51 protein-coding genes and 1 tRNA gene (1 of these 52 running past the window's edge) are annotated in these 57,671 nt (G+C 43.3%); 31 read left to right on the top strand and 21 right to left on the bottom strand.

The features are described from left to right. The 5 genes from GX654_12250 to GX654_12230 all read left to right on the top strand — a co-directional run. A protein-coding gene (locus GX654_12250) for a response regulator (GenBank protein NLD37629.1) crosses the window boundary here: on the top strand, window positions 1-1,983 show its 3' portion. It extends 3 nt beyond the left edge of the window; 1,983 of the gene's 1,986 nt are visible here — the last part of the coding sequence; its start codon lies off the left edge, out of view; its stop codon occupies window positions 1,981-1,983. Continuing rightward, entirely contained in the window at window positions 1,973-2,704 is a 732-nt protein-coding gene (locus GX654_12245; GenBank protein NLD37628.1) for a HAMP domain-containing histidine kinase, read from the top strand. Before GX654_12250 ends, GX654_12245 begins: the two co-directional genes overlap by 11 nt. 31 nt (window positions 2,705-2,735) lie before the next feature. Then, complete coding sequence (locus GX654_12240) at window positions 2,736-3,143, top strand: HTH domain-containing protein (protein ID NLD37627.1); 408 nt, start codon at window positions 2,736-2,738, stop codon at window positions 3,141-3,143. Window positions 3,144-3,257: 114 nt separating this feature from the next. Next, window positions 3,258-3,605, top strand: coding sequence for a DUF3795 domain-containing protein (locus tag GX654_12235; protein ID NLD37626.1), 348 nt, complete (start codon window positions 3,258-3,260; stop codon window positions 3,603-3,605). Between the two features lie 223 nt (window positions 3,606-3,828). Then, a complete protein-coding gene (locus tag GX654_12230) occupies window positions 3,829-4,845 on the top strand; it encodes a hypothetical protein (GenBank protein NLD37625.1) in 1,017 nt (338 codons plus the stop codon). A gap of 151 nt (window positions 4,846-4,996) precedes the next feature. Here the strand turns inward: GX654_12230 and GX654_12225 are convergent, their stop codons facing one another. From GX654_12225 to GX654_12210, 4 genes are all read right to left on the bottom strand, one after another. Beyond that, window positions 4,997-6,271: a hypothetical protein gene (locus tag GX654_12225; GenBank protein NLD37624.1), complete on the bottom strand. Its 1,275-nt coding sequence runs from the start codon at window positions 6,269-6,271 to the stop codon at window positions 4,997-4,999. Window positions 6,272-6,337: 66 nt separating this feature from the next. Further along, window positions 6,338-6,715 (bottom strand): hypothetical protein, encoded by a 378-nt coding sequence (locus GX654_12220; protein NLD37623.1) that lies wholly within the window; start codon window positions 6,713-6,715, stop codon window positions 6,338-6,340. A gap of 333 nt (window positions 6,716-7,048) precedes the next feature. Then, window positions 7,049-7,867 carry an SDR family oxidoreductase gene (locus GX654_12215; protein ID NLD37622.1) on the bottom strand — a complete coding sequence of 273 codons (819 nt, stop codon included), beginning with the start codon at window positions 7,865-7,867 and terminating at the stop codon, window positions 7,049-7,051. 326 nt (window positions 7,868-8,193) lie between these two features. Further along, window positions 8,194-9,096: a fused MFS/spermidine synthase gene (locus tag GX654_12210; protein NLD37621.1), complete on the bottom strand. Its 903-nt coding sequence runs from the start codon at window positions 9,094-9,096 to the stop codon at window positions 8,194-8,196. Window positions 9,097-9,183: 87 nt separating this feature from the next. Between GX654_12210 and GX654_12205 the strand changes: the two genes are divergently transcribed. The 11 genes from GX654_12205 (at window position 9,184) to GX654_12155 (ending at window position 19,870) form a co-directional block, all read left to right on the top strand. After that, window positions 9,184-10,629 carry a menaquinone biosynthesis decarboxylase gene (locus tag GX654_12205; protein NLD37620.1) on the top strand — a complete coding sequence of 482 codons (1,446 nt, stop codon included), beginning with the start codon at window positions 9,184-9,186 and terminating at the stop codon, window positions 10,627-10,629. Continuing rightward, entirely contained in the window at window positions 10,619-11,458 is an 840-nt protein-coding gene (locus GX654_12200; protein ID NLD37619.1) for a UbiA family prenyltransferase, read from the top strand. The genes GX654_12205 and GX654_12200 overlap by 11 nt, the downstream gene beginning before the upstream one ends. Before the next feature lie 16 nt (window positions 11,459-11,474). Continuing rightward, window positions 11,475-12,068 (top strand): UbiX family flavin prenyltransferase, encoded by a 594-nt coding sequence (locus tag GX654_12195; protein ID NLD37618.1) that lies wholly within the window; start codon window positions 11,475-11,477, stop codon window positions 12,066-12,068. A 232-nt stretch (window positions 12,069-12,300) separates the two neighbouring features. Further along, a complete protein-coding gene (locus GX654_12190; protein ID NLD37617.1) occupies window positions 12,301-13,416 on the top strand; it encodes a CofH family radical SAM protein in 1,116 nt (371 codons plus the stop codon). Further along, the gene (locus tag GX654_12185; GenBank protein ID NLD37616.1) at window positions 13,416-14,225 is read left to right on the top strand and encodes a menaquinone biosynthesis protein; all 810 of its coding nucleotides are present in this window, start codon (window positions 13,416-13,418) and stop codon (window positions 14,223-14,225) included. The genes GX654_12190 and GX654_12185 overlap by 1 nt, the downstream gene beginning before the upstream one ends. 95 nt (window positions 14,226-14,320) lie before the next feature. Next, complete coding sequence (locus GX654_12180) at window positions 14,321-15,391, top strand: CofH family radical SAM protein (protein NLD37615.1); 1,071 nt, start codon at window positions 14,321-14,323, stop codon at window positions 15,389-15,391. Between the two features lie 90 nt (window positions 15,392-15,481). Continuing rightward, a complete protein-coding gene (locus GX654_12175) occupies window positions 15,482-16,294 on the top strand; it encodes a 1,4-dihydroxy-6-naphthoate synthase (protein NLD37614.1) in 813 nt (270 codons plus the stop codon). Continuing rightward, window positions 16,276-16,914, top strand: coding sequence for a 5'-methylthioadenosine/S-adenosylhomocysteine nucleosidase (locus GX654_12170; GenBank protein NLD37613.1), 639 nt, complete (start codon window positions 16,276-16,278; stop codon window positions 16,912-16,914). Before GX654_12175 ends, GX654_12170 begins: the two co-directional genes overlap by 19 nt. 186 nt (window positions 16,915-17,100) lie before the next feature. Beyond that, window positions 17,101-17,514: a hypothetical protein gene (locus tag GX654_12165; protein ID NLD37612.1), complete on the top strand. Its 414-nt coding sequence runs from the start codon at window positions 17,101-17,103 to the stop codon at window positions 17,512-17,514. A 66-nt stretch (window positions 17,515-17,580) separates the two neighbouring features. After that, window positions 17,581-17,994 carry a BlaI/MecI/CopY family transcriptional regulator gene (locus GX654_12160; GenBank protein ID NLD37611.1) on the top strand — a complete coding sequence of 138 codons (414 nt, stop codon included), beginning with the start codon at window positions 17,581-17,583 and terminating at the stop codon, window positions 17,992-17,994. Beyond that, window positions 17,972-19,870 (top strand): M56 family metallopeptidase, encoded by a 1,899-nt coding sequence (locus GX654_12155; GenBank protein NLD37610.1) that lies wholly within the window; start codon window positions 17,972-17,974, stop codon window positions 19,868-19,870. Before GX654_12160 ends, GX654_12155 begins: the two co-directional genes overlap by 23 nt. 126 nt (window positions 19,871-19,996) lie before the next feature. Here the strand turns inward: GX654_12155 and GX654_12150 are convergent, their stop codons facing one another. Beyond that, a complete protein-coding gene (locus tag GX654_12150) occupies window positions 19,997-20,386 on the bottom strand; it encodes a type II toxin-antitoxin system VapC family toxin (GenBank protein NLD37609.1) in 390 nt (129 codons plus the stop codon). Next, window positions 20,371-20,613 (bottom strand): hypothetical protein, encoded by a 243-nt coding sequence (locus tag GX654_12145; protein NLD37608.1) that lies wholly within the window; start codon window positions 20,611-20,613, stop codon window positions 20,371-20,373. Before GX654_12145 ends, GX654_12150 begins: the two co-directional genes overlap by 16 nt. A 487-nt stretch (window positions 20,614-21,100) precedes the next feature. On the opposite strand from GX654_12145, the gene GX654_12140 reads away from it, so the two are divergent. Further along, window positions 21,101-21,496, top strand: coding sequence for a DUF2914 domain-containing protein (locus tag GX654_12140; GenBank protein ID NLD37607.1), 396 nt, complete (start codon window positions 21,101-21,103; stop codon window positions 21,494-21,496). Window positions 21,497-21,584: 88 nt separating this feature from the next. On the opposite strand, the gene GX654_12135 is transcribed toward GX654_12140, so the two are convergent. Beyond that, window positions 21,585-22,232: a hypothetical protein gene (locus GX654_12135; protein ID NLD37606.1), complete on the bottom strand. Its 648-nt coding sequence runs from the start codon at window positions 22,230-22,232 to the stop codon at window positions 21,585-21,587. A 115-nt stretch (window positions 22,233-22,347) separates the two neighbouring features. Between GX654_12135 and GX654_12130 the strand changes: the two genes are divergently transcribed. Continuing rightward, the gene (locus GX654_12130; protein ID NLD37605.1) at window positions 22,348-23,256 is read left to right on the top strand and encodes a LysR family transcriptional regulator; all 909 of its coding nucleotides are present in this window, start codon (window positions 22,348-22,350) and stop codon (window positions 23,254-23,256) included. Between the two features lie 91 nt (window positions 23,257-23,347). Here the strand turns inward: GX654_12130 and fabD are convergent, their stop codons facing one another. From fabD to GX654_12080, 10 genes are all read right to left on the bottom strand, one after another. Beyond that, window positions 23,348-24,289 (bottom strand): ACP S-malonyltransferase, encoded by a 942-nt coding sequence (gene fabD, locus GX654_12125; GenBank protein NLD37604.1) that lies wholly within the window; start codon window positions 24,287-24,289, stop codon window positions 23,348-23,350. 72 nt (window positions 24,290-24,361) lie between these two features. Continuing rightward, the gene (locus tag GX654_12120; GenBank protein NLD37603.1) at window positions 24,362-24,922 is read right to left on the bottom strand and encodes a DUF507 family protein; all 561 of its coding nucleotides are present in this window, start codon (window positions 24,920-24,922) and stop codon (window positions 24,362-24,364) included. Between the two features lie 48 nt (window positions 24,923-24,970). Then, window positions 24,971-25,303: a zinc ribbon domain-containing protein gene (locus GX654_12115; protein ID NLD37602.1), complete on the bottom strand. Its 333-nt coding sequence runs from the start codon at window positions 25,301-25,303 to the stop codon at window positions 24,971-24,973. Between the two features lie 26 nt (window positions 25,304-25,329). After that, window positions 25,330-25,860: a hypothetical protein gene (locus GX654_12110; protein ID NLD37601.1), complete on the bottom strand. Its 531-nt coding sequence runs from the start codon at window positions 25,858-25,860 to the stop codon at window positions 25,330-25,332. An 81-nt stretch (window positions 25,861-25,941) separates the two neighbouring features. Next, window positions 25,942-26,015: transfer RNA gene (locus tag GX654_12105), tRNA-Met, on the bottom strand. Between the two features lie 88 nt (window positions 26,016-26,103). Further along, a complete protein-coding gene (locus GX654_12100) occupies window positions 26,104-27,087 on the bottom strand; it encodes an electron transfer flavoprotein subunit alpha/FixB family protein (protein ID NLD37600.1) in 984 nt (327 codons plus the stop codon). A 54-nt stretch (window positions 27,088-27,141) separates the two neighbouring features. After that, window positions 27,142-27,936 carry an electron transfer flavoprotein subunit beta/FixA family protein gene (locus GX654_12095; GenBank protein ID NLD37599.1) on the bottom strand — a complete coding sequence of 265 codons (795 nt, stop codon included), beginning with the start codon at window positions 27,934-27,936 and terminating at the stop codon, window positions 27,142-27,144. A 272-nt stretch (window positions 27,937-28,208) separates the two neighbouring features. After that, the gene (locus GX654_12090) at window positions 28,209-30,944 is read right to left on the bottom strand and encodes a pyruvate, phosphate dikinase (protein ID NLD37598.1); all 2,736 of its coding nucleotides are present in this window, start codon (window positions 30,942-30,944) and stop codon (window positions 28,209-28,211) included. Between the two features lie 226 nt (window positions 30,945-31,170). Continuing rightward, complete coding sequence (locus tag GX654_12085; protein NLD37597.1) at window positions 31,171-32,496, bottom strand: replication-associated recombination protein A; 1,326 nt, start codon at window positions 32,494-32,496, stop codon at window positions 31,171-31,173. Further along, window positions 32,493-34,040 (bottom strand): PAS domain S-box protein, encoded by a 1,548-nt coding sequence (locus GX654_12080; GenBank protein NLD37596.1) that lies wholly within the window; start codon window positions 34,038-34,040, stop codon window positions 32,493-32,495. The genes GX654_12085 and GX654_12080 overlap by 4 nt, the downstream gene beginning before the upstream one ends. A gap of 151 nt (window positions 34,041-34,191) precedes the next feature. Between GX654_12080 and GX654_12075 the strand changes: the two genes are divergently transcribed. From GX654_12075 to GX654_12060, 4 genes are all read left to right on the top strand, one after another. Then, window positions 34,192-37,659, top strand: coding sequence for a DNA polymerase III subunit alpha (locus GX654_12075; GenBank protein ID NLD37595.1), 3,468 nt, complete (start codon window positions 34,192-34,194; stop codon window positions 37,657-37,659). A 135-nt stretch (window positions 37,660-37,794) separates the two neighbouring features. Next, window positions 37,795-40,380 carry a hypothetical protein gene (locus GX654_12070; GenBank protein ID NLD37594.1) on the top strand — a complete coding sequence of 862 codons (2,586 nt, stop codon included), beginning with the start codon at window positions 37,795-37,797 and terminating at the stop codon, window positions 40,378-40,380. Window positions 40,381-40,456: 76 nt separating this feature from the next. Next, window positions 40,457-40,672 carry a hypothetical protein gene (locus GX654_12065; protein ID NLD37593.1) on the top strand — a complete coding sequence of 72 codons (216 nt, stop codon included), beginning with the start codon at window positions 40,457-40,459 and terminating at the stop codon, window positions 40,670-40,672. A gap of 29 nt (window positions 40,673-40,701) precedes the next feature. Beyond that, a complete protein-coding gene (locus GX654_12060) occupies window positions 40,702-41,070 on the top strand; it encodes a YdbL family protein (protein ID NLD37592.1) in 369 nt (122 codons plus the stop codon). A gap of 411 nt (window positions 41,071-41,481) precedes the next feature. Here GX654_12060 and GX654_12055 read toward each other — a convergent pair whose 3' ends face one another. After that, the gene (locus tag GX654_12055; protein NLD37591.1) at window positions 41,482-42,954 is read right to left on the bottom strand and encodes a response regulator; all 1,473 of its coding nucleotides are present in this window, start codon (window positions 42,952-42,954) and stop codon (window positions 41,482-41,484) included. After that, window positions 42,947-43,225, bottom strand: a complete 279-nt coding sequence (locus GX654_12050) for a hypothetical protein (protein NLD37590.1) — start codon at window positions 43,223-43,225, stop codon at window positions 42,947-42,949. The genes GX654_12055 and GX654_12050 overlap by 8 nt, the downstream gene beginning before the upstream one ends. 249 nt (window positions 43,226-43,474) lie before the next feature. Between GX654_12050 and GX654_12045 the strand changes: the two genes are divergently transcribed. Then, the gene (locus tag GX654_12045; protein NLD37589.1) at window positions 43,475-43,981 is read left to right on the top strand and encodes a rubrerythrin family protein; all 507 of its coding nucleotides are present in this window, start codon (window positions 43,475-43,477) and stop codon (window positions 43,979-43,981) included. 103 nt (window positions 43,982-44,084) lie between these two features. Here the strand turns inward: GX654_12045 and GX654_12040 are convergent, their stop codons facing one another. Further along, window positions 44,085-44,978 carry a hypothetical protein gene (locus GX654_12040; protein NLD37588.1) on the bottom strand — a complete coding sequence of 298 codons (894 nt, stop codon included), beginning with the start codon at window positions 44,976-44,978 and terminating at the stop codon, window positions 44,085-44,087. Window positions 44,979-45,327: 349 nt separating this feature from the next. Here GX654_12040 and pgaA point away from each other — a divergent pair, with 349 nt between their 5' ends. The 4 genes from pgaA to pgaD are packed head-to-tail and all read left to right on the top strand — an operon-like array spanning window position 45,328 to window position 51,512. Next, the gene (gene pgaA / locus GX654_12035) at window positions 45,328-47,799 is read left to right on the top strand and encodes a poly-beta-1,6 N-acetyl-D-glucosamine export porin PgaA (protein ID NLD37587.1); all 2,472 of its coding nucleotides are present in this window, start codon (window positions 45,328-45,330) and stop codon (window positions 47,797-47,799) included. A gap of 1 nt (window position 47,800) precedes the next feature. Beyond that, window positions 47,801-49,771: a poly-beta-1,6-N-acetyl-D-glucosamine N-deacetylase PgaB gene (gene pgaB, locus GX654_12030; GenBank protein ID NLD37586.1), complete on the top strand. Its 1,971-nt coding sequence runs from the start codon at window positions 47,801-47,803 to the stop codon at window positions 49,769-49,771. Window positions 49,772-49,773: 2 nt separating this feature from the next. Further along, entirely contained in the window at window positions 49,774-51,054 is a 1,281-nt protein-coding gene (gene pgaC / locus GX654_12025) for a poly-beta-1,6 N-acetyl-D-glucosamine synthase (protein ID NLD37585.1), read from the top strand. Then, a complete protein-coding gene (gene pgaD, locus GX654_12020; protein ID NLD37584.1) occupies window positions 51,051-51,512 on the top strand; it encodes a poly-beta-1,6-N-acetyl-D-glucosamine biosynthesis protein PgaD in 462 nt (153 codons plus the stop codon). Before pgaC ends, pgaD begins: the two co-directional genes overlap by 4 nt. Here pgaD and GX654_12015 read toward each other — a convergent pair. Then, window positions 51,493-53,094: a B12-binding domain-containing radical SAM protein gene (locus tag GX654_12015; protein NLD37583.1), complete on the bottom strand. Its 1,602-nt coding sequence runs from the start codon at window positions 53,092-53,094 to the stop codon at window positions 51,493-51,495. The genes pgaD and GX654_12015 overlap by 20 nt on opposite strands. Window positions 53,095-53,269: 175 nt before the next feature. On the opposite strand from GX654_12015, the gene GX654_12010 reads away from it, so the two are divergent. From GX654_12010 to GX654_11995, 4 genes are all read left to right on the top strand, one after another. Beyond that, on the top strand, window positions 53,270-53,920 hold the full coding sequence (locus GX654_12010) for a transcriptional regulator (GenBank protein NLD37582.1): 651 nt from the start codon (window positions 53,270-53,272) through the stop codon (window positions 53,918-53,920). Window positions 53,921-54,043: 123 nt separating this feature from the next. Continuing rightward, window positions 54,044-54,397, top strand: a complete 354-nt coding sequence (locus GX654_12005; protein NLD37581.1) for a hypothetical protein — start codon at window positions 54,044-54,046, stop codon at window positions 54,395-54,397. Further along, window positions 54,346-57,225 (top strand): N-6 DNA methylase, encoded by a 2,880-nt coding sequence (locus tag GX654_12000; GenBank protein ID NLD37580.1) that lies wholly within the window; start codon window positions 54,346-54,348, stop codon window positions 57,223-57,225. Before GX654_12005 ends, GX654_12000 begins: the two co-directional genes overlap by 52 nt. A 3-nt stretch (window positions 57,226-57,228) precedes the next feature. Next, complete coding sequence (locus GX654_11995; protein ID NLD37579.1) at window positions 57,229-57,579, top strand: hypothetical protein; 351 nt, start codon at window positions 57,229-57,231, stop codon at window positions 57,577-57,579. Window positions 57,580-57,671: the final 92 nt, after the last annotated feature.

Raw genomic sequence — 57,671 nt, 5'->3', positions numbered from 1 at the left:
AATGATGATATCAGGAAAATACTGATCGTCGATGACGAGCGGGACTTTGTAATAAGCCTGACAGATATTCTTGAAACATATGGGTATAATGTTGGAACGGCCCATAATCAGCAGGAGGCCGTTGATACTATAAAATCATTTAATGCAGATGTGGTGCTCCTGGATGTCAGGCTCGGTCATGAAAACGGGCTTAACCTTATTAACACCTTTAAAGATGCCCGCCCCAATATTGTTACAGTGATCATGACTGCATTTGTAGAGGCGGATTCTGCCATAGAGGCGATCCAGGAGGGGGCCTACGATTACTTAAGAAAACCCCTGAACCCCCGTCAGCTTTTAAAGACCCTTGACAGGTGCTTTGAAAAACTACAGCTTGAAAGGGAAAAGATAGCGGTTCAGGAGGCCCTGAGCAGAAGAAACCTTGAGCTTGAACGGATGAATGCGCGCCTTAGGGAGAGCGAAGAGCGTTATCGTCTGCTGGTTGAGACCATGAATGATGGCCTGATCATGCAAGACCTTAACGGTGTCATAACCTATGTAAACCGGAAATTTACCAGGATGACTGGCTACCCAGAGGCTGAACTTTTGGGCAGGCTTGCCTCCGATTTTCTTGATGAAGCCAATATAAAGATATACGCAAGGTATATAGGTGTATGTCATGGAGGGGATATCTCTCCATTTGAGCTTACCTGGCTCAAAAAGGATGGCACAATGCTACCCACCATTGTATCTCCCCAGTCCATTATAGATGATGAAAACCGGCTGAGGGGCTGTTTTGCTGTAATAACCGACATAACAGAGAGAAAAATCGCCGAAGAGGAAAAACGCAACATGGAGCAGCACCTCCAGCAGGCACAGAAGATGGAGAGCATCGGGACCCTTGCAGGTGGCATATCCCACGACTTTAATAATTCCCTTCAGGCAATACTGGGATATACACAGATACTGCTTATGGACAAGAATGAAACCAACCCTGATTATTCAAAGCTTGCCAGCATAGAAAGGGCAGCGCAGAGGGCGAGCGAGCTTACCCAGCAGCTCCTTGCGTTCAGCCGCAAGGTTGAAAGCAAGATGAGGCCAATAGACCTGAATAAAGAAATACGTGATGTCAGAAACCTTCTTGAACGCACCATCCCCAAGATGATAGATATAGAACTCGATCTTGAAAAAAACCTTTATGTTATCAATGCAGACCCGTCACAGATAGAGCAGATCATGATGAATCTGGCGGTAAACGCAAGGGATGCCATTAATGAGGGGGGCAAGATATTAATCTGCACAGAAAACACCATGCTCTCCGAGACTGACTGCCGGACTTTTCACGGCCTTGTCCCTGGAAATTATGTAATCCTCTCCATGACAGACAATGGTAAGGGGATGACAGAAAAGGAGAGGGAAAGGATTTTTGAACCCTTCTTTACCACAAAGGCCCCTGGAAAGGGGACCGGGCTGGGGTTAGCTATGGTGTATGGGCTTGTGACCAAACACAACGGCCACATAGAATGTAACAGCAATCCGGGTGTGGGCACAACCTTTAGTATTTATCTGCCTGCTATAAAGCAGGAGATCTCTGCTGTAGTTGAAAAAAAGGAGGGGCCTGCGCCAGTGGGCGGCACAGAAACCATACTTATTGTTGATGATGAGCAGTTTGTAAGGGAGCTTGGGGAGCAGATCCTTAAAAAATTCGGATACAGGGTAATCACCTCTTCTGACGGCGAATCTGCTCTTGCAACCTGTTCAAAAAATATAGATCAAATTTCCCTTGTTATACTTGACCTGATCATGCCGGGGATGGGGGGTAAAAGATGCCTTGAGGAGCTGCTCAGGATAAAACCTGAACTCAAGGTTATTATCGCCAGCGGTTATTCCCCTGAGGATGATGCAAATAGTGCCATGGAGAGCGGGGCAAAGGGGTTTATAAGCAAACCCTATAATGTAAGGAATATGCTCAGTGAGGTAAGGGAGGTGCTTGATGCTGGATAACAGCCAGGGCAATCAGCCGCACATCACAGATCAAAATCAAAAAGATACCCTGTTCCTTGAAAAACTGGAGATGATTGAGAGGCTTGCCGCCACCATTGCCCATGATGTAAGGAACCCGCTGGGCACTGTAAACACCTCCCTTTTTGTGATAAGGACCGCTATAGAAAGGAACCAGCCTGAAAGGATAGAAAAGGCACTGAACCTTGCTGAACGCAATATAAAAAGATGTGACAGCATCCTTACTGACTTTTTAAATATTACCCAGATGAAAGAGCTCAGGATAATACCTGTAAACATAGATGCCTGGTTAAAAAAGATTATTGAAGGGCTGGACCTGCCTCAGAACATAGAGGTTATAAGCGCTCTAAACTGCGACCGTATCTTTAATATTGATCCTGATCAGCTTGGCAGGGCTATTACAAACGTGGTTAAAAATGGCCTCCAGGCGATAAAGGATGCATTGCCAGGGGAGATGATAATAACCATTGAATCAGGTACAGGTGACAACACATTCTTCATATCTGTATCAGATACAGGGGCAGGTATTCCCGATGAGATCGTTTCACGGGTATATGAACCCCTTTTCAGCGCCAGGCATTTTGGTATAGGTCTCGGTCTTACTGTTGCAAAAGAGATAGCGGAAAGACACAGGGGCGCCATTGCCATTCAGACAAAGGCAGGTTCAGGCACAAAGGTTACCTTCAGTATCCCAGCTGTTTAATATTTCGAACAAGACACCCGGGAGAATTTGAATGCGTATTGACAGGATGCTTGCAATCACGGTTATGCTCCTTAACCGGGACAGGATCATCGCAAGGGAGCTTGCTGAAAAATTTGAGGTCTCTGTGAGGACGGTTTACCGCGATATAGACGCCATCAATATGGCGGGCATACCTGTGATATCATACTCCGGTAATGAAGGCGGTTTTGGCATCATGGAACACTTCAGACTTGATCGCCAGCTTTTAACCCTTAATGACATGCTTACCATACTTACCGCCCTTAAAGGCATAGATACCGGGCTTATCCACAAAGAGGTTGAGTCTGCAATAGAAAAGATAACAAACCTTGTGCCAAAGGAAAAGGCCGACCAGGCAGAGCAGTTTTTTAACCAGATGGTTATTGATGTTGTACCCTATGGTTCAGGAAAAAAATACTGAAATATTTTTGCATGTTTTCAACCCTGACATACTGTTGTCACAGGGATAGTTTATCCTCTGGTAAAACAGATCCTTTGGATCGATCATCCTACTGAAAATCAAAAGGAGAAAAAGATGAGGGAAATAAAAGAAGATGTAAACCTTGTGGCATATTGCGGGCTATACTGTGGCGCTTGCAGGCAGTATCTCAGGGAAAAATGCCCCGGTTGTGTTGAAAGCATGAAGCTGGGCTGGTGCAAACTGCGCGCCTGCTGCAAGGAAAGGAACTACAGGTCATGTGCTAAGTGTGCTGATTTTATGGATGTCAATGAGTGCGGGAAGTTCAATAATATTATTTCAAAGATTTTTGCTTTTATTTTTCGTTCAAACAGAAAGGCATGCATTAACCAGATAAGGGAAAAGGGTATCAAGGGGCATACAGAGATCATGTACCGTCTCAACAAACCCTCTTTGCCGGTTTAAGGTTAGCACCGGTTACAACAACATGGAAATTATTGGTAAAAGACTTTCCATGCCTTATATGCTAAATAATTTTAAGTTTTTAAGAAAATAACTTGATATGAAAAAATATATCTAATATACCTTCTCCATGTTCAATGTTACAGGGTTTTGATAGCTGAAACGCCTTTTAAGGCCAGAGCCATTTATTAATATAGTTCAACTTGCGGATGAATCAGAGGTGTAAATGCCCGTTAGATATGGGCCGGAAGATCTGCCGGTGCTGTTATTATGCAATATGAATCCGGAATGGGAAGGGCCTGACAGGGAGGCTGCCCAGTCAACCAATAATCTAATGGCCTCTGCACTTAATACCGCCGGCCACACAGTAGATGTTGTTGAGATAACAGACAGCAGACTTGAATCTCTCCTGTCATGTTATTCCCCCTCAGAAAAAATATTATTCAATCAGTGTGAAAGCATACCAGGGCTGATTCATAGTGAGCATGAGGCAACCCTGATTATTGAATCCATGGGATTTACGTATACAGGGTCTGGGCCAGAGACACTTCGTCTGGCTGAAGATAAGCCCCGCGTAAAACAGGTGCTCGAATCGCTCAGTATACCGACTCCGGCCTGGAAGCTATATGAATGTCCATCAGCTCATGACTGGAATCTGTTCCCTGCAATCGTCAAAACCTCTCTTGAACACTGCAGTATAAGCCTTGACTCGGGGTCTGTTGTCATGAACCAGAAAGAGCTTGAATCGCGCATAGAATATATCATTGATAATTTCAACCAGCCTGCGCTAGTCGAGGTCTTTATAGATGGTAGAGAATTTCATGTGCCTTTGTGCGGGAATGGAAAAGTACAAATGATGCCTGTGGTTGAAATGGATTTCTCCGCCTTTAGTGATATACATGACCGCCTTTGTACGTATGATTCCAAATTCGACTCTTCATCCCAGCACTACAATAAGATAGAAAGCCGCATCCCTGCACCCTTGAAAAATACCGAACTTATCGAGCTGGAAAAGATATGCCTAAATGCCTACCATGCAATCGGATGCAGAGACTATGCCAGGCTGGATGTTCGAGAACAGGATGGTGTCTTTTATGTGCTTGATGTTAACCCTAACCCTGATCTGGATATTGATGCAAGCATAGCCTGTTCTGCAGGACATTGCGGCATGTCATATCCTGATATGATGAGCTACCTCGTTAATCTTGCAGCATACCGCCACCCTGTATTTGCAAAAATTTAGTTTTAATACCTTTGCAATATGCAGGACCATCACTTTTACCTCCACATAATAAAAAGCCGGTAAGCAAGAAACATATTCTTTTAACTTACCGGCTTTTTAAATTAACTAAAGCCTTATGCCCGGGATCTTAAGACCCAGAGGCATTTTAAAACTATCTCCAGTCGTCTATTTTGACTGACGCTGCGGGTACCATACCGCCTATCATCCAGTAGTTGTTGTTGTTCGAGCCTGTAACAACTACATTGAAATTTGCAGGCATCCTGAAACCGCCCGGTCCGCCAGGTCCACCGGGACCGCCTTTGGGAGCTGCTTCACCCGGATCGGTAACAAACTTGGTGAGTTTGTCTGCTGTATCATAGCCGGCACTGGCAATATTATTGGCAACGTTCGGACCTAAGACTGCAAAGGTACCGAACATTGTCCCCTGCTGATTAAAGATATTCTTGATTGCCAAAGCATAGTTCGGAAGCTCTGTCCAGTCATTGGCCTTCCAGTTTACAGCGGAAAGGAGACCCCAGCCCATTAAAAGCGTTACGACATTGTCGCCTTTTTTATATTTAGCGGGTGGTGGAGCTCCAGGCCTTGTAAATCCTCCTCCTGCGTTGCTCCTTCTGACAGCAAAAGGTTCCCATGGGGATTGCTCTTCGTTTTCAGCAATGATGATATTAATAGCATTCGTTGGATTTCCGACAGTACCTGTGTAGGTTGTCCCTATCTTTCCGCAGTTCCCGCCATTAATGGAAAGAAGGCTCCAGGCCCGGCCAATGGTTGTATTGGCATGGGCAAATGGTCCTACTGCGCCTATATCATAGTTAAGCCCTATTTCATCGCGAATGTTTCCGTTGATTACTGCCCCGGCCGCAAACCCGTTGTCGGAAATATTCACAGCAGGTGTGCCGGTAGAACCTATCGCAAGGATGACCGGGAAATACTCAGGTTTGGCGCCTGCCATTACAGCGTTGATGGCCGCGGTTTTAACTGTATATGTCCACATTTCACCTGCTTCTGATCCGGGGTTCATTTTTCCGAGTACTTCGTCAGGATCATGGCTTGTGCCCATCAGCATCTCATCAACCAGTTCCTTTGTCGGGAGTATGACAGGCATAAAATCGGTGTACCTTTTTTCAAGAAAAAGCTTCTGAAGCTCAGCATGGGTACCTGTGTAGGTGGCGGGTGGTGGATCATGTTTCAATTCTCCGGGGTCCTTTTCCTTATCGGAAAGAGATTTTGTAAATTTTTCCACAATCTCCTTCATTACATTATTACCGGAAAGGGGATTATTACCATTAATAATCTGAGCCTGGAGCTGCGCATTGTCTTTTCCCCAGACCGGACCGGGGATATACTGAATTCGGATTCCCGGCATGCCGTAATTATAGGCTACCTCTACTTCCTGTGGAGCGAATTCGCTCAGGAGTACAGGCACTGAAGGTTTTTTTAATTTGGATTCCAGATCAATTGCGAGGCGAACTGCCCCGGGAGCGCAGACACTTCAATGCCCCACCCCGAGGATCACGGCGTCTGCTTTTTCTCCGATCTCAGTCATCACGTTCGGAGGAATGTTGTCCATCCCTGCGCGAGCAATCACCATGTTAGCGTTAGGATAGTTGGCCTTGAACCATTTGCTCATCTCTTCCAGAAGACGACCGGAATTTGGAAAGCCGGTATTGATAAAGTAGATGGTTTTGCCGTCCAGTGTTTTCAGGCGCGGGGCCATCTGTTTTACTTCGATCGGCGGGGGTGTGCCCAATGGGTTAAGCACCGTTATTACGGGCTCCTTTTCGGTTGCTGCCATTGCGCCTGACGGAATGTTTATGCTTGCAAACAGTCCGAGGCAGGCGGCAGTGATTAATATTCTACGTAATTTCATGCCTGATTCCTCCAATAAAAAGTTTATTAACATTACCTTCTTAGGATTACGAGATTTCAGTATCTCTAACCCATTTGTTGGACAAAAAATGTTTGAAAGAGATAATATTGTTGTAGCAGCTATTTGTCAAGCAAGGAAGCATTATTGGCCAATAATAACACTTAGGGACTAAAAATTAATAATATTGCCTCCATTATGCAGTTTTTGACGCTAAAATGACTTTATAAAAATCTGAGAAATTAATATATTTAGCATGCAGAGACAAGGCATGCCTTGTCTCTGCAGTAATTACGGGATCGGATTTTTTATTTACCGACTTTCAAGAACAACATATTATGCCCCCCAGTTAACCCCGACATTACTTAAGGCTGCGCCGGAGACATCAACAACAGATGCGCCACCATCAACCAGTATTGTTGCGGCTGTCATAAATGATGACTCATCGCCTGCCAGGAAGTTGCAAATACCGCACATCTCCTCGGGTTTTGCCACCCTTCTTAAGGGAAGTGGTTTTGACATAACTGCAAATGCTCCGTCCAGATCGGTGTTCATGGCATTTGCAAGCCCCTGGAGAGAGTCTTCCAGCATCTTAGTCCTGGTTGCGCCCGGGCATACAACATTTACCCTGATCTTTTGCGGGCCGTAATCAAGGGCAACCTGTTTGGTAAGCATGATAAGGCCGGCCTTTGTAGTGCAGTATGGGGCCATTCCGGGCAGGGCAACAGTGCCGCCAAGGGATGCAATGTTTATTATGGAGCCGCCGCCATTAGCTATCATGTGCGGGATAACCTTTTTCATGGTCAAAAATGGGCCTGTCAGGTTTGTATCCATTACATCCTGCCACAGTTTTGGATCTAGGTCCACTACTGTTCCGCCCGGATCAATACCTGCGTTATTTACCAGCACATCTATCCTTCCGCCTAATTTTATGGTTACATCCATCATCTTCTGGATATCATCAAGGCTGGTTACACTCCCCGCGCATACAGCAATCTGGTCCTTTGGGAACCCTGCTGCCACCTTTTCAAGCTTATCCCTGCTCCTTCCTGTAATGCAGACCTTTGCGCCCTCTTTGATTAATCCACTGGCTATGGCTGTCCCGATACCGGAGCCTCCTCCTGTTACAAGTGCTGTTTTTCCTTTGAGTTTCATTATGTTGCCTCCTTTTTAGATTATACCCGAAGCATTTTTATCTTAATCCTCCGGGCGTGGTTACCGGATAATCTTCATCAGACCTGTAAATCTGGTCTACACTAAACTTTAATTTTTCAAAAATCAAGGAGAAGGGATTATTTACGGCCCAAGGTTTATGGTATGAGTGAAGACTGTAGGAACATGGGTATAAAAAAAGAGTATATTTTCACCACGGAGAGCACAGAGAACACGGGATAAAACTTAAAAGATAAACCCCCGTGACCTCCGTGGTTAATTATATTGATTCATGTTAAATGGTACCGGATTTATACTACAGAATAATACTAAGAATCTTTAGAATCAGTAATCACCTTTGCGGAGATCTTTGGCGTATATCTCGACCTGAACTGCCTTGCAACAGAGAGCATGCTGAATGAAAAGTGATACAACTCCTGAAGCGCATGCGCCCTCTCTTCTATATCCTTTTTATTAATATCCGGGGCATCTGGGCCGGGTGATATAAAGACCGCATTCTGTGCAATACCGCCCATAAAGATGTAGCACCTTTTAAATACCTTCCTGTAGGTCTTGAGCATGGAATGGAACAACCTGTTGTCAACAAGCACATTAGCCGCCACAACACCCTTCGGGTCAAGCACCTGTATAACCTCCTTTAAAAACTCTTTTGTAATGAGGTGCCTGGGTATTGAACTGCTGTTGAATGCATCCAGGATTACCATATCATACCTTTTACCTAAGCTATCCTTTGCCATCTTCTGTATGAAGGTACGGCCATCTCCAATATGCACCCTGACCATTTCACCGGTGGTAAACATGAAAAATCTTTCTGCTACCTCAACCACCTCAGGGTCTATATCCACCACATCAATCTCAGCTTCCGGGATATAATGGCTGATCGCACGGGGAAGCGCGCCTCCACCAAGGCCGATAATCAAAACCTTTAAAGGCATGTCATTAATAAAAAGGGCAGCGAACGCAAGCCTCGTATACTCGAGGAGCAAATAATCCGGGTCATTCAGGTCTATACGTGATTGTTTTCCGTCATCATGGCCATCACCAAGACGCAGGGTCCTGATAGAGCCCTCTTCATAGACCATGATATGGTGGTATTTGCTGACCTTTTCATAGATGAGCTTTTCACCTTTTATCCTGAATGCAAAAAGCATCACAGAAAAAAGGGCAAGAGAAATTATCAGTATGGAAAATATGAGGATATCTATTGACAAAAGCACCACCGGTCATTCAGGTTTTTTTCTTTGCTTTGAAATCTACCTTATTATATAAATTTTTTAAACCATATTTATGAGGAGCATATGTCCTTTAAAAACCTGAACCAATTTATATCAGCCCTTGAGAAGGCCGGCGAACTGAAGAGGGTCACGGCAGAGGTTGACCCTTATCTGGAGATTACAGAGATCGCTGACCGGATGAGCAAGACTAACGGCCCGGCAATCCTGTTTGAAAAGACAAAGGGCTCTGACTTCCCCCTGCTGATAAATGCCTTTGGCAGTTTCAGGCGGATGGAGATGGCATTAAGCTCTCCATCCCTTGATGATATTGGTAAAAGGATAGAGACCCTTATTAAGATGCAGCCACCTTCAGGGCTGTTTGAAAAGATCAAACTGCTTCTTACGCTTAAGGAGATAGCTGATTTTATACCTAAAAAGGTAAAACATGGCCCATGCCAGGATCGGATTTTTGATTCAAAATCCGACCTTCTGGACATGCTGCCCATTATTACATGCTGGCCGTCTGATGGCGGCCCATTTATCACGCTTCCGATTGTTATCACAAAAGACCCTGAGACAGGCATCCAGAACCTTGGCATGTACCGGATGCACAAGTATGACAGGGCCTCAACAGGCATGCACTGGCAGTATAATAAAGATGGCACACGCCATTTTGACAAGTATAAAAACATGGGTAAAAGGATGGAGGTTGCAGTGGCCCTTGGCGGCTCCCCTGCGGTTACATATGCCGCATCTGCGCCACTTCCGCCGGATATTGATGAACTCATGCTGGCCGGTTTTTTAAATGAAAAACCGGTTGATATAGTTAAAGGTGAGACGGTTGATCTCTATGTGCCGGCAGAGTCTGACTTTATTATAGAGGGCTATGTTGACCCCCATGAAGAGAGGCTCGAAGGCCCGTTTGGCGACCATACAGGTTTTTATTCTGCGGCTGATATGTACCCGGTGTTTCATGTCACCTGTATTACATGCAGGAATGATGCGGTCTACCCCGCAACCATAGTGGGTAAGCCCCCAATGGAGGACTGCTACATGGCAAAGGCCACAGAGCGGATATTTTTACCCATTATAAAAATGATCCTGCCTGAGATAAAGGACATAGAGCTACCAATAGAGGGGGTATTTCATAACTGCGCCCTGGTGAGTATAGATAAAAAATACCCCGGCCAGGCCAAAAAGGTGATAAACGCACTATGGGGGCTGGGGCAGTTTTCATCAACCAAGTTTATTGCTGTGTTTGACAGGGATATTGACCTGAGGGATTCTGCCACTGTTTTATGGAAGCTCCTGAACAATGTGGACCCGGGAAGGGACCTGCTCTTTTCTCAGGGGCCGCTTGATGCCCTTGACCACTCTGCATCATACGCAAATTTCGGGGGCAAGATGGGTATAGATGCCACAAGAAAAACCCGTGAAGAGGGGATGGGCAGGGAGTGGCCTGAGGAGATAGTCATGGCCCCTGATGTAAAGGCCCTTGTGGTGAGGCGATGGAAGGAATATGGATTTTAAGAGGTTTTCAGAGCTGATACTTATTGAGCAGACCCTTTTTACCCTTCCATTTGCATACCTGGGCCTCCTCTTTGCCGGTGGGGGGACATTTAAAACGTGGATACTGGTAACAATAGCCCTTGCTGCGGCCAGAACAAGCGGGATGGCATTCAACAGGGTGATAGATGCGAAGATAGATAAAGAAAACCCCAGGACAAAGGAGAGGGTGGTTCCAAGGGGTGATGCAAGACCTGTTACTGTCTGGCTGATTGCTGTTATATCGGCCTTTGTGCTGATTGTCGCATCATACATGATTAACACGCTTTGCTTTTATCTCTCTTTTGTGGCGGTGTTTCTTCTTTTTACCTACTCTTACCTGAAGAGGTTTTCATCATCATCCCATTTTTACCTGGGGTTTTTAGAGGCAGCAGCGCCCGTTGGGGGGTATCTTGCTGTTACAGGCACATTTGCATTTACCCCGTTTCTCCTGGGATTTGTTATAATGGCCTGGATAGCGGGGCTTGATATCATCTACTCTATACAGGATCGGGATTTTGACCAAAAGGCAGGGCTTTATTCAATGCCGGTAAAACTTGGGATCAAAAATGCAATTAACCTGTCCGGGATATGCTATGTATGCTCATTTGCAGGGATGGTACTTGCAGGGATTGTTGGTGGCATGAAATGGCCTTACTTTCTCGCAATATTGCCTGTAGGTATTATATTTGTGTATCATCAGATGCTAGGCCGATCCGGCATGCTTGGGGAGAGATACTCAAGGCTTTTTAAGACAAATATGCTTATCTCGCCTCTGCTTTTAGCCGGGACATGGGCATCTATTATAGTATGATGGGAAAGGGGTATATATGATTGTTTGCGCAGTAACAGGGGCAAGCGGGCCCATTATGGGTATAAGGCTCATGGAAGAGCTGCTTAAGGGGGGTGAGGCTGTTACAGGAATCGCATCAAAAGGCAGCCTGAAGATCATGGAACATGAACTCTCCTGCCCCATATCAGAGGGTTTCCCTTTGACCGGGATACTTGAACAAAGGGGAAATGTGGCTGACCTTACAAATTTCAGGGAGTATGACGACAACAATTTCAATGCCCCGTGCGCAAGCGGTACATCAGCGTTTGAGGCGATTGTGGTTGCACCATGCTCCATGAAAAGCCTTTCGGCCATAGCAAACGGCTACGCTGATAACCTCATAACAAGGGCATGCGATGTTGCGCTAAAGGAGAGAAAGAAATGCATTATTGTGCCAAGGGAAACGCCTTTTAATCTGATCCACATAGAAAACATGAGAAGAGCAACCCTTGCAGGAGCTATAATAGCCCCTCCCATACCGGGGTTTTATACAAGGCCGCAGACTGCGGATGATATCGTGGATTTTATTGTCGGAAAGATTCTTAATTTGCTTGGTAAAAGGCATGACCTTTTTAAGGGCTGGGGAGAATGACCGTAGAGACAAGGCATGCCTTGTCTCTACAATTCAGGGGGGAGTAAAAGAGGAGAGAAAGATTTCTGATTTATTGAATTATTGTTGGAGACAACCAGATAATTCTTTTTAGACAACTTGTTTCTGGATTCCCCGGTCACGCCGGGGAATGACGGTCTTTTGCCATATTTTTCCAATTCGTCATTCCCCGACCTTGATCAAGGAATCCAGTCTTTTTATTGATTGGATTGAAATGAATTTTATAGATTCCATAAAAGATAATAAATTAAAGGCAATCGCTGAAAAGGTAGCAAACAGCATACCTGTGGATGAAGCAGATTCCTTTGCAATGCTTACTACAAACAGCATTCTTGATCTGGGAGAGATTTCAAACTTTATTAAACAGCAGCTTCATGGCAGAAATGTTTACTATGGCGTAAACATGAACCTTAACTACACCAACATATGCGAGCTGCGTTGCCCTTTATGCGCCTTTTCAAAGGATAAAGGAGAAGAGGGGAGTTTTGCCCTCTCACTTACTGAGATAAAACAGAGGGTTTCAGAGGCGGTTAACTCAGGGATAGATGAGGTTCATATAGTAGGGGGGCTTAACCCTGACCTCAGACTGGATTACTTTGAGGAGATGCTCTCCATTATAAAAAGGATAAAGCCCGATATCTTTATTGTAGCATTCACCGCTGTTGAGTATGATTACTTTGCAAAGCTAAACAACCTGCCCATTGAGACTGTATTCAAAAGGCTGATTGATGCCGGAGTAAATGCCCTGCCAGGCGGAGGGGCAGAGATATTTGCTCAGGGTGTCAGGAATATTATTGCCCCAAAAAAAATATCAGGAAAAAGATGGTTAGAGGTGATGGAGACAGCGCATGGGCTCGGGCTCAGGACAAACGCCACCATGCTTTATAATCACCTGGAAAAAACTGAAGATATAGTGGATCATCTATTCCGCATAAGAGATCTTCAGGATAAAACCGGAGGCTTTAAGGCATTTGTGCCCCTTGCCTTTCACAAAGAAAACACATCCATAAAGACAGATCGGCCAGGCCAAACAACAGGCTATGATGATATAAGGATTTATGCCACAAGCCGTATCGTGCTTCATAACATCCCACACATAAAGGCGCTCTGGATGTACCTTGGCGAAAAGATGGCCCAGACAATGCTGCATTTTGGAGCGGATGAGATGGGCGCCACATACAACAATGAAAAGGTGGTGCACGCAGCAGGTGCCAGGACCCCGGACTTCGGCTCAGAGGCTTTTCTGAAAAGGTTGATTATAGATGCCGGCATGACACCTGTAAGGACAACCGCAGGTTATGGTGACACCAAAGCAAAAGGGGAGACTTAATGAAACTTGGTTATATTGACTATTTGAACTGCTACCCCTTTTACTACCACATGTTTGAACATGAACAGTTAGATGGTATTGAGGTCATTCAGAGATACCCCAATGAACTCAACCGCATGATGAGAGAAGGTGAGCTCGATATGAGCGCCATATCTGCTGCAACATACCCCCTTATACAGGAGAGGGCAGTGCTCTTGCCTGATTTCTGCCTCAGCTCCATTGGGTATGTGGGCTCTGTAATATTAAGAAGCAACCTGCCTATTGAAGAGCTTGGCGGAAAGCGGGTTGGTCTTACAAGGGCATCCCATACCTCTGTGCTGCTTTTAAAGATGCTCCTTAAAAACTATTATAATGTTGAGCCTGAATATGTGCTTACACAACCAAATCCCTCCATGGATGGCCTTGAAGCAGTGCTTATGATTGGTAATGAGGCAATGGTTAAGAGCAGCACCCCTGTCTCCTTTTCCTATGACCTGGGCGAATTGTGGTTAAGAAAGACAGGTTACCCTGTTGTATTTGCCGTGTTTGCCATAAATGAAGAGGTTATTAATAAATATGCCGACGAGATAAAAAGGGTAGTCGAGTCATACAGGATTTCTATCGAGTGTCTTGAAAAAGAGGTGGAAAGGGTGGTTGCTGCTGCGCAACGCAAGTACCCGGATATTGCCTATGATGTAAAGGGGTACTATGAAACCTGCCTCCAATTCAAATTTTCAGAGAGATTAAAACAGGCACTTAACTTTTATTATGATAAGGCATTTGAGATAGGGCTGTTTGAGAAAGAGGTGAAGATAAGATACTTTAGGTAACTTTTTAATTTTTCCATACATACCGAAGACTGGATTCCCCGGTCAAGCCGGGGAATCCAGGATTTGTAGCTGTTATATACGTAATAGTGGCGAACATGAAACAAAATAATAAAGAACTAAAAGATCGAATTTATTCAGGTACACGAATCACTCCTGAAGAGGCCTTAACCCTCTTCTCATGGGACATTATTGAGCTGGGCAGGCTTGGCGACTTAAGGCGGAAGATGATCTTTCCCCATGAACAGGTGGGTTTTATTATTGACCGCATCATAAACTACAGCAACATCTGCGAGGCCGGGTGCGCATTCTGCGCCTATCACGCAAAGGCAAACAGGGTACCCGCCTATGAGCTAAGTAATGAAGAGATAATAGATAAAGTAAAGGAGCTTAAGGCCATGGGCGGCAGCCAGGTGATGCTCCAGGGCGGGCTTCATCCAACCTACAGGCTTGAAAAATACCTGGAGATGATTCGTATTACAAGGGAGACATTCCCTGAATGCCTTATTCATGCATTTTCCCCATCAGAGCTTTTTCACATTGCAAAAAAAGAGGGGATGAACCTCATTAAACTTATCGGTATCTTAAAGAACGCAGGGCTTGATTCAGTACCAGGGGCATCAGACATACTTGTGGACCGTGTACGTAAAAGGGTGAGTCCCAAAAAGATCACCACTTCCGAGTGGTGCACAGTTATGGATGCTCTTCACCACCATAATATGATGTCCAGCGCAACCATGACCTATGGCATGGGAGAGACATATGAGGAGCGGATCGAACACCTAAGGGTAATAAGGGAGGTGCAGGAGAGGACAGGTATTATAAGGGCATTTATTCCCTGGTCTTTTTCTCCTGCATCAACACAGATGAGTGATATTATTCCGGCAACCGGCATTGATTACCTGAAGATGGTGGCCATAGGAAGGATCTTTCTCGATAATGTAGTATACATACAGGCAGGCTGGCTTACAGAGGGCATGAAGCTAGCCCAGGTCGCCCTTGCCTTTGGCGCAAATGATATGGGCGGTGTGCTCATGGAAGAGGTGGTGGTAAAATCCACGGGTATAGAGACAAGAACCAATATGGATGAGATGATCGCCGTGATCAGAAATGCCGGAAAAAAACCTGTGCAGCGTGATTCCGTATACAGGGTGATAAGGGAGTGGTGAAAAGAAGGGTTCGAGGATTCAAGGGGTCCAGGGGTCAAGTGAAAACCTGGAAATCAGAAGGCAGAGGTCAGTAGTCAATGAAAGATATAAATGTCAAAACCTAATGAAAATATAGATATCGCCTTTTCATCATGCCCTAATGACACCTTTGTGTTTCATGCCATGATGAATAATCTTGTTGATACAAGGGGACTCTTTTTCAGCGGCCATATTGATGATGTGGAGAGCCTGAACAGTCAGGCAAAAATAGGCGCATATCAGGTTACAAAACTCTCATTTGCTGCATGGCTTAGGCTTAAGGATAAATATGAGCTGTTAGACTCCGGCGCTGCCCTGGGATTTGGATGCGGCCCGCTTCTTGTAGCTCATTCACACGACGTATCTGTAGAGGATGCCATTATTGCTGTCCCTGGAATTGATACAACAGCCAACATGCTGCTCAGGCTCAGATATCCCCATGCTAAAAATACAACTATCGCCAGGTTTGATGAGATACTGCCGGGTATCAGGGATGGGAGGTTTGACGCGGGCGTTATAATCCATGAGGGCAGGTTTGTGTTTAAGGATTATGGCTGCGTGCAGATAATCGATCTTGGCGAATGGTGGGAAGATCAAACATCATCACCCATACCCCTTGGTTGTATTGCCATCAGAAGGGATGCAGAAACAATGGTGTATAAAGAAGCAATTGAATCCATAATAAGGGATTCTGTAAAGTATGCCTTTAAAAACCCTTTGGCCTCCCGTGAATATGTAAAATCCCTTGCGCAGGAGATGGATAATAAAGTTATTGACCAGCACATAAGGCTTTATGTGAATGAGTTTACCATCTCCCTCGGTGATAAGGGAAGAGAGGCGGTTAAAAAACTTGAGGAGATGAGCAGATGCATGAGAGCCCTTTAATATGTCTGGTTGTGGCTACACTTATGGAGGCGGAACCCTTCATAAGGATCCTTGATATGAAAGAGATTGAAAAGAGGCCATTTTTTATTTTTGAGGGAAAAGAGATCATCCTTGGGATATCAGGCATTGGAAAGGCAAATGCCGTCATGTGTACTGTTTATTGCTGTATGAAATATCAACCAAAAATTATCCTTAATGCCGGTGCAGCCGGTGCAGTTGATGAAACACATGAGGTTGGGAGTATCTTCCAGATTAAAAAGACAATAGAACCAGACCGGCCCCATCTTAGGTCAAACACTCCGTGGGTCCAGACACCTAATACTATCGATGGTTTTGAAAATGCTGCTCTCGCCACACAGGATAAACCCATTCATGATGTTGAAACATTTAAAGAACTATCTGCTGTAGCCGACCTGGTAGATATGGAGGGGGCCGCAGTATTACAGGCTGCAAAGAGATTCAATAAAAAGTGCCTGCTTTTCAAGTTCGTGAGCGACTCCCCGCTTCATGCCGGACAGGGACAGATTATAGAAAATATCAAAATGCACATCGCCGCTTTCTGTGAATATGTGTCAGGCAATGTTATCCAGGGTTTAGAAAACAAAAGAGACCCCCTTTAAAACTGTATAAAAAAATCAAATTATTTTATCGTGATATTTCAAGTGGTTAATCGATTCATATGTTAAGGGTCTATCTCTACGAACTATTTCGTTGACAATTACGAAATAGTTCGTATATTGTGTCTGTAATGAAATTGTTTAGCTCTACAGATTTTATATCAACCTTATATATAAGGAGAAGATAAAATGAAAAAGATCATTAAATATGCCGGTTTAGTTCTGATATCTCTTGTCTTTGCTGCATGCGCAACCACCCAGTTTAATGTAGCAGAAAAATACAACCTTGATAATGAACTTAAGGAGGCGACCGAGGTTACCAGCTTCAGGATAAATAGCTGGGAATCCATAGATTCACAATCCCTGATACTGAATACAGATATTAATAACTACTATCTGGTTATTCTGAACCGTCCGGCCATAGCCCTTTCATCCAGTGAAAGCATAGGGGTTACAGTATCCGTTGACAGGGTAAGAAAGGGTTTTGATAATATTGTAGTTACAGACTCCAGTGGAGCTCAATCCTACATTATTCATAAGATATATAAACTTGAAAGCAGGGAGCAGGCAACTGAGATAAAAAAGAGGCTTAAAAAGTCATAATAGTTATAAAGTTCATACAAAGTGCCGGTAATCCTTACCGGCACGATAAAAAGCCAGAGGGTAAACATGAATAGAGAAGAAACACCCATACCAACTGAAATGGAGTTAGAGATCCTGAATGTTTTATGGAAGGAAGGCCCCTGCACTGTACGCGAGGTACAGGATATCCTCAACAGGACAAAAAACACAGGCTATACAACCGTGCTCAAGATGCTTCAGATCATGACCCAGAAAAGACTGGTAACACGTGATGAATCAAACCATGCACATGTATATTTGGCAGGATGTTCAAAACAGAACACACAAAAAAGGCTGGTAGATAACCTTCTTGTTAAGGCTTTTGGAGGGTCACCAGTACAGCTTGCAAGCACGCTCTTTTGTTCTGAAAAACTTACAAAAACAGAGTTTGAAAACTTAAGAAACGAGATTCTCGCCCTTCAAAAAGAGGAGAATGAAAATGGGGATAGCAAGGCTTACTGAACAGATTATTGAATATCTGCTTATATCATCAGCCCTGCTGTTTTTACTGGGAATATTGAGCCTTTTTGCGGTTCAATTATTCAGGATAAAGGGCAAAACAAAAATATGGATATATGCCCTTATATTTATACTGCCTGCTCTCTACCCTTTACGATCCATATTACCTGAATCGATTAAAATCTCTGTCCCTCTGAAATCTGAATATCTTAAGCCATTAACAGGTGTATCTCTATTAACCACTGCTGCAACAGAACCACCTCTATCACAGGTTACCCCTGTTGTTGCTGACAAAGTTAATGGCAGTAAATTAAATGATGGTGAGATAGAGACATCTCCGCGTGAGTTAAGAGAACAAGCCATTGATACTGTATCCATCTTAATTACTAACTGGAAACAGCTTGCAGCAGTAATATGGATGATGGTATTTTCCATCTTACTTATCCGTTTGATTAAAGCCACACATGCTATAAAAAGGCTTCTCAGGATTTCAACCCCTGTAACAGACCAGAGGATCATTGAATTACTTCGTCAGAGTGCCTCTGATACAGGCCTCACCTATGTGCCTTCGCTCTATGAGACGCGAGGTGTTTTTACACCCATGTCAATGGGTTTTATAAGGCCGGTAATAGTAATCCCTGGCCACCTCCTCGCAGAGGACTCCATTGAGGGGCTGAGATTCACTTTTCTTCATGAGTTGAAGCATATAGATCAGCGCCATAATCTTTGGCTTTTAATAGAATCTATAATTGGGGCGGTTTATTTTTTTCATCCTGTCATACACTGGGTAAAAAGAAAGATACATGAAGAGATGGAGCATATCTGCGACGGCCATGTTACCAAGATCACCCAAAAAAGTGTCATATATGCTGATTTTTTGCTTAATGAGATCTGGCAAAATAGCCCCGGCAGGAACCCCGCTTTCTCCCTGCCCTTCATATCATCTGCCTCAAAAACAGCTGACCGTATCCGCACTATACTTGAAAACAGGGTTGCATCTGCCTCTATGCCTGCACGTGAGCTAATGGTGGTGGCATCGGTTTTTATACTCTTTTCATCCTTTATCTTTTTTAAAGGGACAACCAGCATGCAGGTGCATGAAAAGGTAACAACCCCTATATCCTCATTTGAGAGAGTTGAAAGAGGCACTTCGCCTGTTCTGCCCCTGGGTATTGAGAAACTAAATGTCTCTTATATAAAGACCCCCTTAGCCTCTACAGAGAGGATAAATGATACTGTTATCCCCGGTATAGATGCTGTGACAGCAGAAAAAAGTGATGCCCCTGCTGAAAAATCTTATGAAAATCCTGAGACAGCCCCTCTTAATAGTATAACCTCAAACCATAACAACCAAGACATTGAAAATGCCATTCAACCCCAGGGGATTCATACTGAAGAGTCTGCTAATATAGTGAATGACAAAAGGGATATCAGTATGAACATCTCCGGGGTAGATGATGATCAAGGAACAGTGACCCGTAAAGAAACATTGGAAACCCCGGCTGAGACCTCTGCCCAAAGATACCTTGGCGCCCCGGTCAATGAGCTTACTATCCACCGAATAGACAATATTATGGTGCTTGATCAGTATACTATCCTCTTTATCATGCGCGGGCGTGATATGTATCTGACCAGGCTTTCAGACCCATGCCCGGCGCTCTTATATACAAACGACTTTAACCTGCCCTCAATTACCGGGACTATCAGCAAATTTGACCGCATTCAGGCAATATCAAATAGGCAGGTTATGGGCACAACCGGCATGCTCGGGGATTTTTACCCATACAGGTATGAGGGAACTAAAGGCGAGGCGATTAAACTTCTTAAAAAAGAACTGCTTAAAAAACTTGTTTCCGAAGGGGCGCTGAAAAAATCGTAATAAGTGTTAACACCCAATAATTATCAACGATTACCTCTGACGCTAATTATTTATCCTACTACTCTATTACCCCGAGGCATTGTTCAGCAGGCACTGAAAATAATCTACAGATAGGGTTAAATCAGATCAAAAAGAAAATATTCGAAGCCCTGGAATTCTCGAAAAATGTGCAGTGTTTCTAGTGAAAATTGGTATGTCATGAGCTATACATATCCCGGCAATAAGGATATCCTGATTACCTATTAAATTTCCGGTCTTTTTTAAATCATTGTATATTTCAGCAGTTGCCCCTGCATGTTTTTCTTCAAAAGGAAATACAGGAAGAATGGCAGTCAGGGCATCAATCTGCTTAATCCTCTTTTTACCTGTTACTCCCGCATACAGTTCGAAGACAGTGATAGATGTTAAAGCAAGACTATCCTGTATTATTAATTGCTCTATCGCAGAGGCTAGTGGTTCTATACCTGAAAAGTAATCAATAATTACATCTGTATCAGCGATTACGATTTTTTCCAATTTTTCCTGAGCTCTTTTATGTTGGCTTTTATTTCTTCTGCTTCTTTTTTCCAACTCCCTTTCATAGCAAGAACACTGTTTTTTATACCAACGGTTTTTGTCTGATCTGCTATATAATGTTCTATTGCATCTTCAATAATTTTTGAATATCCGCGATGGCCTTTTTGAGCAGCAATAGAAAGCAGCGCACTCCGATGGTTATCTGATATTTCAATTGTTGTCCTCATAAATTACCTCCTGTTAATTAGAGTACTCTAGTATTTAAATGCCTGAAAGTCAAATCTGGGTATCGGTCAAATGCTTTTTAAACCATTTTACTCCTTACTTGTTTGAGTCAATAGGATAACCTCAGATTATATATTCCCTGATTTTATGTTTTCCGCTTGATCTCAATCAAAGAAATCATTAATATCAGCAAGTTATCTTTTCAGGCATTAGAGTTTTAGCCAGATTTTCATGTAAAAAAATATTTTCACCGGAAATTTAAGAGTCACTATTTTACATTTTTATTGATGTTCAATGTGGTTGTTGATTGGATGATGAGAAAGATCGGTAAAAGAGATATAAAAGAAGAAAAAATATTTTTCTTGATAAACATTACAGGAATATGCCAAGAATTATGTTGCGTTATGCAATAGAAAGATTTCCCGAAAGGGAGAGGCAAAGTTATTTGAAAGGCCTTGTTTAACTAAACATATAAGAAGGAGATAACTTATGAAAACGAAGGCATTATTAATGATGTTTTTCTTACTGGCCCTGTCTGCTGTAGCGTTTGCCCAGGAAAACGCAGGAATTAGCGTTGAAGATATCCAGATCGCTACATCCATAGAAAACAGGGAACCCGCAGGGGCTGATGTCAGTTTTGCAGCCGGTGTGGAAAAGCTCTACTGCTTCACAAAAATAAAGAGTGAACAGGAAGAGGACACGATTTTTCATGTGTGGCTTTACAATGACCGTGTAATGGCAAAGATAGAGCTGCCTGTAAAGGGGAAAAGCTGGCGGACATGGTCAGTGAAGAATATTTTACCTGCACATACAGGTAAGTGGCGTGTAGATATAGAATCCCCTGAAGGGACTCTTATTACAAGCAAAGAATTTGAGATAAAGTAAGTTTATCTAATGACCATCCAGAAGAAGACCATTTCTGGATGGTCATTTTTATTTATCAGCCCCGTTCTTCAAAGGTAAAAACTATTGTTTATTTCATTCCTGTGGCCGCATTCAACAGCTCCGCGGTTTTCATGCATATATCTGCAGAAAGGCGGTAACATCTTTCCGTGCGTTCTTTTGAATCAGGATTAAAGCCCGATTTATTGCACCATGCGGCCTTTGAGTTTGTACAAAGAGTTGTCTGTGCAGCCACAGAAGGGATATCCCCGCTAATAATGATTGGCTTATCAGGTTTGTATTTCGGAAGCTCACTCTTTTCATACCATTGAAGCAACGTTGTTATCACATCACCCCTTGTCTTTCCATCAAGAAAAAGACCAATTGCGGCAGAGGCACCAACAAGACCTCCGCAGATACTGCCATAACCACCGATTCCTCCGTTCCCGAATTCCATCATTTTGAATGGAAAAGAATTATATGGTTCTCCATAGCCTTTTGCCAGCTGTGACAATATCCCATAAAAGACCCCATAGCTGCACCCATTCTTTGAATGCCCTTCATAGGCCAGCCTGGCTGCTGTGATTGGCTCAACAGGATGATAGACCCACAATCCCTGTGTGAGGGATGCAACACCTGCGTCTGTTTCACCATTTGCCGTGCGACCCCAAACCAGGGTATGAGCTGCCACTCCTCCTAACGCTATACTTAATCCTAAAAACTTGCGTCTTGATAACATAATTCCTCCTTTCTATCATATGAATGCGTTATGTTTTATTTTTTGTAATCTATTGTGGATTAAGATATGAGTAAAATGATTTGAATTTATCAAAACCATAACTATGGATTATGATATGAATGTAAATCTGAATCAGCTTTGGGTTTTTTATGCTGTGGCAAAATCGCAGGGATTCACCCGTGCGGCAGAAGAGCTGTTCCTGACGCAGCCCGGTGTGAGTAAACACATCAAACAACTGGAAGAGTATTATGGCACCCCTCTCTTTGACAGGATAGGTAAAAAGGTTCTCCCAACCAGGGCAGGGGAGCTTTTGTTGGAGGCCACAACAGAGATGTTTCGTTTGCTGGGTGATGCTAAAAGAAAAATAGATGGTTTAGAGAAATTGACTGCAGGAAGAATAGCCATTGGCGCTAGCTTTACGGCTGGCACCTATCTCCTTCCCGAAATCCTGGGTCATTTTCATCACCTGTATCCCTGGGTTGAATTGCAGCTTGAGATTTCGCTGAGCGACCGTGTTGCGGAAAAGGTAATTTCAAATGATCTGGATATAGGCTTTATCGGCGCACCTTACGAAGATGAAAGATTGATTAACCTGGAGTTCTATCATGACACCCTGGTGGTCATCCTCCCTGAAGAGCATCCTTGGCGGGAAAGGAGGGCTATCCGAATGGCTGAACTGACTGATCAACCATTCATCCTTTCTGTAAAAGGCTCAGGAACCAGGGAGGTGATAGAGAAACATCTGACAAATGCGGGAATAAAATTGCAGAAGACCATTGAATTCGGCAATACAGAAACGGTTAAAAAGGCAGTTGTGGCGGGCATTGGTATTTCTATCCTGTCTGAATCGGTCATCAGGGATGAAATGGCTAGAGGTCAAATCTGTTCTGTAACTCTGGATGAGGGCGGGATTACCAGGACATTTTTTATGGTATCTCATAAAGATAAATACAGGACAAAGGCAGTAGGTGAATTGATCGAAATGGTGAATACCCTGGTAAAAAATAAGGTATCTAATTCTTAAGAGCGTCTATATTTTTATGATGGCGGAGAGCGTCGTATAAAAACATTCCCACGAAGATCGTGGGAATGAAAGAAGTTCAACAAGATTTAGATTACACGTTCATACTGATAAATTCGTTAAGGCTCTGAACACCTTCAACGCTCGATATTTTAATATCGCTCCCCTCGGGCACTATTCTTCCTACTAGCCCCATCATCTGCTTCTGGGGGCCAACATCCACCATAGCATCCACCTTTTCTTCAACCATGCGGAGTATAATGTCATACCACCTTACAGGGGAGGTTAACTGATTGGCCATGATATCCTTTATCTTTTCCGGGTCATTCTCAACACTGGCGGTTGCATTGAACAGGACAGTTGATGAAGGTTTTTGAAACTTGATGCCTTCCATGTATTCCCTGAATTCAGTCACTGCCCCCTTCATAAGGGCACAGTGCCATGCGCCGCTTACCTTTAATGGTACAGCCTTACCCTTTTCTTCTTTTACTAGGGAGAGGGCATATTCCATGGGCGCGGATTCTCCGGTAATTACAATCTGTTCTGCTGAATTGTGATTTGCTACAGCAAGCACCCCCTTCTCCCTTGCCTTTTCAACTATCTTACTGACCTTTTCTATAGAAAGCTTCATAACCGCGGCCATTACACCCGGATGAGTCAAAGACTCCCTGTGCATGAGCTCGCCACGTTTTTTTACAATTCTTAAGGCATCATATTCAGTAAGCACGCCAGCAGACACAAGGGCTGCAAACTCACCAAGGCTGTGCCCGGCAGATATAGATGCCTTTACACCCTTCATGTTCAGTACCTTAAGGCATGCAAGGTTTACCGCTGTAATGGCGGGCTGCTGGTTAACTGTAAGGATGAGCTCCCCATTGGGCCCTTCAAAACAGAGTTTTGACATGGGCTTTTCACAGATGTCATCAAGCCCCCTGAACAGTTCACGCACCTCGGGGAATTCATCAGCAAGGTCTTTGCCCATGCCAATTATCTGTGAATTCTGACCGGGAAACAGAAATGCTATTTTATTGTACATTATTTGCTCCTTATAAAAGCAACCCCTTTCATACGAAAGGGGTTGCATTAATAACCAATAGATTTTTGAACACTATTGAGGAATAGTTCCACTCTGGGGATCACCCATTGTCTTGCGGATGAGCTCTTCAAGTGCAATATCATACTCCCTTGAACCGGGAGAAAGGGATTTGTTGTTTGAAAGCTGCTGCATTATCTTCTCTTCAGCCCTTTCAAACTTGAGGTTTATATTTGAAATAACCCTGTTAACCGCCTTGTAGATATCTTCCTCAGCTCCGAAAACATCTATAACACACGGGTCATTCATGACATCTTCAAGTATAAACTGGGTCATATACAAAGAAATTGGGTTTGGGCGGGGAACAAGGCCCCTTATGGGAGCAATAAAATACTTATAGTCAAACTCGTTAGTCTTCAGGAGTTTTTTAAGGCCCTTAAGTATAAGCTCTGAAAATGCCCCTGTATTATCTGTCTCAACAACCTTCTGCATCAGGAGTTCCTGAGTCAGGCTTAAATGTATCTCATTCAGTTTGAATTTAAGAAACCTGTCCCTCTGGATGGACTGCTTTTTTTCCTGCTGCTCAAGCCTTTTTATCAGTTTATTCTGTTCTTTATCTGTATTTAGATGTTTCATATTTCCTGTTTTTTAAGGGGCACTGGGCCGTTGTTTCATTCAAATAGTCTATTTATCATCTTTTGCTTTTGCAGACTTGGCCTCTCTCTTGCTTGAGGATGTATCTGCACTGTTGTTTTTAGCCTCTTTGGCCGGTTCAGCGCTGTTACCGGTGCTTGCAGCAGGCTCGCCTGAGCCGGACTTGCCGTCATACCCACCTGATTTTGAGGCATAATCAGTTACATACCAACCTGACCCCTTTAAATGAAAAGAGCTGTGGGATATCAGTTTTTTCATTTTGCCTTTGCATTTCTCACATTTTGTGATTGGCGGATCAGATATCTTTTGTAAAACTTCAGAATGATGATGACATTTTGTACATTCATATTCGTAAAAAGGCATTTTTTAACGCACCTCTCTCATAAAAATTACACAGCCAGTTCACATGGTCTGTGGTGTTTGTATGAATCAAGTATATAATTCATATTTTTCAGGGCAATCCTTTTAAGGATTTTAAATGTGGTCTCATGGACAAGCGCCTCTTCTTCCTCCCTGGTTTTTCCTGAAACCTCATACCTCTGAAAAAAATTACAGAACCTGACAATATGCACCAGTTCATGTGTGAAAATATAAACAAGGAGTGGCAGCAAGGTCAGGTCTTTATCTCTTTGAAGGGCATTTAATATTAGATGATCCTGGAGGCATATAAAATAAAAATCACGTTTTTTTGTGCTTGAATCAAAACCTTCGGTTGCTCTTGTGCATTTATTCAGAAGGGCAAATGCAAAGGAGGTTATTTCATTTTCGTCAAGTGATGCAAGCGTTTTTACATCGTACTGAAATTTCTTCCACTGTTCAGACGAAAATTTGTAATAATCACCGATTTTATCCTCAGCTATAAAAAGCGCCTCGCTGATGGTATTAATATTATCATCCTTAAATGCCAAATAGGTCATCACGAAATTCTCTTGATAAATATCGCCCCGATCACGAAAAAATAAACCGGATTTCAAGATTGTCAACACCCTTTGCATTTTTAGTGGCGATGACTGGAGTTGAACCAGTGACCCTACGGATATGAGCCGTATGCTCTGACCATCTGAGCTACATCGCCAATGAACTGCCTAATTTATCCAAATCTTTTCTTTTGTCAAACAAAAAAACCGGGGATTTATATCTCCCCGGTTTTTAACTTAAAAAAGCTATATTACCTTCTTTATCTCTTCTGTTAATGCGGGAACCACATTAAATAGATCATCAACAATACCGTAATCCGCCTTCTGGAAAATGGGAGCCTCGGGGTCTTTATTAATGGCAACAACATATTTTGATGTTGACATGCCTGCCAGGTGCTGAATAGCCCCTGAAATACCGCAGGCAATATACAGGTTAGGTGAAACAACCTTTCCTGTCTGCCCTACCTGATCATTCTGTGTTCTCCATCCTGCATCTACCGCTGAGCGTGATGCGCCTACGGATGCCTTGATAGCATCGGCCAGTTTTTCAAGCACGTCAAATCCTTCAGGCCCCTTCATGCCGCGTCCGCCTGAAACGATCTTGTCGGCCTCGGTGAGGTCTACCTTCCCGCTCTCATCCTTGATAGCATCAGCCACCTTTGTCTTGATTGCGCTGTCATCAAGTGTAAATGCAGCATCAACAATCTCTGAGGTAAGAGCGTCATTCGGCGGGGTTATTGCCATGACATTGGGCCTTGCTGTGGCCATGTTCGGAAAACTATCATCATAACTTACCTCGGCATATGCCTTACCCGCATAGATGGGCCTTGTGGCAACAAGCTTGCCGCCTTCTATCGAAAACTTTGTACAGTCCTGTGCCATGCCCACGCCGAGCTTTGCAGCAAGGCGACCGGCCAGATCTTTTCCCTGTGAGGATGCGCCAAGCAGCAGGATCGCCGGGCTCGCTGCCTTGACGATCTGGGCTATTACTGATGCATATGCATCTGTTGTATATTTTGCAAGCCTTGGGTCATCCGCCACTATAACCTTTTTTGCGCCGTATTTTCCAAGCACTGCTGCCTTATCCTTAATATTTGAACCTAATATAACCGCTGTCAGCTCCTGACCGGAGGCATCAGCAAGCCTTTTACCTTCACTTGCGAGTTCATATGATATCTTTCTTATGTCTCCATCTCTCTGTTCAGCGATGATCATAACTCCTTGAGCCATATTTATATCTCCTTCTTTATTATATCCTTTTTAGTATGGTATCCGGCATGTTAACTAGATAACCTTTGCCTCTTCATGTAACAGTTTCGCAAGCTGTGCTGCCTTTGTCTGTGGTGAATCCCCATCAATGATCTTGCCCGCAGCCCTCTGTGGGGGCGGTGTAAGCGCCACTATTTTTAATTTTCTGGCATCCTTGCCAAATTCTGCTGCATTAAGCCCAAGGTCGGCAAGAGATTTTTCATCAAGAGGTTTCTTTTTTGCCTTCATGATACCGGGAAGTGATGCGTACCTGGGTTCATTGAGACCCTTCTGTGTGGTTAACAGCACCGGTGTGTTTGTCTCCACAACATGGGTTTCGCCCTCTACAGGCCTGTTGGCCTTGACTGCTTTTCCATCTTCAGATACCTCAAGCTTTGTTATGATAGACACCTGAGGGATATCCAGGTATTCTGCAATGGCAGCGCCCACAAGGCCACTGTCATCATCAACGCCCCGCTGGCCTGCAAAAATAATATCATAGCTTACAGTTTTAATTGCAGCGGCAAGTGCCTTCGCAACAGCAAGGGAATCGCTTCCGTCAAGAGCAGGGTCTGTAACCAGGATACCCTTGTCAGCGCCCATTGCAAGGGCGGTGCGAATAGACTCTGCCACCCTTTTTGGGCCAAGCCCTATTACAGTAACCTCACCACCAAATTTTTCCTTTAATCTCAATGCCTCTTCAACCCCATATTCATCGTAGGGGTTCATAACCCATTTGATATCATTTTCAGCAATGGATTTCCCGTCCGGGCCAATCTTTATCTGGGTTTCAGTATCGGGTACCTGTTTCATGCATACAATAATATTCACTTTACTCCTCCTTTAATGTTTCAATGATAGAAAACCTGTTCAATTCTTTAGTTCTTATTAATTATACCAGCCGATTTACATTATTTTTAACGGCTGACTGAAATCATATAACACTATCATTTTATTATCGAAAAACGATTTTTATCCCTAGCATGGCGGGCAAGAGGGTGTCAAGAGCAAATGCCCGCCAACCATAGTAAAAATGTTATACGATTTTAGATTTACATAATTTTAAGCTAAAATAACTTGTTATTAATAATTCATACCTCTTTTTAATTTTTAGAAGCACTTTTAGCCGCGCTGAGGTTTATCTCAGACTGGGCCGCAGCAAGCCTGGCAACCGGCACCCTGAAGGGTGAACAGCTTACATAGTCCATACCTGCCCGGTTGCAGAAATTGACCGAGGCCGGGTCTCCCCCATGCTCGCCGCAGATACCTACCTTAAGGTTTTTGTTTGTAGAACGTCCTTTGTCGATGCCAATCTTAATAAGCTGACCGATCCCATCCTGGTCCAGTGTCTGGAACGGGTCACCTTTAAGGATCTTCTTTTCAAGGTAATCACCGATAAATCCGCCTATGTCATCACGGCTGAAGCCAAAACCCATCTGGGTAAGGTCATTTGTTCCAAAGGAAAAGAACTCCGCAACCTGGGCCATTTTATCTGCCATCAGAGCTGCCCTTGGTATCTCGATCATGGTACCAAGCCTGTAATCCAGCCTTTTTAGTTTTAATTTAGCAACAACCTCTTTATGAACCTTTTCAAAAATCTTTTTCTGCTCCTTAAGCTCATTTACATCGCATGTAACAGGTATCATTATCTCCGGCATAACCTTCATTTTTGACTTATTCAGTTCCCCTGCTGCCTCCAGAATTGCCCTCACCTGCATCTCTGTGATCTCAGGATAGGTAATGCCAAGCCTTACACCGCGATGCCCCATCATCGGGTTACTCTCATGCAGCAGCTCCTCACGCTTTTTTACTTCTGCGAGGCTGATACCTAAAGCCTTTGCCATCTCCTTCTGCTTTACAGCATCATCAGGGATAAATTCATTAAGGGGCGGATCAAGAAGGCGGAATACTACAGGTCGCCCGTTCATTACCTCCATGGTGGCCTTTACAGAATGCTTCATATGTGTGAAAAGCTTATTAAGGGCTCTCACTCTTTCTTCCAGGGACTTGCTCATTATAAGTTTTCTTAAAAGGTAAAGGGGTTTATCGCTGTTTTCACCGTAAAACATGTGCTCGGTCCGGAACAGACCTATACCCTCTGCGCCGAATTCAAGTGCATTCTTTGCATCCTTTGGTGTATCGGCATTTGCCCTTACCCCAAGCCTCCGGTATTTATCAACAAGCTTCATGAATTTTTTAAACCCGGGGTTTTCGGTTGCATCGATCATCTTCAATTCACCCGCATAAACAATCCCTTTTGAGCCGTTCAGGGTGACCACATCCCCTTTCTTAAGGGTCTTTCCATCTACAGTCATTGTTCCTATCTTCGGGTTTACATTTATCATGCCCGCCCCTACAATACAGCACTTGCCCCAGCCCCTTGCAACAAGGGCGGCATGGCTGGTCATGCCGCCGCGGGATGTAAGGATACCGCTTGCGGCCCTCATACCTGACACATCTTCAGGGCTTGTCTCTTCACGTACAAGTATTGCCTTTTTTCCATTTTTAGCCAGCTCGACAGCATCGTCAGCCGTAAAGACTATATGCCCGAATGCCCCTCCCGGTCCGGCAGGGAGTCCTTTTGCAATGGCCTTTGCCTTTTTTTCGTAGGAAGGGTCAATGATAGGATGCAGGAGTTCTTCGAGCTGCTCTGGCTGCACCCTCATAATGGCCATCTCTTCTGTTATCATCCCCTCCTTGAGCATGGATAAAGCCATGTTAAGGGCAGCGGTACCGGTGCGCTTTCCAGTCCTTGTCTGAAGCATATACAGGGAACCTTCCTGTATTGTGAACTCTATATCCTGCATGTCCTTAAAGTGCTTCTCAAGTTTTTTCTGTATATTAAAAAGCTCTTTATATAATTTGGGCATGGCCTTTTCGAGGGAGACCATATGACGATTCTGGTCCATCTTGGTTGATTCATTTATGGGGTTGGGGGTCCTGATACCTGCCACAACATCCTCCCCTTGGGCATTTGGGAGCCATTCACCATAAAATTTATTTTCCCCTGTGGCAGGGTTTCTTGTAAAGGCAACACCGGTTGCAGAGCTCTCTCCCATGTTGCCAAAGACCATTGCCTGGACATTTGTTGCTGTGCCCCATGCATCAGGTATGCCTTCTATCCGTCTGTAGGCAATAGCCCTTTTGCCGTTCCAGCTCTTGAATACCGCGGCAATGCTGCCCCAGAGCTGTTCCATCGGGTCATCAGGAAATGGAACGCCAAGCACCTTTTTTATCTTCTTTCTGTATTCATCACACAGGTATTTAAGGTCATCCACATTAAGGTCAACATCATTCTTATACCCCTTCTTCTTTTTGAGTTCTTCCATAATAGTTTCAAGCTGAACACGAATACCCTTTCCCTCTTCTGGTTCAAGGCCCTCTGCCTTTTCCATGACCACATCAGAATACATGGTGATAAGCCTTCTGAAGGAGTCATAGACAAATCGGGCATTGCCGGTCTTTTTTATGAGCCCCGGTATGGTCTTTGTGCATAGCCCGATGTTGAGAACGGTCTCCATCATGCCGGGCATGGACTTACGGGCACCTGACCTGGATGAGAGAAGAAGCGGGTTATCCGGGCTGCCAAATTTGCTCCCAAGCTCCTCTTCAACAAGTGAAAGGGCCGTTACGACCTCCTTTTTCATCCCCGGAGGAAAGCTGCTCTTGTTTTTAAAAAAGTCATTACAGCATTCTGTTGTAATGGTAAAACCGGGCGGCACAGGGATGCCTATCCTGCTCATCTCAGCCAGGTTGGCGCCTTTGCCTCCAAGAAGGTTTTTCATCTCTGCCTTTCCATCTGTCTTCTTCCTTCCAAAGGAATAAAGATATTTCGACATCTCTTCTTCTCCTGTTATATCGTTTGTGACTTTATAAAAAACTTGGTTAAAACAAAAATCATGAGAATGTAATTATATACTCAATTGGTATTTTATCAAGGAGGAAGAACCATAATTCTTATAATCAACAGGAGAAAACAGGTGTGAAGAAAGGTTAATCATGCATGTCTAAAAGTTGAAAAAGGACGTCATCGTTGCATTATTCTGCGATCCAGCAGCTCAATTATTATTCCGGCTTTTTTGTTACATCCCTTTTTATCTTCATATCCTTCATCCTCCGCTTTATCTCTTTTTCCATACCTCTATCTGTGGGGTGATAAAAGGTAATATCTTTGATATTTTCCGGGAGATATTCCTGGTCAACCTTTGCGTCAGGGTAATTATGGGGGTAGAGATAACCCCTGCTGTAACCCAGGTTCTTCATGAGTTTTGTGGGGGCGTTTCTTATATGCATGGGCACAGGCAGTGCCCCGGATTTTGCTATCTCCTTTTTTACAGCCATCTCTGCCACATAAAGGGCATTGCTCTTTGGTGCGGTCGCAAGATATACGGCCGCCTCAACAAGCGCAAGCTGCGCCTCCGGCGGGCCAATTTTTTCCCATGCCTCAAATGCGTTCAGGGCCACCTGTAAAGCAAGGGGGTCTGCTATACCGATATCCTCAGATGCAAACCGGATCATCCTCCTCGCAATAAATAGCGGGTCTTCTCCTGCCTCAATCATCCTGTATAACCAGTAGATGGATGCCTGTGCATCGCTTCCCCTCAGGCTCTTATGAAAAGCGGAGATGATATTATAATGCTCTTCGCCATCCTTGTCATAGGGAAGGGCCTTTTTGTCAAGGGCCTTTTCTACAAGCTCTATAGTGATCTGGTTGTTATCAGCCTTCTCTTCAACTGCATAATATGCGGCAATCTCAAGGTTGTTGAGTGCAAGCCTTGCATCGCCACCTGATATATCTATGATGTGGCTCAGGGCCGCATCATCTATCTTTAGTTCAAGGTCGCCAAGCCCCTTTTCTTTATCAGTAATGGCCCTCTCAAGTATCCTCTTCAGGCCGTTATTATCAAGGGGCTTTAGAACCATCACCCTTGCACGTGAAAGGAGCGGCGGTATTACCTCAAAGGATGGGTTCTGTGTGGTTGCGCCAACGAGTATGATAAGCCCGCTTTCAATATGTGGCAGAAAGGCATCCTGCTGTGCCTTATTGAACCTGTGTATCTCATCCACAAAAAGTATTGTTGACTGGCCGCTTTTGCCCCTCTCCTCTTCTGCCTCAGCAAGTATCTCCCTGAGCTCCTTTACCCCGGATGTAACAGCAGAAAAGGCCCTGAAGGGTTTATGTGTGTATTCTGCCATAAGCCGGGCAATGGTTGTCTTTCCTGTGCCGGGAGGCCCCCAGAAGATTACTGAAAATATCCTGCCGGAATCAAGCGCCCGCCTTAAGGCACTCCCCTTGCCAAGGAGGTGTTCCTGCCCCACTATAAGGTCAATATTGTCCGGCCTTATCCTTTCTGCCAGAGGTGTCTCGGGTATTATTGTCTTTTCTGTCATTCGTACATCACCATGAATAGTTCAAGGATATTCCTTACTGCCTCTTTTATATTATATGGTTTGGGGATTATTAGATCAGGGTTGTGTTCTATCATATGGCTGTGCCCCCCTGCATTTTTCATCTTCATTAACCCCACTGTAATGAGTTTGGGATTGATCTCTCTGCATTTTTTCCAGAAGGAGCTGTTATTCATGCCAAGGCTATCCATATCGGCAATAACCATATTTATCCTTCTCTTTTTTATTGAGGTAATACCTGCAAGGCTGGTTTCTACAGTCTCAACAGTGCACCCCTTTTCCAGTAACATCTGTATAAGCAGCTCCTTTGCTATATCGGAGTTTTTTATAATAAGTATCCTTGCATGCCTTATCCTGTTAAGGTCTATCTTTTTTCTCTTTTTATCCTCTTTAAAGGCAGGCAGGGTTATCTGGTAAAAATTCCCCTCTCCTCTTCCTTGCTTATGCTCGATTTCGCCTTTATGCCTTAGTATAACCGCCTTCACAAAACTTATACCCAGTTCATGGGTAAGAATGGTTTTTTGCGAGGTAAAAGACCCTGCTTCATCCCTGGAAGCTATTTCTCCATCCTGGAAATAGATAATAATCCTCTCCTGATCCTCTTCTGTTGTAATTAGGATCTCTCCCTGGTTAGAGACCTTTGAGTGTAAATATGAAATAAGTTGGCAGATGGCCTCTGTCAGCTCACGTGGATTCACGCTTACAGATGATGTTGCCCTTAAATAGCTTTTAATAGAAACCGCACCATTTTTTAACACCTCTTCTGTTCTTGTTAATGCCTCCTTTACTATACGGTTGATTTCTATATTCTTTTTTTCCTGGGGCTCCTCTTTTTCCCTTGCTATCACATCCAGCATCCAGCTCTCTTTTCGGATGATCTCATGCTCCCGCCTTAGTCTTGAGGCTATCTCCTTGAAATCGTTTCTGCCCGCATCCTTTGAATCCTTGATAAACCTGAGCATCTCAAGCATAGAATCCGACCATTTTGCCAGCATAGTGTGAAGCACCCCAGTCATCTTAAGCTCTGCCTCTTTTCTTATCATATGGTGCAGCTTTTCCTGCTCCTCTACCCTATCTTCAAGCCTTGAAATATTAAGGATATATGATGCCTTTCCCCTGAATCTTATTCTTTTTGATTCTATACTGCATAATATGGATTCACCACTTTCACGTACAAGCCATGTATCATAATGTCCCCGGCTTACCCTGCCGGCGTTCCACCTGTTATGTATAAACCTTACTTCAGAGAGATGATCATGCCTGACAAAACTCAGAAAATTTCTGTTTATCATCTCATCGGCTCTGTAACCCATATAGTCAAGAAAGGTATCATTTATCTCTATTATCCTTCCCCGCAATAAAAGGCATATGCCTGCCGGCACATCATTAAAAAGAAGGCTTTTTTCATGCAGCTCTTTTGTTATCCGGGCATTTTCCTTTTTTAAATCCGAAGCAGACTCAATAAGCCTTTGATTTTTTTTCGTAAGCCTCTGATTCCTCTTTTCCAATTCTTCAAGTTTATTCATTTCAACATGGTTCCTGCAAAAGATAAGTTACCGGCATATCAGTGTAAATTAAAATTCCTAAATTGCTCTTGATGATGATTCTCTTTTACCGTATCATACTCGCCTTATTGCCTACAATATGTAATGTTTTAAAAATAACCGGGGAATTAAATTGTCAGACAGTTCATCTTTTGTAAACCTGCACGTGCATACCGAGTTCAGTCTCCTTGATGGGGCTATTACCATTAAAGATCTTATAAAAAAGGCAGAGGGCTTTAACATGCCGTATGTAGCTGTAACTGACCACGGCAATATGTTCGGGGCGGTCCAGCTCTTCACCCAGTGTAAAGGGAGCAGTGTTAAACCCATTATCGGCTGTGAGGTATATGTTGCCCCCGGAGACAGGCGGGATCATGCACCTGCAAATGATGGCCAGCCAAGCAACTATCACCTTGTGCTTCTGGTAATGAATGAGACAGGTTACAAGAACCTGAGCAGGCTTGTTACCATGGGGCATCTTGAGGGTTTTTACTACAAGCCCAGGGTCGATATGGAGATATTAAGAGATTATAATGAAGGGCTTATCGCCATGTCCGCCTGCATGAAGGGTATTGTGCCTTATCATATTATGAAGGGCCGCATGGAAATAGCAGCACAAAAGGCGCGTGAGTTTGAATCCATATTTGATGATGGAAGGTTTTATCTTGAGGTGCAGGCAAACGGCATGCCTGAACAGGATGATGTGAATAAAAAACTAAGGGAGCTTTCAAAAAAGCTTTCCATACCCCTTGTTGCCACCAATGACTGTCATTACCTGAACCGCGAACATGCAGAGGCCCATGATGCGCTTTTATGCATACAGACCGGCAAGCTTGTTGATGATACTGACAGGATGAGGTTTTCAACAAATGAATTCTATTTCAAGTCAAGGGAGGAGATAGAAAAGACCCTGGGAGAGGGCTATACAGAGGCGCTTGATAATACGGTTAAGATTGCAGAGCGCTGTACCTACCAGATGAAATTCGGGGAGTACAAATACCCTGTTTACCATATAGAGGGCGATAAAAGCCTTAATGACCTGCTCAAAGAAGAGGCCAGAAAGGGGCTTGAAAAGAGGCTTAACCAGCGTGAAAAGGAGGATGGGCCCATATCTGATGAGCTTAAAAAGGAATACCAGGATCGGCTTGAATATGAGCTGGATGTTATCACAAAGATGGGCTTTTCAGGCTACTTCCTTATTGTTGGCGATTTTATAGAGTATGCACGTAAATCAGGTATCCCGGTCGGGCCTGGACGCGGCTCTGCTGCAGGGTCACTTGCTGTCTACTGCCTGGGCATAACCAACCTTGACCCCATAAAATATGACCTCCTCTTTGAAAGGTTCCTTAACCCTGAGAGAATAAGCATGCCTGATATTGATATAGACTTCTGCATGAATGGAAGAGACGATGTAATCAGGTATGTAACACAGAAATACGGCTATGATAATGTTGGGTACATTGTTACCTTTGGTACTATGAAGGCGCGTGGCGTAATAAGGGATGTGGGCCGCGTGCTCAATATACCCTATAACGATGTTGATAAAATTGCGAAGATGGTGCCTGAAGGGCCAAAGGTTACACTGGCATCCGCAATGGAAGAGGAGCCTGACCTTAAAAAACTTGAAAACGGCCAGGAGACAGAGCGCAAACTCTTAAGGATCGCAAAGGCCCTTGAGGGGATTGCAAGGCATTCATCCACCCACGCATCAGGTATAGTTATCTCTGACAAGCCCCTTGTGGAGTATCTCCCGGTAATTAAAGGTCAGAACGATGAAATAATGACCCAGTTCACAATGGATCAGCTTGAAAAGGTCGGCCTTATCAAGTTTGACTTCCTTGGCCTTAAGACCCTCACTGTTATCAAACATGCGGTTATGATCATAAAGGAATCCACAGGGGCAGATATTGATATAGACAACATCTCCCTTACGGATGAAAAGACCTTCAGGCTCTGCCAGGAGGGTAAAACAACAGGCGTGTTCCAGCTTGAAAGTGATGGCATGAAGGACCTTTTGCGCAGGCTTAAGCCGGAGGATTTTGAAGACCTTGTAGCCCTTGTTGCACTATACAGGCCCGGACCAATGGACTGGATACCTGATTACATAGATGGGAAGCACGGGAAGAGAAAACCAAACTACCTGCACCCAAAGCTTCAGCCTATACTTGGCAAGACCCACGGTGTTGCTGTTTATCAGGAGCAGGTAATGCAGATTGCACGTGACCTTGCAGGCTTCTCAATGGGAGAGGCAGATGTGCTCAGGAAGGCAATGGGTAAGAAAAAGGCGGAGCTCCTGGCTGAGCAGAAGGAGAAGTTTGTAAAGGGGTGTGTCCAAAACAATATAGATGCCCCCCTTGCAGAAAAGATATTCGCTTTTATTGAACCATTTGCAGGCTACGGCTTCAACCGCTCCCATGCGGCATGCTATGCCCTTATAGGTTACCAGACCGCTTATTTAAAGGCCCATTATCCTGTCCAGTTTATGGCTGCTCTGTTAACAAACGACATGGGTAGCCCTGACAAGACCATTAAGAACATTGCCGAATGCCGCGAAATGGGTATCCGCATTCTTCCGCCCGATGTCCATGAAAGCCGGGCCGATTTTACTGTTGTAAATAACGCCATCAGGTTCGGCCTTGCCGCTGTTAAAAATGTCGGAATGAAGGCGGTTGAATCCATTATAGAGGCGCGTGATAAAGAGGGCAGGTTCACTGATATATTTGATTTTAGCAAAAGGGTAGATGGCTCAAAGGTAAATAAAAGGGTGCTTGAGGGGCTTATACAGTGCGGGGCAATGGATTTTACCGGGGTTTTCAGGTCACGGCTTTTTGCCGCGGTAGACGATGTAATAAGGATGTCAGGGATTAACCATAATCCAAACCAGCTTACTATCTTTGGCGCCATGAAGGGTGACAACAAGGGCATGGCCGCCCTCTTTGAGTTCCCTGAACTAAATGAATGGAATGACAAGGAAAAGCTTAAGAGAGAAAAGGAGTCACTTGGTTTTTATATAACCGGCCACCCGCTTAATGAATATCAGAAGACAGCGGAAAGGTATGCCACCACAACTATTGCAGGGCTTTTAAAGTCAGAGGATCGTTCACAGGTAAAGGTGGCAGGTGTGATAGCGGATATAAAACTTAAGAGGACTAAAAAAGGCGACAGGATGGCTGTGATCTCCCTTGAGGACCAGACCGATTCTGTTGAGGTGGTCTTTTTCCCCGATGCATTTAACAGCTCGTCTCACCTGTTAAAGGGGGATGACCCGGTGCTTGTAACCGGTGTTGTAGAGATAAATGAAAACATGGCCAAGATTATAGGAAAAGAGGTTGCATCGCTTGAAACCATAAGGCAGCAGGCAATCAGGGTTGTAAAGTTTAATCTGGATGATAAAAAGATCTCAAAGCAGTACCTTGAGGAGCTCAGGGATATATTCTTTAAATATCCGGGTGAAAGTTCTGTTGAATTTATGCTTGAAGGGGACAATGGCCAGAAATTCTGCGTATGTGCTAATAACCATTACAGGGTGCTCCCATGTGACGAGTTGATGTGCGAGATAGAGGAGAGGACAGGGCAGAAGATTCCATGCACATACCATTAACATGTTAGTGGGAATATGATCCGAAAACACGTAATAAAGATCTTAATAATAATTTTGTCATCCATCCTAATTTTAGCGCTTGGACTGATTACGTGTTTTTACCTCTTTGTTCCAGGCTATGTTGAGAAAGAAATCTTGCCTTCGATACTGAAGGATAGCGGTATTGAGCTTACCCAACTTAAAGTCAGATCCATAGGGCCTGGCGGAGCAGAGATAAGCGATTTTAAGATCGGGCCGGATGATGGAGGCATCCTTATAGACTCCATCCGGCTTGATTACACACCTTCAGCCCTTTTTAAAAAACATATAAACAGGGTTGTCATTAGTGGTATCTCCATAGATGCAAGATACGAAAATAATAAGGTCTCTATAACAGGGCTTGATGAACTCCTTAACAAAAAGGACAACAGTAAAGAGGAGAGTGAAACAGCCGTCCCTGTAACAATCGGGGAAATCAAAATAGTCAATTCGACCCTGGACTTTGGATACGAGGGTAAAAAATTCAGGATACCATTTGATATTTCCGCGACCTCCTTTGATAAGGATTTATTACCCCATAACTTTAATGCAACTATCTACCCAGATGGAAATAAAGTTAGAGTCTCAGGCATATGGGAAAATAACATTATTAAACTTGCAGTAAAATCAGATGAAGTGGCACTTGATCTTTATGAGAAGATACTAAGGGATATGATCCCTGTTAACCTTAAGGGTAAATCCAGCCTTGATCTTGTCTTAACCCTATCCATTGACCCGTTTACTATTAAGGATATTTCTGCCTCCTTCAAACTGGATAAATCCAGTATTAGCTACTCAGGGGTTGTGCTGACAAATCCTGCTGTCCCGCTGGTGGATTACAGGCCCATCAGCATCAATATAAACTCAAAAGATGCGCAACACCTCAATTTTGAAATCTCCCCGATTATGATTAACCAAAGCAGGCTCTCTGTATTATCGGATTTTTCAGGGACTGTTGATATTAATGAAGATAATCTTAAGGGAGATATAAAAGCATTCACCCGATTGCTTACTGGCGATAACATGCCAGCCCTTGCATGGGATGTGGCAATAGAGAAGAGCACTGACATAACCAGTGTAAAGATAGGTGCAAAAGAGGGTGAAGAAAATTTTGGTCACCCCTTCAGTGTTTCCATTAATGACACGGATATTACTGCTGTTTCCCCGGAGATTGAAGCTTCTGTTTTATTTGATAAGGGCATTCTATCCGCTGATTATCTATTTAGATTGAAAAAGACAGACGCCCAAATCGTTGATATGAGTTTTTCTTTACCTGCGGTGTCTATTAAGGGCAATATCAGGCAAGATGAAAATAATATGGATCAATACATCTCTTCATTCACATTAAACAGCAGGGAGATCGCCTTTATCAGCCCGGACATAAAGGCGAGCATCCCTGAATACCTTGTGAAGGGGGAGATAAAATATGACCCGGATAAGGGTATCAATATGGAGGCAGGCGCAAATTTTAAAAAGGGCGTTGTGTCAATGCAGGGTGGGGCTTTAAATATAAAGGAGATTGCCGGGGATTTCCCCTTTTCATGGCCGTTAGATAAAAGCTACGACAGGGGCAGGCTATCCATTGGGAATTTTACCTATGGAGATTATGCCCTTGGCCCTCTTGACCTTAAAATTGCCCAGAAAAAGGGGGATATAAACTTTACCGGGACTGTAAAATACCCTCCTCTCGCTGATATGAAAATAAACCTCAGCGGCTCCACATCATTAACATCAAAGGGTGGCACAACAAATATAAAGGCAGATATCCCCGCATATAAGCCCGGCGTTGATATTGACCTTGGTAAATTTGCCCCTGCGCTAAAGGGATACAAGTTTAATGGCCTCCTAAAAACAGATGGAGCCATTAACCTCTCCGGTTCATTGATGAAATCCGGGCTGAATATCACCATAGAAAAGGGCGCCATAAACAACAATGAAAATAAACTCGCATTAAAGGATATCCTGTTAAGCTTAACGCTTGATGACCTTATCTCATTTAGAAGCCCCTTTGGGCAAAAGATAAAGATAGGCAACGCCTCTTTTGGTGATATATCTGTTGACGATGTTGCCTTTGATTTCAGGGTAGACAGCCTCTCTTCTATCTTTATTGAACAGGGGAGATTCAAATGGTGCGGGGGTAATATCAATATACAGTCCTTCCGTGTGGACACTGAAAAGGATGAATACCTTATTACCCTATTCTGCGACAGGCTCAGGCTTGCAGACCTGCTTGAACAGTTCGGGGTCTTTGGTGTAACAGGGGGCGGAACAGTAAACGGCAGGATACCCATAACCATATCAAAGGGTAAGATCAGCTTTGAGGATGGCTTTTTGTACTCCACACCGGGCGGGGGCGGAAAGATAAACATCAGGGGCACTGATATGTTCAAGGCTGGTATGACACCCGGTACACCCGAGTATATTCAGATGGATATAGCAAGCGAGGCATTAAAGGCATTTGACTATTCATGGGTAAAGATGTCCCTGAATACTGACCAGGAAGAGCTTACAGTAAAGCTTCAATTTGATGGTAAGCCTGAAAACAAACTCCCATTCAGATATGATAAAGACTTAAGCAGGTTTCAGCGTGTAGAGACTGCATCAGAAGGCTCCAACTTCCAGGGGATAAGCCTTGATGTCAATTTTAAACTGCCCCTTGATGAATTGTTGAATTACAAGGGTGCATTGGATATGATAAAGTAAGGCGCAAGGCGCAGGGTGCATAGCTCAGGGTTAAAACAAGGGACTCTTATTATTAATTGAATAAAAGGAGAATGATATGCAAAAGGTATTAATGATATTTGCGGTATTAACAGTGTTTACTGTTTTTTGCGGGGCCTGCTCAACAAGGCATGCCATTGAGGTAGCGCCGGTTGAGGTTAAACCCATACATATTACAATTGATGTGAATGTAAAGATTGACCGTGCCCTTGATGACTTTTTCAGTGACATAGACAAGGCTGAAAGCAAGCTTCAGGGATCAGGTAAAAAATAAAAGTGAAATAAGATGATAAGGAGATAAAAATGAAAAAAATATCATACAAATTATTGCTGGCTTTAATTTCAATATTGATAATATGTTCATCAAACCTTTATGCACAGGGCATTAAGGAGAGGATGCAGGATCGCCTGCCTGCTGTTGTTGAGCTTAAAAAGGCAGGAGTTGTAGGGGAGAATGCCCAGGGATACCTTGAATTTGTGGGCGCAGACAAGAAAGGCGAAGATACTGTTACAGCAGAAAATGATGACCGCAAAAAGGTGTATGAGGCGATTGCAAAACAATCAGAGACAACTATAGAACTGGTGGGGCAGAGAAGGGCCAAACAGATAGCTGAAAAGGCCGACCCTGGCGAATGGCTCAAGGATGAGGCCGGCAAGTGGTATCAGAAATAAAATACCAATTCTTTCGTAGGGTAGGGTTTTATACCTAATGTTGTTGAATTAAGAAGGCCACACAGTCATTTCGGCTTAATCGTCATCCCCGCGAAGGCGGGGATCCATTTTATATATTTGAAAATAAAAACAAATAGATTCCCGCATTCGCGGAAATGACGTACTATGAATCTTAATTTCACGATATTGGGTTTTATTCCCCACCAAAAAAGAGGTGGCATATAAAATACCACCCTACATATTTATGAGCGCCCGTGGGTATGACGAGATATTTTACTGATTAAGAATACGGAAAATCCCTGAGTATCGAGCATCAGGAACATGGACAAGTTTTAATATTAATCTCCGTGCTCTCCGTGGTAAATCTTCTTCCTTAAAGTGGCATATTTGTACTATGAGCTATGTATCATCCTATGTAGAAGGCTGAGTAACCCTGTTATCAAAAATTCCCCTGATCGTTTTCATAAGATCTCCCATTACAACAGGCTTTGCCATATAGTAAATACCCACCTCTGACAGGTGTTCCCTATTTATCAGGTCGCTGAAGCCGCTGCATATGATTACAGGTTTATCCGGATCAATCTCCCGCATCTTTTTTGTCAGTTCAAGGCCGTTTATCTCAGGCATTGACATGTCAGTGATAATGACATCATAAGCCTTATGATTTTTACAAAAATCTTCATATGCAGATTTTCCCCTGTTGAATACTGTTACACTGTATCCGTGTCCCTTAAGTATCCTTGATGTTACATCAGTAATGCCGGTCTCATCATCAATAATCATCAGGTGTTCGCTCCCGGATAATGGCATCACCGGTTCAATAGCATCTTTATCCGGCTCCATACCTGCTACAGGGAAATAGACATAAAATGAGGAACCCTCATCCTTTCTGCTCTCCACATGGATATAACCATCATGGCGTGTGACTATCCCGTGTACTATTGAAAGGCCAAGCCCGGTCCCCTCCCCCACCCCCTTGGTGGTAAAGTAGGGGTCAAATATCTTTGCCATTGTCTCATCATCCATCCCGTGCCCTGTATCTGTAACTGCAAGCCTGATGTATGGGCCTGGCTTCATATCAGGTAAAGGAAACACAGCTCCCTCCCTTATTTCTACATCCGAGAGTCTGACAACAAGCTCCCCGCCTGATGCCTTCATGGCATGATATGCATTTGTACAGAGGTTCATGATCACCTGGTGCATCTGGGATGAATCTGCAAATACAATCTTTTCCGAATCGACATGTGCGGTGACGGTTATTGTTGAAGGGATTGTAGACTTGAGCAGTTTTATTGCCTCGTTGACCACGTCCCTTAACCTGATATGTTGCCTCTTCTCCTCTGCCCTCCTGCTTACAGCAAGTATATGGTTGACCAGGTCCCTTGCCCTGAAGGCTGCATTCTTCATCTCGGAAAGATCAACTCTCACCTGTGCAGGATCAGTTATATCAAGCTGGGCAAGCTCAATGTATCCGAATATGATTGAAAGTATGTTATTAAAATCATGGGCAATGCCCCCGGCAAGCGTGCCAAGTGCCTCCAGCTTCTGGGTCTGTAGCAGCTGCTTTTCAAGGAGTCTTTTTTGCCATTCGCTTTCCTTTAATTCCAGCCCGGAGATATTCTGTATGATGGCATAAAAGATAAAGGCCCACATCATTGGTATAAGAGCGCCAATAAGATCCTCATAGGGATCAAGGATATTAGTTACCCCTGTCCACTCAAAAAGGAGGCACAGGCCATAAAGTATGTTTAATAGGAGAAGGGATGAAATAAGAATTTTGATGTCAGTCGAGATTTTCCGGTGTTTTAAGATTAAGAGTATCGGCAGGGCTATAAAAGCGGCAAGGGTAAAAAGGGTATCTATTACAGCAATGGGGCTATTCATTTTTACCCCCTCTAACGCCAATAGCCCTGAAACACCACATCATGATCATTAATGCATTTATAAGATAGCAGATATGTTCAAGGTGATTTAATAGGTTATTAAAAAAAAGGGTTTCTAAAACTGTACAGATACAACCTGTCGTGAAAAACAGAAAGGCTGTAAAAAGCAGCTTCCACCCGAAGAATTGCCTGAATTTATGCCTTTTAAGGATTATAAAAACCGCTACGCCCAAAGAAAGAAGAAGCATAACAAGTTCATTCTCATGAATCATTTTGTCTCCTCTGGAACCCGGTTTTAAAAAAATATACTATTGTTTTACACTTACTGATGCTTGGAAAAACTTTTTAACAAAAGAACTTTGACTTCTTATTGTTTTGACTCTTTGAATAGTTGCTGGCCCTTTGTAACCATGCCACCATTATTGGCCTTTGTTGACTTTAAATATACCAGTTGCTATATTCCGTGTGAAATCAGTTCGAAAATCTACCACACTATTACTAAATATTCAATGGAGGAATTTATGTCTAATCAGTCTACACAAAACCTGAAAGCAGCCTTTGCAGGCGAATCACAGGCAAACAGGCGTTATCTGGCCTTTGCAAAAAAGGCAGATGAAGAGGGCTACCCCAATATTGCCAGATTCTTCAGGGCCGCTGCACAGTCAGAGACCTTTCATGCATTCAACCACCTGAAGGCTATGGATGGAATCAAATCCACTCTAGAGAATGCTAAAGAGGCATGGCAAGGTGAAAAGGATGAGTTCACAGATATGTATCCCCAGTTCATGGATCAGGCAAAAAAGGAGCAGAACAATGCTGCGTTTAAGACCTTTTTCTGGGCAAATGAGGCAGAAAAGGTGCATGGCAGCTTTTATGAAAAGGCAGTAAAGGCACTTGAAAAGGGTACGGATATGCCGCTTAATGATGTCTATGTCTGTTCAGTATGCGGGTTTACAGTAGAGGATACCCCACCGGAAAAGTGCCCGGTATGCGGTCAGCCAAAGGAAAGGTTTGAAAAGGTAAAATAGATATAAGGGGCCAATACCCCCACGATGAATATCTTTCAGGGCCTTAATCCTCTTAAGGCCCTTCTTGACTCTCTATCTACAAGTGTAAATAAGGTATCTATTATTATCGCCCATATTCATAATCATAGGTGCGGGTCTCGACAATCTCCACAGGTATCTTTCCTGAAACCGGCATCTCGGTAAACATATGTATTTCCCTTTTCACCTCTTCTTTATATATCCGCATTGTGGCGGGATCTATTAAACGGGTAACAGTTCCTTTTATGGATGCACTCTCCTGACCATGTTCAGGGTGTTTTTTATCTTTTACTGTCGAACTCTCTCCTGCGCTGTCATATGTCTGCTCAATAGCCACACAGGTAACATTATTCTTCTGAACCTTTTCCTTAAAAATGGTCTTTATTTTGTAGCTGATTTTATCACCATTTGGCAGGGTATAGAAGGCATCATGTACCCATCTATCGCCAATAGAAAATTTCTTACCCAGAAAATCACCGATCCTGTTTTTCCATTCAGAAAATTCCCTCTGCCTTATTGCATCTATATTGATCCCTGCTGAGACATTTTCAGCCACCTCAGGGGGATACTGTGATTTCACCGCCTCCAGCACCCTGTCATATCCAATAACATCCTTCATGTTACCATTGCTGTCTATTCTGTATGTAATAGTGAGTTTTGAGATAAGATCAAGCAGAGGGCTTTTTATCTCCTCACCGTTTTTCAACATTATTGTGTTCAGGGTCTGAGACTCTATGTCCCACCCCTCTATTGTCTTCCTGCAGGTCACCCTTGTCTCCAAAAGGGTATCTTCCATCTCCATGCTGTCAGCCCCGGTGCCCTTTTCCCTGCTTATTGAAAGCTTCTGGACATATGTTTCACCATCCTGGCGGTCAAAGGTGAATCTGAATTCCCTGTCAGATGAGCAACCTGGAAGAAGAAAAACCAGAGCGAAATATGTAGTCAGAGATCTGTAAAACAACTTTGTTAATACCTTCATGTCTTCTCCATAATAATTTATAAGTTTTTCTGTATATAGACAAAATAACTTAATAATTACAACAAATAAACCGATATGGTAAAACGGGCCTTTTATATGTATTTAAAAAGGATGGGGTAATAATACATATTTTATATGAAGGTCTATTTATGAAATATTACTACAGCGGAGTTGCTGGTATTCAAGGGAATTATGGGAAAAATAAGTTTGTTAATATTGACGCTCACATTGTAATATCTATTCCTTTTTATGATGATTTCATTGTATATCTTTGCCATGATAACTCTACTTATTTGTCATAATAAATCTTTCGGGCTTATTGCCCTGTATCTTTATGGAGAAAACAGAGTTGATATTATTTAAATGCCTTTACCTTCACAGTAAGCATGCCTTTTTAAAGAATATCATTATTGCCCTTTTATGTGTCTTTATCCTTACATGGTCACTGGCATGTACAGCCGGAGATACAGGTATAATATTATCCAGACAAAAGGCCGTTGATTTAGCCCGGCATGGAGATTACAGGGGTGCGATTGATATACTTGATCCCCTATTTCAACTTAATCCGGACAATATCGACCTCATTTACGACTATATTGCTGTCCAGAGCTGGGCAGAGGATGACACTGGTGCAGCAGCCCTGATAAAAAATATTAACATGACAAAGGCCCCGCTGTTTGTAGTTGAGGCAGGCGCCAAATCTCTTCGCAGGCTTAAAAATTGGGATGAGGCAATCAAGGTATACAAGATGGGTATAAGTCGCTTCCCTGAACATCTGCAGATGAAAGCAGGCTTAATATTAACCCTGACAGATTCAGGGCAGACTAAAGAGGCCATGGAACTGGCAAATGAAATGGTCATCAGGAACCCTGACATAATTGATTTTTATATGGTTCTTGCCTATGCGGCTGAGGCAAACAATGAACCTTTTATAGCTCTTAAGGCCTGCCAGGATGTTCTTGCAAAAAATGAAGGCCACAGAGAGGCGAGGTACAGGCAGATCATGCTCCTTAATAAACTTGAAGCATTTGCAAGGGCTTATGAACTGGCCTTGCAGTACCCGGATGCTTTAACACCAGAAGAGATGATAAGATTGCAGGGAGATGCAAATGCAATGGCCGTACGCTGGGGGGGGCTGCCACCAGTCTCTGATGCAGAAAGGTTTATTGACTGTCGGCATGCCCTGGAGCTGATTGAAAAGACCCTCGATTTACCAGGATGCCAGGGGCCAGAGGGTTTAAACTGCCAAATTCAGGCGCGCTTTGACCGCATGGCAGCATGGAATGACTGCGCGCAGCCTCAAAAGGTAGTAGAGGAATATGAACGCCTTGCAGGAGAGGGGGTAAACCTGCCCGGGTATGTGCTGGAGGCAGCAGCAGGGGCCATGCTTAATGTGCGCAGGCCGGAAGATGCATTTGAACTTTATTGCAAGGCCCTTGAGATTAACCCTAAATCCTATCAGGGGCGAACAGGCCTCTTTTTTACGTTGATAGAAAGAGAGAATTATTCTGATGCCATAAGCCACATTGACAAAACAGTGCCTGATCAGCCTGTGTGGCTCTATCCGGGTGGAAGCAGGGTGCCCCGTTCGAACTGGCGCAGGCAGGCTGTAGAGACATACGCAGCCCTTGGCCGCTTTTTTGGAGATGACCTTGCCGAGGCAGAGCATCGTTTTACATTAATGAGAAATGAGGCACCTGCCAACCCGGATCTGCTACGTGAACTGGGCACGATTTATCTTTCAAGGGGATGGCCAAGGCGATCCCAGAATGTATTGCAACTTGGACTTGCACTATCGCCAGAACACAGGGGTCTACGCACAGGCAAGGCAGAATCGCATCTTTCTTGCAGGCAATACAGAGAGGCTGAGACAGAAATTGCGGCGCTTCTTGAGGAATATCCTGAAAACAGCCAGGTGCAGCGTCTTGACAGATCCTGGCGGGTGCATAACATGCGTGAGCTCAGGGTGGACACAACCATCAGCAGCGGGAATGGTAATATATACGGGGATAAGGAGTGGGAGATCTCAACAAAGGTGTTCAGCCAGCCTGTAAACTACAACTACAGGATCTTTGCCGGTTACAGCCATTCTCAGGCCCAGTTTTTAGAGGGTGATGGTTTTCTTAACAGTTACAGTATGGGCATGGAATATTTATCTCCAAATCTTGAGGCCACTATTGGCACAGGGTTTAATGACAGCACCTCCAACCATGCTGGTCTGTGGGCAGATGGCCTGTGGCACCTTGATGATTACTGGTCCATACCCTTTGGCATTGAAAAATACAGCCGTGACACGCCCCTGCGAGCAATACATAACAAGATCAGGGCCAATGCCATAAATATGGGTGTAAATTTCAGGGCGCATGAAGGAAGCGCTCTCTCCCTTGGTGGGCAGTTCATGGATTTCAGTGATGGAAACAAACGTACCAGGCTCACATTATCAGGCACGCAGAGATTGCTTACCCTCCCCAGACACAAGGTCAGGGCATTTGGTGAGATATCAGCATCAAATAACAGCAGGTCAGGCGGGCCATACTTTAATCCTGATTCTGATCTGGGAATTACCGGGGGGCTTGAGCATCTCTGGCGTATTTACCGCCGCTATGAAAAATCATTTCACCAGAGGGTGCGCCTCTCGGGTGGAAATTATTGGCAGCAGGGATACGGAAGTAGTTATACAATGGGACTTGAATACTCATTTATTATTGAGCTTGGCAACCGCTTTAGTATTACATATGGGGCAGGTCGCAATCGAAGCGTCTATGATGGGAAACCAGAGCGGTCCAACAATGCATTTATATCTCTGAACTGGAGGTTTTAATATGATTCGTTTGCTCCTTGCCCGGGTCAGATTACTGATATTGATTGCATGCCTGTTGCCGGCAGGTTTATCCATTGCAGCGCAGACTACAAAAAAACCTGCATGGACAGGAGATTTTGTGGCCCTATGTTACCATGATGTAGCAGATATTCCTGATGACCCCGATGGAATGACTATATCAGTGAATAATCTCATACACCATTTCAGCTGGTTGCGAGAACATGGCTTTAGCTCTATCAGTATAGATGACCTGCTTGCAGCACAGCGCAATGAGCACAGTCTCCCTGAAAAGGCTGTAATGATAACCTTTGATGATGGGTATGCCAGTTTTTACCACAGGGTATTGCCCCTGCTTAAGGCATTTGAAATGAGGGCGGTGCTTGCACTGGAAGGAAGCTGGCTTGATGCCCCTGAAGGTAGCATGGTAAAGTATGGAACAGAGATTATGCCCAGAGAGCGTTTTTTAAGCTGGGAGCAGTTGAGTGAAATAGTAGATTCCGGTCTTGTTGAGATTGCAAGCCACGGGTATGGCCTGCATTATGGCAAAATAGCAAACCCGCAGGGAAACACACAGCCTGCCCTTGTTACCAGACGCTATTATTCTGAAAATGGAGCCTATGAGCCTGAAGAAGATTATCTAAACCGTATCAGGATTGGTCTTACCGCGAACAGCGACCTTATTGAAAAAAGGCTTGGAATTCGGCCGCGAGTCATGGTCTGGCCCTTTGGCCGCTATAACATACCAGCCCTTGAAATAGCACGTGATCTTGGCATGCCAATTACAATAACACTTGAACATGATATGAACATTCTCTCTGATCTGTCACGTATAAATCGTTATATTATAGATGCGGATCAACCGCTCGATGATCTTGTGAGAGACCTGCGCAGGGATTCTTTTGAATCTGTTCACAGGGCTGTGCAGGTTGATCTTGATTACATATATGACCCTGACCCGGATCAGCAGGAGCATAACCTAGGAAAGCTCATAGAGCGGATATACAGGCTTAAGATATCAACAGTTTATTTGCAGGCATTTGCAGACCCTGACGGTGATGGCGTTGCTGATGCCCTCTATTTTTCTAACCGCCATCTCCCTGTGCGGGCTGATCTTTTTAACCGGGTGGCATGGCAATTAAAAACAAGAGCGCATGTGGAGGTGTTTGCATGGCTTCCTGTGCTTAGCTACAGGATAGGAGACAAGAGCTGGATGGTACAATCAGAGGGCAGGCCAGCTAACTCGCCTGAGCATGGGATGTATCCCCGTCTTTCTCCATTTGATATCAGGGCCCGCAATGCTATTCTTGATGTATATGAAGATCTTGCTCGATATGCAGATTTCGAGGGGCTCATGTTTCATGACGACGGTGTGTTTGATGATTTTGAAGATGCGCATCCGGATGCGCTGAAATATTACATTCAAGAGCTTGGACTTCCTGACACTATTTCACAAATCAGGGAAAATTCGAGTAATAATAAACTTTGGACACGTGCAAAAACAGAATACCTTATAAAATTTACTGATGATATTGCTGCCAGGGTGAGCAAATGGAGGCCAAGGCTCAAGACAGCGCGAAACATATTTGCCACCCCTGTGCTACAGCCGGATTCGGAGGCATGGTTTGCTCAGAGTCTTCCCCTTTTCCTTGGTCATTATGATTATGTTTGTTTAATGGCCATGCCCTACATGGAAAAGGCGGATAACAGGGTAAAGTGGATGGATGATCTTGTGCAAAAGGTAAAGGGCTACGATAAAGGCCTCAAAAAGACAGTTTTTATTTTACAGACGCGTGACTGGAGTGATGGCAACAGGCAGATTCCTGAAAAGGAGATCGTTGCCACAATGAACCGTCTTCAGAGACAGGGAGCGCTTCATTTTGGCTATTACCCGGAGGATTTCCATATTGGCCATCCCCGCCTTGAGATATTAAAACCTGCATTTTCATTGCAGTCATTTATTTACAGGCCATAATCATGACATACCCCATTACTGATATACTGCTTAGTTTTGCCTATTATTATCCTCTTTTTATGGCATACTTATGGCTTGTGGGGGCCATCTATTTCTATGTCAGGTGGGAGCGGGGCCAGGGGCGGCCAGATCAGCCGCCGGTCCTTACCGCCTATCCGTCTGCTACAATAATTGTGCCCTGTTATAATGAATCAAATAATATTATTGAGACAATAGAGGCGCTTGAAGAGATAACCTACCCCTCTTTTGAAATTATTGCTGTAAATGATGGAAGCTCTGATGATACCGGGGAGATACTTAATGAATTGAGTGAACGCTGCCCCCACCTGAGGGTGCTGCACCTTGCAACAAATCAGGGCAAGGCAATGGCCCTGCGTACAGCTTCACTCATTGCAAAGTCGGAGTTTCTTGTATGCATAGATGGTGATGCCATCCTGGATAAAAACTCCATTACATGGATTATGAGCCATTTTTTATCCGGCCCCCGTGTCGGAGCAGTTACAGGAAACCCCCGCATCAGAACCAGATCAACCCTCTTGGGGCGCATTCAGGTTGGCGAGTTTTCTGCCATACTGGGGCTTATTAAACGCGCCCAGAGGATCTATGGCCGTGTATTTACTGTTTCAGGCGTGGTCAGCGCATTCCGCCGATCTGCTATTCACCGGGTTGGATACTGGGGTAATGATATGATGACCGAAGACATAGATATAAGCTGGCGGTTGCAGCTTAACCACTGGGACATAAGATTTGAATCGCGCGCCCTGTGCTGGATACTCATGCCTGAAACTCTGCGGGGTTTATGGAAACAGCGGCTCAGATGGGCAATAGGCGGTGATCAGGCCCTGTTACGTTATCTGCCAAGGGTGCTTAAATGGAAATCAAGGCGTATGTGGGGGGTATGTCTTGAATATTTTATCAGTATCCTCTGGGGTTATACAGTGCTTACAGTGGTAACTCTCTGGGTATTGGGCCTGTTTTTTGATTTACCGGAAAATATAATTGTTGTTTCGCTGGTACCGACATGGCCCGGAATGGTTCTGGCAATGACCTGTCTTTTACAGTTTGCGGTAAGCCTCTGGCTTGACAGGCATTATGATCAAAAACTTTTCCGCAACTATTTCAGTATGGTCTGGTACCCGGTAGTCTTCTGGATTATCAACTGGCTCACCTCAGTTGTGGCCCTACCAAAAACCATTATGAGGCCGCGCGGCAAAAGGGCCAGATGGATTACTGTAGATCGCGGGATACAGGCCGATAGCAAAGAGGAAGGTGTGGAGATATGAAATCGTTGATTATTGAAAGGCCGGAAAAGCAGTCTGCTGCCCAACGTTTCGGTTTTGGGCTGCTTACTATAGCCTTCTGGGGCCTTTTTGCCTATTTTATCCGACCTGTTTTGACCCTTGGTGCATGGGTGGTCGGTTTATGGCGTTTTCAGGATGTCATGATTGAGGCGCATGGTATTGAACATCTGGGGCGGCTACTATTATTATACGGGGTCATTATATTATGCATGGCCCTGGTGCTTATTGCCTGGAGTTTTTACAACCTCTTCAGGTATGGTCATAATGAAAAACGCATTAATCAGCCCCAGCCTGTTACAGTAGAGATGCTCGGAGATTTTTTCAAGGTTGCCCCTGAAAAGATTAAAGCATGGCAGGAGATGAAAAATATCACACTGGGTTTTAATCCTGATGGAAGCCTTCTTGCTGAAGAACATAATACTACAAAAAAACCAGTTTAATAATATGGCCACTTTTTGCCATGATCGTCTTTATGGTTGTACCAAGGTGGTTTAATATTGAAGGATTAATCCCTTTATTTAATTCAAATCTCTCCCCTGAAAGGCACACATGGAATTCGCCATTCTTAAAAAATCTTTCAAGGATGGTTTTTCCAATAGCTTCACGCCCCTGAGATGGTATGCGCAACACCTCACCTATATCCATATCCCTGGTTACAGGAAGCGTTTTTATAAAATTGATGATGCGGCTCAATATGAACAGTGTGTAGACATCCTGTGCGTTTCCCCCAAGCGCAGTAAGCCTTGCCTTTATCATCCTTTCACGGTCAAAGCTTATACCCTCTGCAAGCCTTGAACCGGGCAGCAGATAAAATGGGCTTGCTCCTACTGTAAGGGGTAATGATGCAAGTAGTTCAAGGGAGCCTATCATCTGTTCAACAGATTGACCGGGAAGCCCCAGGATATAGTAACCGGTCACATCAAAACCCATTTCATATGCAAGCCATGCAATCTCTTTTAACTTCTCCACATCCATTGGTCTTAAGAGATCGCTGTTTCTGTCCCTTGATACCAGTGATAAATTAACGCTAACGAACCCGGCATCTTTCATAGCATTAAGGATCTCCTGATCCAGGTGCCAGTATGACACACCGTTCATTGCAGTAAGTATGGGCTTATCAGGTCTGAAAGCTTCCTCTATCCTGCCACAGAGATCAATTATAAAACCCCTGTTCAGCGTGAGGTTATCGTCCTCAAAATCAAAAAAATTTATCCCCTTCTCATAATAGAGGTTCATCTCACTTATGATGGAATCAACCTCTCTCTGCCTGTAACCACGGCCAAATACCCTGTATGTTGTGCAGAAGCTGCACTGATATGGGCAACCCCGTGATGTGAGTATCATGCACATAGGTTTATCTTTGACCCTGTAAGCGGAATAGTCAAAGTCCCTGTCCACAGGAGATGGTATCTTGTCTATTGCATAATTCTTAATCGGATTAACTATTATCTGGCTATTATCCTTATAGGCAATGGAGGAGACATCATGAATCTCCATTTTCCCTTTTAGATAACTGACAAGCTCCACCATGGCCTGTTCACCCTCGCCTATTACCACATAATCTGCACAACCGTCCTTAATTATCTCTTCAGCCATAATTGAGGCATGGGCGCCGCCAAGAACGATTTTGATATGAGGACATTCTCTTTTAAGCCTTGATGCTATCTCCTGCACCTCAAAATAATAGGTGGTGAACATGGAGGCAATTCCAACAAGGACAGGGTTGAAGCTAGTGATTTCATCCACGATTGGATCAAACTCTTTGCCAAAATGGTAATAATGGTAAAAGGAGCTGAATGGAGAGAGGTCATTTTTCCCGAAGTACCTTTTTGTGTTCTTCAACTCACGCGGTACAGGTATAGATCTTTTCCCGCGATCATGATGAAAGTCGATTATTTTTATATCAACATCCGGGTGAAAATGGTTAATGGCAGCCTTGAGATATAACAGCCCCAAAGGAAAATGGCGTATCCCCGTATCGTAATAATCCTGTATTGGGGGAACAATGAGTAATATTTTCAACTGATAACCTGCTGTCGTTATATAGATTTTTTTACCTATCTTTAAACAACCTAACATTTTAAAAAGAATGATATCAAGTGCTTTTAGAAGATAAACAATTAATAAGTTAACAATATATTTACATTATGTTAATTTAAGTTGACATACTTGTAATTAAAAATTAACATCTCTGGCCATGACAGAAAAAATATTTGAAAAGTTTTTCCAAAGACTTTGTGATGCATCACCAATTGCATCTCAAACGGATTTAGCAAAAACGTTGAATCTCAGCAGAGCGGCAATCTCTCAGCAGTGTAAAAAAAACAATGTACCAAAAAGTTGGATTCTTGAGTTATCCCAAAAATACAATCTGAATCCGGAATGGCTTGTAAAAGGGGTACCTCCTATAAATCTGAGCCAGGATAATTTTCATGATAAATTTGTTGAAGTACCAAAAGTAGTGGCCAGACTTTCTGCAGGACATGGTTCTTTTGAAACAGAGCCAGAGCATAAAGAGTTTTATTCATTCAGAAAAGACTGGCTAAGTAAAAAAGGTAATGCAAAAGAAATGGTTTTAATGGATATAGTTGGAAACAGTATGGAACCTGAACTCAAAGAGGGAGACACTGTTTTAATAGATCAGTCACAAAAGGCAATATTGGCAGGTGCCATATATGCTGCTGGTCTTGAAGACACAATAATGGTAAAAAGGGTAGAAAAACGGCCTAATAAACTGGTTCTTATCTCAGAAAATAGTAACTACCAGGATATTGTTTTTGAAGGGGAAGAAATGAATAGTGTGCGAATTATCGGAAAAGTGATATGGATTTGCAGGGAATTAAATTGACATCTTTTATCTGGTTATGAATAGTATGAACATCCAATTAACAAAAAAATCTATATCTTTTATAACACCTTTTTTCATTGATACACTGTATTTAAATGGATTTGTGAATTCTGGAGGAAGGTTATGATATTCTCCGATGTCCTATATGATCAATTGGACTTTAAAAGTGGGAGCCTGCATTCTGCGACAGACAAACCTTTAAAGGGTCAAAAGGTCATAGACTGGATCGAAAAAGGAGAATGGCTTTCTGCCGCAAAACGCGCTGGCGTAGATAAATTGTTTTTTGTTGAGAATAATCCTGTTGTGGTTTTCACCGAATGCGGCGCTTCTCAGGAAGAAAAAAAAAAGCCTTCAATAAGGCATGGTGCCTTGCAAGGCCAAGATTACTGTTTCTTTCAACGCCAGGTGATCTTACTGTATATGACTTGGCACAGGAACCGGTTGATATTAAAAAACCTGAGACTTGGGACAAACTAAAGACACTAGAGATACTCCGTGATGTAGCGGAAGTGTCCAGAAAACTTCAGGATTTTCATCGTGACAATATAGAATCTGGGAAATTATTTGGAGATAAAAGGTTTGGAGACCTAAATAATAGGGCAGATAAAGCCATTATACGCGATTTAAAGACGGTGCGAAGAGAGTTGATTGATGCTGGTCTCAAAGACAACTTAATAAAATTTGCACATGCACTTATCGGAAGGTCCATATTTATTCGATATCTTGAAGATCGTGGAATTTTAACTGAAAATTATTTCTTAAAAATAGCCCGACAAAAATCAGGATGGACTGATTTTTTAAAAAATCCAATCAGCAGAGCAGGAATAGACTTCTCGGAAAATAATACCTTTTACCCTCGTGTATTATCGAATAAAGATTTTACCTATGAAGTATTTAAAAAATTATCTAAAGACTTCAATGGGGATATGTTTCCAAATGTGGAAGAGGAAGAAAAGAAAGTAACCCAAAAACATCTGGAATTGATTCAAGGATTACTCTATGGAGATGCTGGCATCCAAAAAAAGCTGTTTTTCTATTCATATAACTTTGACATTATCCCGCTGGACTTAATCAGTTCGATCTATGAAGAGTTCTATCATCCAACAACAAATGCTGATGAAAAAAAGAAAAAAGTCCGAGAAGATGGGGCTTATTACACGCCTTCTGTTTTGGCTGAATTTGTTGTTTCCCGTGTTTTGACTCCCGATGTCCTGGCAAAAAATCCACGTGTCCTGGACCCGGCCTGTGGTTCGGGAATTTTTCTGGTAGAAGCCTTTCGACGTATAGTTCGATACCAATGGCATAAATTGAAAAGGCCTCTTACATTTGATGAATTAAAAGATATATTAAAAAACCAAATTGCCGGGATTGAAGCGAATGAGGAGGCCGCAAGAATAACAGCGTTCAGTCTTTATCTAGCAATGCTACATTACCTTGATCCTCCAGCCATTGACCAGCAAATCAAGATGGGAAACAAACTACCTAATTTGATTGCATCAACCAGTGCATCAAAAAATCATTTTCACTGTATCCTTCCAAAAAACGCCTTTGATACTAAAGTAATTGACTCTTGTCCAATATGGAAAGAACGCTTCGGAAAGGAATGTGTTGATGTTGTAGTTGGCAATCCACCATGGGGAGCACCCGGAACAAACGCCGATAGAGAAACAAAAACAAGACATGAGATTCAGTTAGATTGGTGTAAATCCAATAAAAAGCCTATTGGAGATAAAGAATCATCTCAAGCATTTTTATGGCGAGCACTTGATTTTTTAAAGCAAGATGGTATAGCAGGAATGTTAGTCTCTGCGGGGGTAATGTTCAAACATAATCCACCTACTCAGACTTTTCGTGAAAAATGGATGAAGCATTGTAGTATTCATGAAGTCTTTAACTTTTCACATGTAAGACAATTTTTTTTCAAAGGAGCAGTATCCCCTTTTTTAGCATTATGTTTCAGAAATAAAACCTGGAACGATAAATCAGTGTTATATGGTTCAGCAAAACAGACCATAACTTTAGATAAAAACCAAGTCATTATTTTTTCCAAGTATGATCTTCATTATTTACATGATGAGGACTTAACCAGTAATGCTGTTTGGAAAATATATTGGTTCGGGCGTGTTATAGATAACCAGCTACAAAAAAAATTATCGCTTTATTCATCTCTTCAAACCATAGTTGACCGAAAAAAATCGGGGGCCGGATATAAAATTGGTACACAGGATTATGATTTTTATAAACTCGATAGTCTTAGCCATAAAACATTTTCTAGATACGGAAACCTAACATTTGAAAAGCCTCCACAAAAAGCTGAAAGACCACGAAGCATTCATTTATATACACATCCAAGATTAATAATTAAACGTGGAATTGATGAAAAATCTGATATCAAAGGACAAATTCTTGCATGCTATTCGGACAAGATTTTTGCATTTTCTGAATGGTTTTATGGAATCCAGTTGCTTCAACCACAAGAGTGGTTACATAAAATTATTCTTGGATCGATTTGGTCTTCATTGTCCCGATATTTTTTCTTTATGAAATCATCTCAATGGGGACTTTGGTATAGCAATATTCATTTTGTTGATGAATTGCTAAAATTCCCGATTGTCATAGATAGGAACAATCCCGCTACAAATAAAATTATTGAATTAGTTGACAAATTAAGTAACTACAATCCAGCAAAACAGGATTTATTTAGCCGTGATAGCATACCAGAAGAAAAGATTGAAGCTCAACGTAAAGAGTGGGAAAGACAACTAGATGAGGCAGTCTTCGATCTGTATGGATTAAATGATGAACAGCGGGATTTAATCCATGATTTTTGTAAGGTTACGCTGCCATTTTTTTACCAGCCATTCGATAGCATTGGTGCGATGAAGGCAGTGGAAAATGACAATCTTTCATGGATTAAAGAATATATAAACATCTTTTGCAGAAGATGGAATCCTTATCTTGAAGATGGCGAGGAGATGAGAGCGGAGGTATATACAGGCGCGCATGATAATATGCTAGCCATTGAGTTTTATCCAACAGATAAAGGTGATCCTCATGATCTCAAAATAAAAAAAAATGAGTGGGCTTCTCTATTGGATCAGATAGGAGAGTCTCTGCCCCATCCCATGGGGGTTTCACAGATTATTCTTGATGGTTTTGTTAATGTTGTCTCAGATTCCGGGATTATTCTCATTAAAAGAAATGAAAAACGTTTTTGGACGAAGAGCCTGGCCCGAGAGGATGCTGATGCGACGATATGCAAACGTATGCAGGGGACAACTTTTGAAGGGTTGAGGTATCACTAAGATATGGCACGTCATCTATTATCTCACCCTGTAAGCCTCTGGAACCAGCATGTTTCACTTTACTCAAATATCTTTTCTGAAGCTCTTGTAGAATTGTCAAAATCCGATTCAATATCAGGTGACGAGAACAATATTTCTTTAAAGCTGTGTCCCATCTTAAGTGGATGTTGTTATAAACATGGTAAGTTAAATAATCAGGAAATTCAAACCCCTTACTGGGAAGCCCCTATTCAACCTGTTTCTGAGGAAGAGCTTATGGACGATGACATAACAAAGCGGCCGGATTTCACATGTAGACTTGTTGATCCCATGGCTGAATCTAACCCGACTTTCGCTATTCGATTAGTGTTTTAGTAAAAATGACGATTTTTCGGGGTATAAGTAACTGTAATTATTAGAGAGGGGTGTGAAAACCCGTTGTAGTGAAGACCTACCCCCTTGAATTT

This window comes from Desulfatiglans sp., from assembly GCA_012513605.1.
Taxonomy (GTDB): Bacteria; Desulfobacterota; DSM-4660; order Desulfatiglandales; family HGW-15; genus JAAZBV01.
This window is presented reverse-complemented; position numbering and strand designations above follow the sequence as displayed.

Excerpts from the sequence above, each read along its gene's own strand:
- GX654_12245 (NLD37628.1), top strand. The coding sequence starts at position 1,973 with ATGCTGGATAACAGCCAGGGCAATCAGCCGCACATCACAGATCAAAAT.
- GX654_12240 (NLD37627.1), top strand. The coding sequence starts at position 2,736 with ATGCGTATTGACAGGATGCTTGCAATCACGGTTATGCTCCTTAACCGG.
- GX654_12235 (NLD37626.1), top strand. The coding sequence starts at position 3,258 with ATGAGGGAAATAAAAGAAGATGTAAACCTTGTGGCATATTGCGGGCTA.
- GX654_12230 (NLD37625.1), top strand. The coding sequence starts at position 3,829 with ATGCCCGTTAGATATGGGCCGGAAGATCTGCCGGTGCTGTTATTATGC.
- GX654_12220 (NLD37623.1), bottom strand. The coding sequence starts at position 6,715 with ATGAAATTACGTAGAATATTAATCACTGCCGCCTGCCTCGGACTGTTT.
- GX654_12215 (NLD37622.1), bottom strand. The coding sequence starts at position 7,867 with ATGAAACTCAAAGGAAAAACAGCACTTGTAACAGGAGGAGGCTCCGGT.
- GX654_12205 (NLD37620.1), top strand. The coding sequence starts at position 9,184 with ATGTCCTTTAAAAACCTGAACCAATTTATATCAGCCCTTGAGAAGGCC.
- GX654_12200 (NLD37619.1), top strand. The coding sequence starts at position 10,619 with ATGGATTTTAAGAGGTTTTCAGAGCTGATACTTATTGAGCAGACCCTT.
- GX654_12195 (NLD37618.1), top strand. The coding sequence starts at position 11,475 with ATGATTGTTTGCGCAGTAACAGGGGCAAGCGGGCCCATTATGGGTATA.
- GX654_12190 (NLD37617.1), top strand. The coding sequence starts at position 12,301 with ATGAATTTTATAGATTCCATAAAAGATAATAAATTAAAGGCAATCGCT.
- GX654_12185 (NLD37616.1), top strand. The coding sequence starts at position 13,416 with ATGAAACTTGGTTATATTGACTATTTGAACTGCTACCCCTTTTACTAC.
- GX654_12180 (NLD37615.1), top strand. The coding sequence starts at position 14,321 with ATGAAACAAAATAATAAAGAACTAAAAGATCGAATTTATTCAGGTACA.
- GX654_12175 (NLD37614.1), top strand. The coding sequence starts at position 15,482 with ATGTCAAAACCTAATGAAAATATAGATATCGCCTTTTCATCATGCCCT.
- GX654_12170 (NLD37613.1), top strand. The coding sequence starts at position 16,276 with ATGCATGAGAGCCCTTTAATATGTCTGGTTGTGGCTACACTTATGGAG.
- GX654_12165 (NLD37612.1), top strand. The coding sequence starts at position 17,101 with ATGAAAAAGATCATTAAATATGCCGGTTTAGTTCTGATATCTCTTGTC.
- GX654_12160 (NLD37611.1), top strand. The coding sequence starts at position 17,581 with ATGAATAGAGAAGAAACACCCATACCAACTGAAATGGAGTTAGAGATC.
- GX654_12155 (NLD37610.1), top strand. The coding sequence starts at position 17,972 with ATGGGGATAGCAAGGCTTACTGAACAGATTATTGAATATCTGCTTATA.
- GX654_12145 (NLD37608.1), bottom strand. The coding sequence starts at position 20,613 with ATGAGGACAACAATTGAAATATCAGATAACCATCGGAGTGCGCTGCTT.
- GX654_12140 (NLD37607.1), top strand. The coding sequence starts at position 21,101 with ATGAAAACGAAGGCATTATTAATGATGTTTTTCTTACTGGCCCTGTCT.
- GX654_12135 (NLD37606.1), bottom strand. The coding sequence starts at position 22,232 with ATGTTATCAAGACGCAAGTTTTTAGGATTAAGTATAGCGTTAGGAGGA.
- GX654_12130 (NLD37605.1), top strand. The coding sequence starts at position 22,348 with ATGAATGTAAATCTGAATCAGCTTTGGGTTTTTTATGCTGTGGCAAAA.
- fabD (NLD37604.1), bottom strand. The coding sequence starts at position 24,289 with ATGTACAATAAAATAGCATTTCTGTTTCCCGGTCAGAATTCACAGATA.
- GX654_12120 (NLD37603.1), bottom strand. The coding sequence starts at position 24,922 with ATGAAACATCTAAATACAGATAAAGAACAGAATAAACTGATAAAAAGG.
- GX654_12115 (NLD37602.1), bottom strand. The coding sequence starts at position 25,303 with ATGCCTTTTTACGAATATGAATGTACAAAATGTCATCATCATTCTGAA.
- GX654_12100 (NLD37600.1), bottom strand. The coding sequence starts at position 27,087 with ATGGCTCAAGGAGTTATGATCATCGCTGAACAGAGAGATGGAGACATA.
- GX654_12090 (NLD37598.1), bottom strand. The coding sequence starts at position 30,944 with ATGTCGAAATATCTTTATTCCTTTGGAAGGAAGAAGACAGATGGAAAG.
- GX654_12085 (NLD37597.1), bottom strand. The coding sequence starts at position 32,496 with ATGACAGAAAAGACAATAATACCCGAGACACCTCTGGCAGAAAGGATA.
- GX654_12080 (NLD37596.1), bottom strand. The coding sequence starts at position 34,040 with ATGAATAAACTTGAAGAATTGGAAAAGAGGAATCAGAGGCTTACGAAA.
- GX654_12065 (NLD37593.1), top strand. The coding sequence starts at position 40,457 with ATGCAAAAGGTATTAATGATATTTGCGGTATTAACAGTGTTTACTGTT.
- GX654_12060 (NLD37592.1), top strand. The coding sequence starts at position 40,702 with ATGAAAAAAATATCATACAAATTATTGCTGGCTTTAATTTCAATATTG.
- GX654_12055 (NLD37591.1), bottom strand. The coding sequence starts at position 42,954 with ATGAATAGCCCCATTGCTGTAATAGATACCCTTTTTACCCTTGCCGCT.
- GX654_12050 (NLD37590.1), bottom strand. The coding sequence starts at position 43,225 with ATGATTCATGAGAATGAACTTGTTATGCTTCTTCTTTCTTTGGGCGTA.
- GX654_12045 (NLD37589.1), top strand. The coding sequence starts at position 43,475 with ATGTCTAATCAGTCTACACAAAACCTGAAAGCAGCCTTTGCAGGCGAA.
- GX654_12040 (NLD37588.1), bottom strand. The coding sequence starts at position 44,978 with ATGAAGGTATTAACAAAGTTGTTTTACAGATCTCTGACTACATATTTC.
- pgaB (NLD37586.1), top strand. The coding sequence starts at position 47,801 with ATGATTCGTTTGCTCCTTGCCCGGGTCAGATTACTGATATTGATTGCA.
- pgaC (NLD37585.1), top strand. The coding sequence starts at position 49,774 with ATGACATACCCCATTACTGATATACTGCTTAGTTTTGCCTATTATTAT.
- pgaD (NLD37584.1), top strand. The coding sequence starts at position 51,051 with ATGAAATCGTTGATTATTGAAAGGCCGGAAAAGCAGTCTGCTGCCCAA.
- GX654_12010 (NLD37582.1), top strand. The coding sequence starts at position 53,270 with ATGACAGAAAAAATATTTGAAAAGTTTTTCCAAAGACTTTGTGATGCA.
- GX654_12005 (NLD37581.1), top strand. The coding sequence starts at position 54,044 with ATGATATTCTCCGATGTCCTATATGATCAATTGGACTTTAAAAGTGGG.
- GX654_11995 (NLD37579.1), top strand. The coding sequence starts at position 57,229 with ATGGCACGTCATCTATTATCTCACCCTGTAAGCCTCTGGAACCAGCAT.